Source organism: Streptococcus sp. 1F3 (assembly GCF_054968985.1).
This window is the reverse complement of sequence record NZ_JBUEQR010000030.1, coordinates 1-55,312: the sequence shown is the minus strand read 5'-3', so window position 1 is coordinate 55,312 and position 55,312 is coordinate 1. Positions and strand designations below refer to the sequence as shown.

At 41.6% G+C, this 55,312-nt stretch carries 44 protein-coding genes and 2 pseudogenes; 14 read left to right on the top strand and 32 right to left on the bottom strand.

Annotation, left to right across the window (positions count from 1 at the left end):
* Positions 1 to 422 precede the first annotated feature (422 nt).
* From ACVPON_RS02460 to ACVPON_RS02450, 3 genes are all read right to left on the bottom strand, one after another.
* Positions 423 to 941, bottom strand: coding sequence for an FMN-binding protein (locus ACVPON_RS02460; RefSeq protein WP_462875842.1), 519 nt, complete (start codon positions 939 to 941; stop codon positions 423 to 425).
* A 131-nt stretch (positions 942 to 1,072) separates the two neighbouring features.
* Positions 1,073 to 2,065: a polyprenyl synthetase family protein gene (locus tag ACVPON_RS02455; RefSeq protein WP_462875840.1), complete on the bottom strand. Its 993-nt coding sequence runs from the start codon at positions 2,063 to 2,065 to the stop codon at positions 1,073 to 1,075.
* A 118-nt stretch (positions 2,066 to 2,183) separates the two neighbouring features.
* Positions 2,184 to 4,073: an FAD-dependent oxidoreductase gene (locus ACVPON_RS02450; RefSeq protein WP_462875838.1), complete on the bottom strand. Its 1,890-nt coding sequence runs from the start codon at positions 4,071 to 4,073 to the stop codon at positions 2,184 to 2,186.
* Positions 4,074 to 4,615: 542 nt separating this feature from the next.
* Here ACVPON_RS02450 and ACVPON_RS02445 point away from each other — a divergent pair.
* The 4 genes from ACVPON_RS02445 (at position 4,616) to ACVPON_RS02430 (ending at position 9,015) form a co-directional block, all read left to right on the top strand.
* Entirely contained in the window at positions 4,616 to 5,155 is a 540-nt protein-coding gene (locus ACVPON_RS02445; protein ID WP_462875836.1) for a Gx transporter family protein, read from the top strand.
* A gap of 91 nt (positions 5,156 to 5,246) precedes the next feature.
* Positions 5,247 to 6,596, top strand: a complete 1,350-nt coding sequence (locus ACVPON_RS02440) for a TrkH family potassium uptake protein (RefSeq protein WP_462875834.1) — start codon at positions 5,247 to 5,249, stop codon at positions 6,594 to 6,596.
* Positions 6,597 to 6,951: 355 nt separating this feature from the next.
* Positions 6,952 to 7,623 (top strand): NAD-binding protein, encoded by a 672-nt coding sequence (locus tag ACVPON_RS02435; RefSeq protein ID WP_462875833.1) that lies wholly within the window; start codon positions 6,952 to 6,954, stop codon positions 7,621 to 7,623.
* Between the two features lie 57 nt (positions 7,624 to 7,680).
* Complete coding sequence (locus ACVPON_RS02430; RefSeq protein WP_462875831.1) at positions 7,681 to 9,015, top strand: MATE family efflux transporter; 1,335 nt, start codon at positions 7,681 to 7,683, stop codon at positions 9,013 to 9,015.
* Between the two features lie 549 nt (positions 9,016 to 9,564).
* Here ACVPON_RS02430 and ACVPON_RS02425 read toward each other — a convergent pair.
* From ACVPON_RS02425 to ACVPON_RS02395, 7 genes are all read right to left on the bottom strand, one after another.
* Entirely contained in the window at positions 9,565 to 9,822 is a 258-nt protein-coding gene (locus tag ACVPON_RS02425; RefSeq protein WP_462875829.1) for a DUF896 family protein, read from the bottom strand.
* 8 nt (positions 9,823 to 9,830) lie between these two features.
* A complete protein-coding gene (gene glyS / locus ACVPON_RS02420; RefSeq protein ID WP_462875827.1) occupies positions 9,831 to 11,870 on the bottom strand; it encodes a glycine--tRNA ligase subunit beta in 2,040 nt (679 codons plus the stop codon).
* A gap of 1 nt (position 11,871) precedes the next feature.
* Positions 11,872 to 12,789 (bottom strand): glycine--tRNA ligase subunit alpha, encoded by a 918-nt coding sequence (gene glyQ, locus ACVPON_RS02415; RefSeq protein ID WP_462875825.1) that lies wholly within the window; start codon positions 12,787 to 12,789, stop codon positions 11,872 to 11,874.
* A 756-nt stretch (positions 12,790 to 13,545) separates the two neighbouring features.
* Positions 13,546 to 14,247, bottom strand: a complete 702-nt coding sequence (locus ACVPON_RS02410; protein ID WP_462875823.1) for a methionine ABC transporter permease — start codon at positions 14,245 to 14,247, stop codon at positions 13,546 to 13,548.
* A 1-nt stretch (position 14,248) separates the two neighbouring features.
* Complete coding sequence (locus tag ACVPON_RS02405; protein WP_462875821.1) at positions 14,249 to 15,313, bottom strand: methionine ABC transporter ATP-binding protein; 1,065 nt, start codon at positions 15,311 to 15,313, stop codon at positions 14,249 to 14,251.
* Positions 15,306 to 16,673: a M20/M25/M40 family metallo-hydrolase gene (locus ACVPON_RS02400; RefSeq protein ID WP_462875819.1), complete on the bottom strand. Its 1,368-nt coding sequence runs from the start codon at positions 16,671 to 16,673 to the stop codon at positions 15,306 to 15,308. Before ACVPON_RS02400 ends, ACVPON_RS02405 begins: the two co-directional genes overlap by 8 nt.
* A 331-nt stretch (positions 16,674 to 17,004) precedes the next feature.
* Entirely contained in the window at positions 17,005 to 17,847 is an 843-nt protein-coding gene (locus ACVPON_RS02395; protein WP_462875816.1) for a MetQ/NlpA family ABC transporter substrate-binding protein, read from the bottom strand.
* A 192-nt stretch (positions 17,848 to 18,039) separates the two neighbouring features.
* Between ACVPON_RS02395 and ACVPON_RS02390 the strand changes: the two are divergent.
* Together ACVPON_RS02390 and ACVPON_RS02385 are read left to right on the top strand one after the other, a co-directional pair.
* Positions 18,040 to 18,291 (top strand): annotated as a pseudogene (locus ACVPON_RS02390) (helix-turn-helix transcriptional regulator); the annotation flags it as partial.
* Positions 18,292 to 18,563: 272 nt separating this feature from the next.
* Positions 18,564 to 19,880 carry an FAD-containing oxidoreductase gene (locus tag ACVPON_RS02385; RefSeq protein WP_462875814.1) on the top strand — a complete coding sequence of 439 codons (1,317 nt, stop codon included), beginning with the start codon at positions 18,564 to 18,566 and terminating at the stop codon, positions 19,878 to 19,880.
* A 453-nt stretch (positions 19,881 to 20,333) separates the two neighbouring features.
* On the opposite strand, the gene ACVPON_RS02380 is transcribed toward ACVPON_RS02385, so the two are convergent.
* On the bottom strand, positions 20,334 to 21,026 hold the full coding sequence (locus ACVPON_RS02380) for a gamma-glutamyl-gamma-aminobutyrate hydrolase family protein (protein WP_462875812.1): 693 nt from the start codon (positions 21,024 to 21,026) through the stop codon (positions 20,334 to 20,336).
* A gap of 405 nt (positions 21,027 to 21,431) precedes the next feature.
* On the opposite strand from ACVPON_RS02380, the gene metE reads away from it, so the two are divergent.
* The 3 genes from metE to mnmE all read left to right on the top strand — a co-directional run bounded on the left by metE (position 21,432) and on the right by mnmE (position 26,082).
* A complete protein-coding gene (gene metE, locus ACVPON_RS02375) occupies positions 21,432 to 23,687 on the top strand; it encodes a 5-methyltetrahydropteroyltriglutamate--homocysteine S-methyltransferase (RefSeq protein WP_462875810.1) in 2,256 nt (751 codons plus the stop codon).
* Between the two features lie 55 nt (positions 23,688 to 23,742).
* Positions 23,743 to 24,603 carry a methylenetetrahydrofolate reductase [NAD(P)H] gene (metF, locus tag ACVPON_RS02370; protein WP_462875808.1) on the top strand — a complete coding sequence of 287 codons (861 nt, stop codon included), beginning with the start codon at positions 23,743 to 23,745 and terminating at the stop codon, positions 24,601 to 24,603.
* A gap of 105 nt (positions 24,604 to 24,708) precedes the next feature.
* Positions 24,709 to 26,082, top strand: a complete 1,374-nt coding sequence (mnmE, locus tag ACVPON_RS02365; protein WP_462875806.1) for a tRNA uridine-5-carboxymethylaminomethyl(34) synthesis GTPase MnmE — start codon at positions 24,709 to 24,711, stop codon at positions 26,080 to 26,082.
* Between the two features lie 281 nt (positions 26,083 to 26,363).
* Here mnmE and ACVPON_RS02360 read toward each other — a convergent pair whose 3' ends face one another.
* Both ACVPON_RS02360 and ACVPON_RS02355 read right to left on the bottom strand, forming a co-directional pair.
* A complete protein-coding gene (locus ACVPON_RS02360) occupies positions 26,364 to 27,200 on the bottom strand; it encodes a hypothetical protein (protein WP_462875804.1) in 837 nt (278 codons plus the stop codon).
* Positions 27,201 to 27,415: 215 nt separating this feature from the next.
* Entirely contained in the window at positions 27,416 to 28,132 is a 717-nt protein-coding gene (locus ACVPON_RS02355) for a YebC/PmpR family DNA-binding transcriptional regulator (RefSeq protein WP_462875802.1), read from the bottom strand.
* A 153-nt stretch (positions 28,133 to 28,285) separates the two neighbouring features.
* Between ACVPON_RS02355 and ACVPON_RS02350 the strand changes: the two genes are divergently transcribed.
* A complete protein-coding gene (locus tag ACVPON_RS02350) occupies positions 28,286 to 28,597 on the top strand; it encodes a PadR family transcriptional regulator (RefSeq protein WP_462875801.1) in 312 nt (103 codons plus the stop codon).
* A gap of 11 nt (positions 28,598 to 28,608) precedes the next feature.
* Positions 28,609 to 29,241 carry a DUF2812 domain-containing protein gene (locus tag ACVPON_RS02345; RefSeq protein ID WP_462875799.1) on the top strand — a complete coding sequence of 211 codons (633 nt, stop codon included), beginning with the start codon at positions 28,609 to 28,611 and terminating at the stop codon, positions 29,239 to 29,241.
* Positions 29,242 to 29,622: 381 nt separating this feature from the next.
* Here the strand turns inward: ACVPON_RS02345 and ACVPON_RS02340 are convergent, their stop codons facing one another.
* From ACVPON_RS02340 to malQ, 5 genes are all read right to left on the bottom strand, one after another.
* A complete protein-coding gene (locus tag ACVPON_RS02340; protein ID WP_462875796.1) occupies positions 29,623 to 30,240 on the bottom strand; it encodes a hypothetical protein in 618 nt (205 codons plus the stop codon).
* 523 nt (positions 30,241 to 30,763) lie between these two features.
* Positions 30,764 to 32,935 (bottom strand): PTS transporter subunit IIBC, encoded by a 2,172-nt coding sequence (locus ACVPON_RS02335; protein ID WP_462875794.1) that lies wholly within the window; start codon positions 32,933 to 32,935, stop codon positions 30,764 to 30,766.
* 10 nt (positions 32,936 to 32,945) lie between these two features.
* Entirely contained in the window at positions 32,946 to 33,737 is a 792-nt protein-coding gene (locus tag ACVPON_RS02330; RefSeq protein ID WP_462875792.1) for an endonuclease/exonuclease/phosphatase family protein, read from the bottom strand.
* Between the two features lie 18 nt (positions 33,738 to 33,755).
* On the bottom strand, positions 33,756 to 36,020 hold the full coding sequence (gene glgP / locus ACVPON_RS02325; RefSeq protein ID WP_462875790.1) for a glycogen/starch/alpha-glucan family phosphorylase: 2,265 nt from the start codon (positions 36,018 to 36,020) through the stop codon (positions 33,756 to 33,758).
* Positions 36,013 to 37,521, bottom strand: a complete 1,509-nt coding sequence (malQ, locus tag ACVPON_RS02320; RefSeq protein WP_462875788.1) for a 4-alpha-glucanotransferase — start codon at positions 37,519 to 37,521, stop codon at positions 36,013 to 36,015. The genes glgP and malQ overlap by 8 nt, the downstream gene beginning before the upstream one ends.
* Before the next feature lie 173 nt (positions 37,522 to 37,694).
* Here malQ and ACVPON_RS02315 point away from each other — a divergent pair, with 173 nt between their 5' ends.
* A complete protein-coding gene (locus tag ACVPON_RS02315) occupies positions 37,695 to 38,402 on the top strand; it encodes a GntR family transcriptional regulator (protein WP_462875786.1) in 708 nt (235 codons plus the stop codon).
* Positions 38,403 to 38,820: 418 nt separating this feature from the next.
* On the opposite strand, the pseudogene ACVPON_RS02310 reads toward ACVPON_RS02315, so the two are convergent.
* Positions 38,821 to 39,171: pseudogene (locus ACVPON_RS02310) on the bottom strand (helix-turn-helix domain-containing protein); the annotation flags it as partial.
* A 179-nt stretch (positions 39,172 to 39,350) separates the two neighbouring features.
* On the opposite strand from ACVPON_RS02310, the gene ACVPON_RS02305 reads away from it, so the two are divergent.
* Positions 39,351 to 40,469 carry a hypothetical protein gene (locus ACVPON_RS02305; RefSeq protein ID WP_462875784.1) on the top strand — a complete coding sequence of 373 codons (1,119 nt, stop codon included), beginning with the start codon at positions 39,351 to 39,353 and terminating at the stop codon, positions 40,467 to 40,469.
* Positions 40,470 to 42,080: 1,611 nt separating this feature from the next.
* Here the strand turns inward: ACVPON_RS02305 and ACVPON_RS02300 are convergent.
* Positions 42,081 to 44,177: an AAA family ATPase gene (locus ACVPON_RS02300; RefSeq protein WP_462875846.1), complete on the bottom strand. Its 2,097-nt coding sequence runs from the start codon at positions 44,175 to 44,177 to the stop codon at positions 42,081 to 42,083.
* 716 nt (positions 44,178 to 44,893) lie between these two features.
* On the opposite strand from ACVPON_RS02300, the gene ACVPON_RS02295 reads away from it, so the two are divergent.
* Complete coding sequence (locus ACVPON_RS02295; protein WP_462875782.1) at positions 44,894 to 45,097, top strand: hypothetical protein; 204 nt, start codon at positions 44,894 to 44,896, stop codon at positions 45,095 to 45,097.
* A 322-nt stretch (positions 45,098 to 45,419) separates the two neighbouring features.
* Here ACVPON_RS02295 and ACVPON_RS02290 read toward each other — a convergent pair whose 3' ends face one another.
* The 12 genes from ACVPON_RS02290 to relB form a co-directional block, all read right to left on the bottom strand.
* Positions 45,420 to 46,520, bottom strand: coding sequence for a nucleotidyltransferase (locus ACVPON_RS02290; protein WP_462875780.1), 1,101 nt, complete (start codon positions 46,518 to 46,520; stop codon positions 45,420 to 45,422).
* A complete protein-coding gene (locus ACVPON_RS02285) occupies positions 46,517 to 47,251 on the bottom strand; it encodes a class I SAM-dependent DNA methyltransferase (protein ID WP_462875778.1) in 735 nt (244 codons plus the stop codon). Before ACVPON_RS02285 ends, ACVPON_RS02290 begins: the two co-directional genes overlap by 4 nt.
* 251 nt (positions 47,252 to 47,502) lie before the next feature.
* A complete protein-coding gene (gene rsfS, locus ACVPON_RS02280) occupies positions 47,503 to 47,853 on the bottom strand; it encodes a ribosome silencing factor (protein ID WP_462875776.1) in 351 nt (116 codons plus the stop codon).
* A gap of 237 nt (positions 47,854 to 48,090) precedes the next feature.
* On the bottom strand, positions 48,091 to 48,729 hold the full coding sequence (gene yqeK, locus ACVPON_RS02275) for a bis(5'-nucleosyl)-tetraphosphatase (symmetrical) YqeK (protein WP_462875774.1): 639 nt from the start codon (positions 48,727 to 48,729) through the stop codon (positions 48,091 to 48,093).
* Positions 48,726 to 49,358 (bottom strand): nicotinate-nucleotide adenylyltransferase, encoded by a 633-nt coding sequence (locus ACVPON_RS02270; protein ID WP_462875772.1) that lies wholly within the window; start codon positions 49,356 to 49,358, stop codon positions 48,726 to 48,728. Before ACVPON_RS02270 ends, yqeK begins: the two co-directional genes overlap by 4 nt.
* 42 nt (positions 49,359 to 49,400) lie before the next feature.
* A complete protein-coding gene (gene yhbY, locus ACVPON_RS02265; protein ID WP_462875770.1) occupies positions 49,401 to 49,712 on the bottom strand; it encodes a ribosome assembly RNA-binding protein YhbY in 312 nt (103 codons plus the stop codon).
* Positions 49,713 to 49,733: 21 nt separating this feature from the next.
* Positions 49,734 to 50,840, bottom strand: coding sequence for a ribosome biogenesis GTPase YqeH (gene yqeH / locus ACVPON_RS02260; protein WP_462875767.1), 1,107 nt, complete (start codon positions 50,838 to 50,840; stop codon positions 49,734 to 49,736).
* Entirely contained in the window at positions 50,841 to 51,368 is a 528-nt protein-coding gene (locus ACVPON_RS02255; protein WP_462875765.1) for a YqeG family HAD IIIA-type phosphatase, read from the bottom strand.
* A gap of 809 nt (positions 51,369 to 52,177) precedes the next feature.
* On the bottom strand, positions 52,178 to 52,804 hold the full coding sequence (locus tag ACVPON_RS02250) for a copper homeostasis protein CutC (RefSeq protein WP_462875762.1): 627 nt from the start codon (positions 52,802 to 52,804) through the stop codon (positions 52,178 to 52,180).
* Positions 52,805 to 53,431: 627 nt separating this feature from the next.
* Positions 53,432 to 54,358 carry a DMT family transporter gene (locus ACVPON_RS02245; protein ID WP_462875844.1) on the bottom strand — a complete coding sequence of 309 codons (927 nt, stop codon included), beginning with the start codon at positions 54,356 to 54,358 and terminating at the stop codon, positions 53,432 to 53,434.
* Positions 54,359 to 54,636: 278 nt separating this feature from the next.
* Positions 54,637 to 54,903 carry a type II toxin-antitoxin system RelE family toxin gene (locus tag ACVPON_RS02240; protein WP_462875759.1) on the bottom strand — a complete coding sequence of 89 codons (267 nt, stop codon included), beginning with the start codon at positions 54,901 to 54,903 and terminating at the stop codon, positions 54,637 to 54,639.
* Positions 54,893 to 55,120, bottom strand: coding sequence for a type II toxin-antitoxin system RelB family antitoxin (gene relB, locus ACVPON_RS02235; RefSeq protein ID WP_462875757.1), 228 nt, complete (start codon positions 55,118 to 55,120; stop codon positions 54,893 to 54,895). Before relB ends, ACVPON_RS02240 begins: the two co-directional genes overlap by 11 nt.
* Between the last annotated feature and the right edge of the window lie 192 nt (positions 55,121 to 55,312).

Below are 55,312 nucleotides of genomic sequence, written 5' to 3'. Positions count from 1 at the left end.
GTTGCTTGGCAACCAATGAGATTTATCTTTTTTCCGAGGTTTTAGGCTGAACTCAGTTACATAAGATACGAAGCCGTTAAAAAACCGAATGAAAAATAGGAAATCGAAGCAGGTTGCTTGGCAACCAATGAGATTTATCTTTTTTCCGAGGTTTTAGGCTGAACTCAGTTACATAAGATACGAAGCCGTTAAAAACCGACTGAAAAATAGGCGGCCGAACAGAAGTTGCTTGCAACTTCGTCGTGAGACCCCGGCGAAGATAGCTAGGCTAATCACAAATGAAATGCAGGGAATAGCCAGCTAGCTACCGCCAATAAAACAAGTTATTGCATCTTATTCATCTTTTTTCTACCATTAATTCAACATCCACGAGAAAAGAGGCTGGTACTTACACGCAGCCTCCATCCTTTTTTATGCTGGAATTATTTGTCAAGCATCACTTTTGCAGTATCGCCTTTTTCAGCTGCAGCAAGGAGAGCTTCTGTACTCTTCTTGAAGTCTTCTGAAGTATGGGTTGCCCCAGAAACAACTTCAACAGCTGCGACATCTTGTTTTTCAACCAATTCAGCATTCAATTTTTCGATTGCTTCTTTAGCAGAAACACCAGCTTTTTCGCTCATCATCTTGTTGTATTCTTCGTTTTCAGACTTCATTTTACCATCTTTGTCCTCGTAGTCAAACGTAGACTCTGTAATTTTTCCGTCTTTCACAGTGATTGTATGAACAATCTTAAAACCACGGTCATCTGGTGCAGATTCTGCTGAATAAGTGCCATCTTTCAATTCAGCCATCATTTTAGATTCTGCAGTTGAAGAAGATACGGTTGTCTCAGATGAAGACATCGTTGTCTCTTTCTTCTCCTCTTTCGCTCCACATGCTACTAAGGCAAAGGCTGCAACTAAAGCAGCAACACTTTTCAACATGACTTTTGTTGTTTTCATACAATAAAACTCCTTTTTCCTACCTCAATCCCTAAGAACTGAAGCGTTTTCTTACTTCCTAATCATATACCTTTCTGACAAAAATGTCCAATGTTTACTGTGAAATTAGACACAAAATCCTTTTTGTCAACTTAAGCATACGTATCCAACATTTTCTCAGCCAACCATTTCCAGTCTACTGACCGACCACCTGTCTCCAGCAAAGAAACTTGTTGCTCCATCTTGTGTAGATAGGCCTCCATCAAGGTTTTAGTCCGCTCCTCTGCCTTGGTCCGATTGATTTTATCAATAATCTGATCCGCTAATAGCTCCTCCTTCGTCTCAATGAGGTGCAACAAGTCTTCTCGGATACTCTTATCCTCTTCCAGCGCAAAAAGAAGGGGGGCCGTATAAATGCCATTTTGAATATCTTGACGGGCAGGCTTTCCCGATTCTTGAGCAGTTAGTTGATAATCAATCATATCATCTCGCAACTGAAAAGCCATACCAAAGGAACGACCAGCACGAAAGGCTGGTGAAGTGTCCTTGAACGATCTTCCATTCTGTACACTCCCCAACTGACAAGCCAAGCCAAAGAGAAAGGCTGTTTTTCCTTGAATCTGCTTGAGGTAGCGTTTCATGGTCATGCTGACATCAAATTGGTTCATCAACTGAGCCAATTCGCCTGCTAAAATACCTTCAAGCAATCTCTCATTGAGTGAACCGATATCACCTTTTTCAAGCTGCATAAGGCGAATGCCCTTGGCTAATAATCGGCCTGCATAAGCCATGAGGTAGTCACCTGCGTAGATAGCAATCCGATTGGAAAACTGACGATGGGTAGCTACAATCCCACGTCTCACATCTGCCTCATCAATGACATCATCATGGATAAGGGTTGCCAGATGTAATACCTCCACATAGGCAGCAAAATAGAGTTTCTCTGACTTTATCTGTCCATCCACAGCTTGGGCAAACAAAAGACAGAGGCCTGAGCGCAGATATTTGCCTGGTGCTTCCATATATTCCACAATTTTTTCACGCACAGCCGGGTGAAGCAGCCTCATCTCTGTCATCATAAGGCGCTTCACTTTTCCTAAGCACTTCTGTATTTCTGGATGATTTTCCCAAATTTGATGTACCACAATTCTCCCACTTCATAATAGAAAAGGACTATTCAGCAAACTTTTCCTACGTTTTTTGAATAGTCCCTACCATTTTTTACTGTATTTCAATGATAATGGAATCAAGAACCACTATTCATTATCGTTTATCATTCAATGTGTAAATATGCTTGGGTTTCCCATAAATCTTCTTATCAAGGAAGCGACCCAACCATGGCATAATCCAGTAGTCCAAACCAAAGGCACGACCCGCACCATTCATCAATGAGATGGCAACTGGAATAAACCACATATTGACCCAATAGAACATACCTGACAAGCTAAACATAACCACCAAGGCAACGGTTGCCGCACTCACAATCCATACAAAGGCACCCGCAATCAAGGCTAGACCAATCCCAATTTCAGCGATAGTCATAAATTTTTGCATAAAGAGGGCAACTTCTTGATTGGGCATCATGAACTGCATGATCGAAGCAAACCAGTCTGGCATGCCGTCTAAGACTGTCATCGGTTGCTCACCATAGGCATAGCTAAGACCAAAGATTGCTTGGGCTGTTTCTGTTGCTGCTTGAGAGGCACCTGATGTTGCCTCAGCTGCTGAAGCGCCCGATACAGGATCTGCCAACCATGGGAATGGGAAAACAACCTGATCGCCTAACCATGAAGTGGTGCCAAAGAGACCGAAAGCTTTCTTAACCCCTTCATAGAGCCAAACAGAACCATAAAAGACACGTAAAGGTGCAGACCAAAGCAAATTCCCTTTTCCTGATGTATGACCACCAAAGATATTGCGTTTGTTTTTAATGTCAAAGAATTCATGGCGGATATACGATCCCATATAGAAGAAGCTACGAATGGTAAAGAAGTAAAGCAAGTTTACCATATGCTTCATAAACATTGCCATAAAGCCTGACAAGTGGTATTTGCCCATCAAGAAAGCAACCCCATAGCGGGAACCAATAGAGACCATAAAGCCATCGTATTTCCCTTTGTAGCTATGTTTTTCACCACCTGTAATAGCAGCGATGATGTTTTGGGCAGCAGTATGTCCTGTCTGTTCGGCAGCTTGAACGATTTGTGGTGTTGGTTTGCCATCATTGCCTGGCTCCTCATAGTAAACCAAGTCACCAGCTACATAGACATTCTCCTTGCCTTTAGCTTCCATGTATTCATTTACGACTAACCTACCTGCTCGCGCTTTTTCAATCCCAAATTCGCTTGCATCACTGTTAGCCTGCACACCAGCTGTCCAAATAGAAGTATAGGTTGGAATCTCACGTCCAGATGAGAGGAGCAATTTATCAGCTTCAACAGCAGAAACCCCATCACCTAGCACCAACTCCACACCTTTTTTCTCAAGGTATTTGCGGGTTTTCACTTGTTCTTTCTCAGTGACCATTTGCAAGATATTAGGCATTGCTTCAATCACTTTGAGAGAAAATTCTGCCGGATTGAGTTTAAATTCATGTGCCAAGATTGGAACCCAGTCAATCAGCTCACCAATCATCTCAATACCAGTGAAACCTGCACCGATAACCGTGAAAGTCAAAAGAGCACGGCGTTTTTCTTCATCATGTTCGCGCATGGCACGATAGCAGGCATCAATGATATGATCGTGCAAACGCTCTGCAGCTTCGATTGACCAAAGGGTAAAACCATTTTCCTTTACACCTTTGATACCAAAATCATTGGCTTCCCCACCCATTGCAAGCAGGAGATAGTCAAACGGAAGTGTTTGATGCTCTGCAACCACTTCTTTTTTGTCATAGTCAATTTCAAGGACCTTGTCGGTCACCAAGTTCACTTTTGGATACTTATTGAAAATGCGTTTCAAGTCGTATTTAATCGCATCTTTTTCCACACGACCAGCCGCGACCTCGTGCAACTCTGTCATATAGGTGTGGAATGAGTTTTTATCAATCAAGGTAACGGTCACATCATCGTTTTTCTTGAATTTTTTTCCAAGTAAGCGTGCCGCAGAAATCCCTGCATAACCAGCACCTACTATTACAATATTTTTAGCCAAAACATAACCTCCGATTAGTTTGTCTGTTTTTTAACAAAGCCTATTATACACCTTTTAAAGAGATTGTACAATTGGATTCCTCATTTTTAGGCAAAGAATTTGACAAAAAAGACTTGCATATCTTAAAAAAAAATAGATAGTATAGTGGAATAGAAACGATATGCTATTTAGAATCGGTATTCACCGTGTCGCACTTCCATCTAAAGCTCGTTTTAAGCTACTCATCGTTCGTTTTTCAACATACAGTCAGTATTTCTTCAAAAAACGCTCTTGATTAGCCTAAAAGCTATCTCTTCTATAAAAGCACTTTATACTCCATAAAAATCAAAAGTAGACTAGCTTTCACAATTAAGAATTGTGAACGGTTGGAAATGAGAGTAGCACCGCTCATTTCCTTACAATCGAAACAGAAGGTAGAACGAGCCTTCACCAAGGAAAGTGGACGAAGTATCCTTTTGATTTTTAAAGAGTATTACTTGTGAATACAGGTTCTTATATTGCTCCTTGAAGATTTTCTACCTACCTCAGATAAAGACATGATTATGACTTCAAAAAATCAAACATTATTATTTATTACAATGCTAGCTGCTCAAGCTGTTGTTATTTCTCTAATCGAACGACTGATTCCTACTCCCTTTTCCTTTGCCCCTGGGGCAAAATTAGGACTTGGGAATTTGATCAGCCTGATTGCCATTTTTACCCTCCCTGCTAGAGACAGTGTCAAAGTGGTCAGTATCCGTCTGCTCATTTCAACCTTTTTAGGCGGTACCTTCTCAACCTTTCTCTATGGTTTTGCTGGGGTTACACTCAGCTATATCGGCATGCTTGCTGCCAAACAATTAGGCCCCAAGCGGGTTAGTGCCATCGGGATTTCCATCCTGGGCGGAATGCTCCACAATATCGGTCAACTTCTGGTATTTTCTTGGATTGCTCAATCCTTACTCGTCCTCAACTACCTTCCTCTTTTGTCTTTCAGCGGGATTCTTTCTGGCTTTTTGGTCGGTCTAACTGCCAACTACTTGCTACAGAAAGTCGGACCACTCCGCTATTACAACCAAATCATTTTAGCTGAATGGAAATAAGGATTCTTTTCCTACCAAATGGGTAGGTTTTTCTGTTATTTTTAGCAATTTATGCTACAATATCCTCATATCCTAATTGCGAGAGGAAATCATGCCTACTTTTAGTCTAAAATTAAAACCGAGCCAACGGATTGTCCTCAGCTTTGCAGGCGTTATTCTGATTGGCTCGCTCCTGTTATCCCTACCGATTTCACAGCTAGCTAGCTCTAATGCTAGATATTGGGATCATCTTTTTACAGCTATTTCTATGGTCTGTGTGACAGGACTTTTTACCGTTCCTGTCGCAGAAACCTACAATGTATTTGGTCAAATAATCTGTATGATCTTGATTCAAATTGGAGGCTTAAGCCTGATTAGCTTCATCGGGCTCTTTGCTCTTAGGGGCGGACGAAAGCTCAGCTTTATCAATATGGCCACCCTACAAGAAAGTTTTAGTTTAGCAGAGACCAAGCACTTCCGCAGTTTTATCAAATCCGTCTTTGGTTTTACCTTTACCATTGAAGCCCTAGGAGCAATCCTCCTTTCTTTCCAATTTGTACCAGAATTTGGCTGGCAACGGGGGATTTTTTCTGCCATTTTCCTGGCTATTTCTTCTTTTTGTAATGCGGGGTTTGATAATTTTGGCTCCACTAGCCTCATCAACTACGCCACCAATCCCTTGGTCAATTTGACAATTGCCACACTCATTATCATGGGAGGACTTGGATTTTCTGTCTGGTTTGATATGCAGACTAAGATGAAAAACCACTTGAGTTTTCGCAAATTAAGTTTTCATACCAAGGTAGTCCTCACCATGACCAGTCTGATTCTCTTGGTTGGAACGCTTTTGACCCTTCTAACTGAATATAAAAATCCTGCAACGATTGGCTCATTTGATTTTCCACATAAGGTCTTGGCGAGCTTTTTCCAGACTGTCACCATGCGGACTGCTGGTTTTGCATCAATAGACTATACAAAAGCAAAGCCTGTCACCCTCTTGCTCTATACCTTTCAAATGATGCTTGGTGGAGCACCTGGCGGAACGGCTGGGGGGATTAAAATTACCGCCTTTCTCACTCTCATTCTCTATGCTAGAAGCGAGATTATCGGCCTCCCCCATACCAACTTCAAGGCACGGACAATTGATGCTGTCACGATCCAAAAAGCCTTTGCGACCTTTATCGTCTTCATTATGGTCTTTCTTATCGGCCTCTTTGCCATCAGCATGACCGACCCCCACCAGCCCATGCTCTTTCTGATTTTTGAGGTCATGTCAGCATTAGCAACCGTCGGAGTAACAGCTAATCTAACCCCTGACTTATCTCAACTGGGGCAACTCGTCATCATGGCACTTATGTTTTTTGGACGAATTGGTCCGATGTCTATTTTGATTAGTCTTTCCGCCCGAAAGTTATCTAAGGAAGAAACGATACAATATGCAAAATCGTCAATGATTGTATAATTGAACACGCCCTAAACTCTGTGCGAAAAAGATAAACTTTTGCTAGACGCAAGCGTCTTCGAAAAGTTTCCTATTTTCGCTTTGAGTTTTTTACGGGCTTGTATCTTGTTTTAATTGAACGCACCCTAAACTCTGTGCGAAAAAGATAAACTTTTGCTAGACGCAAGCGTCTTCGAAAAGTTTCCTATTTTCGCTTTGAGTTTTTTACGGGCTTGTATCTTGTTTTAATTGAACACAGCCTGCGAGCTGTGTAAAAAAGATAGACTTCCTTGGGTTCATCGAACCCTGCGTCTGTCTCCTATTTTTACATTGCTCGCTTTACGGCTTTTGTATCTTACTTATTAAGGAGATTAGAATGAAAACTCAAACTATTGGAATTTTAGGTCTTGGTGTCTTTGGAACCACCATTGCAAAGACCTTACATCATTATGATTGTCATATTATTGCGATTGATAATCATGCTGAGCGCATCAATCAGTTGGAAACAGTCCTCACCAAAGGTATCGTAGGCGATATTACAGACAAGGACTTACTACGGGCTGCAGGGATTGACCGATGTGACACAGTGGTCGTTGCAACTGGACGTAACTTAGAGTCAAGCGTCCTTGCTGTCCTCCATTGTAAGGCGCTAAATGTGCCTAAAATTGTCGCAAAAGTCAAGAGTAACACCAGTAAGGAAGTACTACTAAAAATCGGGGCAGATCGCGTCATCTCTCCAGAAAGAGAAACTGGCATCTCCCTTGCCAAGCACCTCCTCCATCGTGATACAACTGACTTGATTGAGCTAGATGGCAATGTTAGTATCATCGAATTTCATGCACCACAAAAATGGATTGGCAAGAGCCTTGCTCAACTACAATTACGCCAATCCTACAATCTCAATATCATTGGCTATCGCGATGCAACAACCCACAAATTAAATATTCAATTTTCACCCGACTATGTCTTTAACGAGCAAGAACTGATTATGGCTGTAACCGATAACCATATCGTTGATCACTTTGAAGAGTATACCAATAAACTCTAATCATTTCTTACAGCAAGTCTTTATTCACTTCTTCTCCCCCATTTTCAAGGAGTTTTTATGCAGGATTTAACCCAGGGTAAGCCAATTCGTGTCATTTTACAGTTTACCTTGCCACTTTTAATTGGAAGTTTTTTTCAATTAGCTTATAATTTTGCAGATAGTATCATTGTAGGCCATACGCTTGGTAAAGTTGCTTTTGCTAGTGTCGGAGCAACTGGAAGTATCGTCTTTCTCATTCTCGGATTTGCACAGGGCTTAACCAGTGGACTGACAATTGTCACGGCCCAGCGATTTGGAGCAAATGATGTCGAAGGTATCAAAAAAAGTTTTGTCCACGGGCTCTTTTACTCCCTCTGTGTAAGTTTGGTCTTAACCTTTTTAGCACTTTTCTTCCTACGCTCCCTACTCATTTTTATGCAGACCCCAGAGGAATTATTGCCCCATTCGCAGCAATTTTTAACAGCGATGTTCGGCGGAACTATCTTTTCTGTTCTCTTTAACTATCTATCCAATCTTATCCGTAGTCTCGGTGACTCAACTACTCCACTGATTGCCCTTATAATCGCCTGTTTCATCAACATCGCACTCGATTTTCTTTTTATTTTAAATGTCGGCTTAGGTGTGTTTGGTGCAGGGTTAGCAACTATTACAGCTCAAGCTTTTTCAGTCCTTTATTTAGTCGTTTATATTTATAAAAAAGTCCCTTATTTCCACCTCAAATGGACAGAGGTTAGACTGGATAAACTGAATCTCATCAAGCATGCCCAGCTAGGTTTTCCGATGGCATTTCAAGCCAGTATCATCGCCATCGGTGCTATTACCCTACAGGTCATGCTCAACCAACTGGGGACTGATGCGATTGCAGCTCAAGCGATTGCTAGTAAGACTGATCAACTAGCCATGCTTCCGATGATCAATCTAGGCTTAGCTGTTTCCACCTTTACTGCCCAAAACTACGGAGCCAAGCTCTATCTACGAATCTTAGAGGGTTTGAAAAAATCCATCTTCATCAGTATCGCTTGGGCGATTATCTTTGCGATCTTACTAGTCACTGCCAATCGCTTCTTCTCCCGTCTCTTTCTGGCAGAAGGAAGCACAGAAGTCTATCACCTCGCCCTAACCTATTACATCATAAACGGTGCTTGCTACTGGATTTTGGCTATTCTTTTTATTCTTCGTAGCTTCATTCAGGGACTTGGAAAGGGCTTTGTTCCAACTCTTGCAGGGATTATGGAACTGGTCATGCGGGCTGGTGTTGCTATTATTGGCTTGACTTATTTCGGATTCTACGGTGTGGCTGCTGCCAATCCCGCTGCTTGGATCGGCAGTGTTATGGTCCTAGTTCCTAGTAGCATCATTTTAAGGAGAAAACTACGGCAAGGAATGATATAGCAAAATACTAGCCTATGCTGGTGTTTTTGTTTTTTATACTCATTTAGTTTACCTTTTATTACTTCAACGATTGCGGAAACTCCGTTTCCTTATTTCCAACTTCCAATCACCTTCTAGATAATTGGAACTCACTTTGCCGTACTCTACGATTGTTACTGACTATCGTCAGTATGATTTCCAACCTTCAACAGTCATTAGACTGTTGAAGCAGCCTGCAGCTCCTTGCCTAGTACTAAAAGGAAACGAAACAACTATATCAAGACCATCAACCAACCATACAAAAAAGAGAGAACGAATCCGTCCTCTCTTGGTAGTATAGTTTTCGTATGCATTTATAATAAAACACAGTTGCCAGCTCAAAAAGAGATAGGCAGCTGTGCTAGCACCAACAATCTAGGGATAGGCTGTTGGTGGGTATCTAATAAGACAAGGAAAGGTTGTCATTTTATCGTATACAATTTTTTAGAGATAAACGAAATGACGATACCCTTGATAATAGGCTAATTTCCCTAACTCTTGCAGTACGATTAACCAAATGAAGTGGCTGTTTTATGAATTTGGGTCATCTAGACTACGACCGTGCAAGCCTTTTTCTCGTTGGACTTGCTTGAGTTTTTCTGGTGTTACATCGTTTCCAGCCTCATCAACAAGTTTGATCCCCTCTATATGGGCACGAACGCTCCGTCGATAGCCTTCAATATACTCTTGCCGAAGAATGGCTTGCTCTTGTAATTCCTCTGCTGTCAAGCCTACTTCTTTTTTCTTTTTAGCTAGTTCATTGATTCGATCAATTTTTGCTTGTTCCATCTTCTCTCCTATTTGGTATTGATTTGATTAAAGCGGGCAACCTGTTGCGCCTTATCCGTCAAAGCAACAAGTAGAGCCAGACGGTTCTTTTTAACAGCTTCATCTTCCACCATAACCATGGTATTGTCAAAGAAAGCATCAATAACGGGTTGAAGGGCAAAAAGTTGATCAATATTTGCTACTAAGTCAGTGGACAGGGTGATCTGTTCCACATTTGCTGCCAAGGTTTCTTCCTCTGCATTTTCAAACAAAGTACGATCAACCATAGCTCCTGACTCTGCTTTTTCAGCTAGGTTAAAGACCCGTGATAAACTTTCAATTGCCGGTTTAAAGGTCGTTGTCTTAGCTTTTTCAGCCAAGATACGGGCTGTCTCCACCATATCAGCCACCACAAAATGAGTGCTATCCAAAACAGCTGTTACAATATCTTTTGGTACATTCTTATCCATCATCTTCTCTACACGGGCACGGAAGAAATCAAGGACTTCAACCTTGTTTTGGTAGACGAGACTGTCATGCTTTAGAGCGTAGAGTTTTTCCACCAACTCATCAATGGCAATATTCCAACCAAAGGCTTCCAAAATTCGTACCACACCTTGGGTTGCACGACGAAGAGCATAAGGGTCATTGGAACCACTTGGAATCAAGCCGACAGAGAAGAAGGATAGAATCGTATCTAATTTATCTGCAAGGGCAAGGACTGCACCAACCCTCGTTTCTGGCAGGTTGCCGTCTGCACTATTTGGCAAATAATGCTCCCGAATTGCCGCTGCAACGGCGGGTGTCTCACCTGCAAGAAGGGCATATTTTTCCCCCATAATCCCTTGTAATTCGTCAAATTCACCGACCATACCTGTCAAGAGGTCAAATTTGTAGATGGCTGCAGCACGCGCCAAATCTCCTTTCTCCTCTTCCGAAAGCCCTGCTTGGTCAGCCAAAAGGCTACTGATGGTAGCTGTCCGTGCCATGTGATCATAAAGGGAGCCAATTTTCTCATGGAAGGTAACAGCTTTTAGACGGTCTACTAGATCTGCAATCTGTAATTTCTGGTCTTCACGCCAGAAAAACTCTCCGTCTTCCAGACGCGCCACTAACACTTTTTCATTTCCCTTGATAACATTATCCAAACATGTTGCATTTCCGTTGCGAACGGAGATAAAGTTTGGTAAGAGTTTGCCCGCTTGATCACGAACGACAAAGTAACGTTGGTGATTTTTCATTGAAGTGACTAAGACCTCTTCTGGAACCTCAAGGTATTTAGCATCAAAGGCCCCCATAAAGGCCGTTGGATATTCAACCAAATTTAAAACTTCATTGAGCAAATCCGGGTCAATCTCAACAAGGACATTTTGTTCGGCTTCAATAGCCTTGATTTGCTCCACAATCATAGCTTCACGCTCACGACTATCTGCAATCACAAACTCCTTGCGCATGTCATCTTCATAACTGTCTGCATGTGCAATTTCCGTCTCCTGACCAAGGAAACGATGACCACGACTGATGCGTCCTGAGGAGATATCAAGGAAGTCCATCTCAAGCGCTTCCTCATCTAGCAAGACTGTCAAGGTATGGACAGGGCGAACATATTCAAATTTGTTTGAAGCCCAGTGCATGCTGACTGGGAAAGTGAGGGAGGCAAGCACTTCTGGTATAGCAGCCAAGACATCCTTGGCTGCTTTTCCTTGTTCATGCTTGGTTACATAGACATATTCTTCCCCGTTGATTTCACGGAAGGTAATCGCTTCCGTTGTCAAGCCTTTTCCACGAACAAATCCCTCTGCAGCCTTTGTAAAGTTCCCATCTGCATCCAAGGCAATTTTCTTAGCAGGACCTTTAAAATCCTCTGTCAAATCGGTCTGTGTATCCGCCAAACCTGTCACACGAACTGCCAAACGACGAGGAGTTGAAAAGGTTTGAATCCCTTCAAACGCCAAACGGTTATCTGTTAAAAAGGCAGCCATTTTCTCACCCAATTGTTTTTCACTAGGGCTTACAATGTAAGCTGGAATTTCTTCTAACCCAAGTTCTACCAATACATTTTTCGTCATCTTATTCTGCCTCCTCTGCTAGTAATTGCTCTCTTGTTGCTTGATCCAATAGTGGATAACCAAGGCGTTTTCGTTCTGCTACAAAGGTCTTTGCAACCACACGGGCTAGATTTCTAATCCGTGCGATATAGCCTGCTCGCTCCGTTACCGAAACCGCCCCACGCGCATCTAACAAATTAAAGGTATGCGAACATTTCAAAACATAGTCAAAAGCAGGGTGCACCAAATGCTCATTGAGGCACCGTTTTGCCTCTTCTTCAAATTTTTCAAAGTTAGTAAGCAACAAGTCCTGATCACTCACTTCAAAGCTGTACTTGGAATGCTCGTATTCTGGTTGGAGAAAGATTTCCCCATATTTGACTCCGTCAGCCCACTCGATGTCATAGACCGAATCTACCTCTTGGATATACGAAGCTAGACGCTCTAAACCGTAGGTCACCTCAGCCGTTACAGGACCTGTCGCAAGACCTCCGACTTGTTGAAAATAGGTAAACTGAGTAATTTCCATTCCGTCAAGCCACACTTCCCAACCTAGACCAGCTGAACCAGTGGAGGGATTTTCCCAGTTATCTTCCACAAAACGAATATCATGTTCCAAAGGATTGATACCGAGGCGTTCGAGTGATTCCAAATACAATTCTTGGATATTACTTGGACTTGGCTTCATAACCACTTGAAATTGGTGATGTTGGTAAAGACGGTTTGGATTTTCTCCATAACGGCCATCTGCTGGACGACGACTTGGCTCTACATACGCTGCATTCCATGGCTCAGGACCAATCGCACGCAAGAAAGTATAAGGGCTCATGGTTCCTGCCCCTTTTTCTGTATCATATGCCTGCATCAGCATACAACCTTGCTCATTCCAGTATTGTTGTAAGGTCAGAATAATCTCCTGAAAAGTTAGTTTCTTGCTCATTTATTTTCCTCCATTTTTAACATTGACACAGCATCAAGTTGTTCAGACTGTGACGCTGATTGAAAGGGGACTTTTCCCCATTTCAACGAGCCATCTAAGCAAAAAAGAACACTGCTACAAAGACTGTGAAAGAGCTATCTTTATTCATTTAGTAGCCTCTTTCTCTCCATCCTTGATGATAGGATTTGAAGAACAATCAGTAGTTAGGGGCTATTTATCTAGTCCTATAAGGTTCGGAACCTATGAATAATAGGTAAGTCAAAAAGGTAAAACAGCTAGTTGACTTTTCAGGAATATCAAAAAAACGCGCCAACCCTCCTATGTCTCCATAGGGGCGTTGCAACGCGGTTCCACCCTAATTTATTTCTTCATTTACTTCTTCACAATGATTCTGAAAGCGCCAATTACTCTTACTTCCGTCTGGCTTCCACCGTCCCAAACTCGCTAAAGGATATACCAAGTAACCCTCTTTCCTACTTGATAGTATAGCAGAAAATTCCCTTACTGTCTATAAAAATTCATGAGAACTTGAACCTTTCCCTCCCCTTAATTGCTACAAAACAAGAAGGAAATACTTCAATAGAGAATGTAGCCTCATATCTTTCAATGTATCATCTATATTGAAACCGAATTGAATTCGGACTTGATTTGATGCGTGGTCTTGCAGACAGCTGAGAATCCTGTAAGGATAGGTGGTCATTCATTGAACACATCGTCCATCTCCTATTTTTACTTGGCTCTTAACGTCCTCACACCTTATTTATGACTAATATTTCGTGTAATAAGGTCTCCAACAAATTGGATAACAAAGATAAAGATGAGGATGAGGAGGGTGGCAAGGAAGGTGACATCATCATTGGATCGTAAATAGCCGTAGGAAAGAGCTACTTGACCCAATCCACCTGCCCCGATCGCACCTGCCATAGCGGTATAGCCCACAAGAGAAATGAGCGTTAGGGTTGTGACCCGAATCAAATCTGGCAGACCTTCACGGAAATAAATCATGATCAAATCACCAAAGGTTGCACCTGAAGCTTGGGCAGCTTCAATCACCCCACCGTCCAATTCAGAAAGAACGACTTGAACCTGGCGGGCAAAGAAGGGATAGACTGAAAGAGAAAGTGGTACCAGGGCTGCATTCATGCCAATTGACGTCCCGACAATCGCTCTTGTTACAGGCGAAATAGCCGAGAGCAAAATGATAAAAGGAATCCCACGCAAAACAGAAGCTACCTTATCTAAAATCCAAAAGACCACACGATTTTCTGCAATCCCACGCGGTCCTGTCAAAACGAGAAATAAACCTGAAATCAAGCCCATGCTACCTCCGATTCCAAAAGAAACAAAGGTCATATAAAAGGTACTGTAAATAGCGGTTCCCCAACCAGTCTGACCACCCCACCCCATCTTGTAAATATGGGGAAAATTGGTTTGAATCCAGAAAAATAATTCATCCATCCTAGTCATCTCCTTTCAAAATCGTCACTTCTACATTGGCTGTGGTAACAGCTGTCAGAGCCTCACGTAGTTGTTCTTGGTGACCTGATAAAATTAAGACCATCTCCCCAACAGGTGTATGATCTAAAATCTCAATATTACCATACAAGATATTAGCCGATACTTGATAGGTCTTGTACAAGTCATTGATAATAGCCGTATCTGTGGCTGAACCCGCATACTTAAACTGAACCAAGAGGCTGTCTTCTGGTAGCTGTTTGACAATATCTTGCTGATAAATTTTAACCAAGGCTTCATCAATTCCTGTTGCTGTTTTGATAAAATCCTGTGTCAAAGCTTCTTTGGGATGAGTGAAAATCTCCAAAACAGAGCCTTCCTCAATCAATCGTCCGTCCTGCATAACTGCTACGCGGTTACAAATATCCTTGACAATCTGCATCTCATGGGTAATCATCACAATGGTCAAGCCTAATTTCTCATTGAGTTCCTGCAAAAGAGCTAAAATTTGTTTAGTGGTTTTAGGGTCAAGGGCGGAAGTTGACTCATCTGAAATCAGTATTTTCGGATCGTTGGCAAGTGCACGCGCAATAGCTACCCGTTGTTTCTGACCACCAGATAGCTGGGCTGGGTAGTTCTCCGCACGATCTGCCAAACCGACCAAATCCAATAGCTTCGCCACCTTAGCCTTCTTTTCTTCTTTGGTCAAACCAGAATGTTTCAAGGCAAAGGCAACATTTTCGGCCGCTGTCATCTGCGCCATTAGGTTAAAATGCTGAAAAATCATCCCAATCTCACGGCGCTTACTCCGTAATTGAGCAGCATTCAGAGTGACCCAACCATCCTCGAAAATCACATCATCATTGATACAAATACGACCCGCAGTGGGGACCTGCAAGAGGTTAATCACCCGAACCAAGGTTGATTTACCAGCCCCTGAATAACCAACAATCCCATAAATATCCCCTTGCCTAATATGAATGGTGACATCTTTCACCGCTTCAATCATCCGTTTTTTCTGATGAAAGGTGACATCAATATGGTCTAGCTTAATAATCTCCTTACTCATAACTTTTAATCAACTCCTCTACTAATTCGATATGACTATAATAGTCTGCAATGCTCACATTTTCATCTCCTGCATGATCTCTACTGTTGGCATTTCCAAGTCCAAATCCTGCAATTGGAACACCTAGTGCATGAAAGACCGTGTGCATGGGACCTGTACCAGGTGAAGTCGGTAGCACCGCTACTCCCTCTGGAGTCAAACCTTTTGCAAGCTCAATCACATTGAGAATAGCCGGATTAGACATGTCGCTACGATAACTCATCTCCCCCAAGGTAAAGGTCACTTCTACTTTTTCAAAACCATGCTTCACCAGGTGCTTGCGGATTTTATTCAAAACATCTTGTGGCTCCAAGCCCGGTACTAGACGCACTTCCACTTTGGCACTGGCTTGGGCAGGAATGATGGTCTTTACTCCTTGACCTAGATAGCCTGTAGAAAAGCCCTCAATGGTTATGGACGGTTCAAAGAAGAGACGTTTTAGAAACCTCTTTCTATCTGTTACTAGGGTTTTCAAGGTCAACCCATAAAGCTCTGTAACCGAGGCGCTTGTTGCTAAGGCAAACTCTTCAACTAGGGCTAGTTCACGTTCATTCGGCTCTTCTACCTGCTCATAAATCCCATCGACCAAGATACGTCCGTCCCGATCCCTCATCGACTGTAGGGCAGCCATGAGGTACCAGCTAGCCGAATCAATCACTCCACCATAGGAAGAATGGATATCCAACGCTGCACTCTTGACTGCCATATCAAAGGTGACAATTCCCTTATTGCCTCCTGCAATTTCTAATTGTCCCAAAACATTTCTCGCTCCTTGCTCCCAAACCAGTAGGTCAGCTCCTAGCAAGCGAGACCGGTATTTCTCCAAGTATTTGTCCAAGTCAACCGATGCCGATTCTTCAGCACCTTCCATCATAAAGATGATATTGACCGGAAGAACATCGTGCCTATCCAGATATTTTTGAACCGCAGACAGGCGGGCTATGATATGCCCCTTATCATCATCTACTCCTCTGCCATAGATGTAGCCGTCTCGTATGCTGACTTCAAAAGGCTGGTCTGTCCAAACTTGATCGTGATCTGCTGGCACCGTATCATAGTGATTATAGAAAATCAAGGTCTTGGCACCTGGCACAGGACTGGTAAAGGTTGCTAGAACAAAGGGTGCTGCATAGCTATCGTCCAAAATGACCTCGGCTCCCGCCTCCTCAAAGATATCTTTCAAATAAGTCGCTACTTCTAAAAGACCAATCTGCTGTGCAAAGATTGATTTTTTAGCAATCAATATCTTCAATTTTTCAAAATAGGCTTGCGTAATCGTATCCGCTTCAAATTTTCTAATTTGTTCTGCTTGTCTTGACATTATTTCCCCTTCTGGAGCCATTTTGCTCTCCAAACACCTCGTACTATTTCATTTCTCATTATACCATGGTTACCATCATCAGCTATATTTTATCCCCAAAAACAAAATAATGAAGTTCTCTCTGCATCTGCCTTGCTTCGTCTCAATTTGATGTTCATGGAGTATCGGTTCGGACTAAAAATGCTAGAAAAAAGATGAATCGCATGGATTACTGGACTACTCTCCTTCAATTCCCCATTTTTCTTTTTATTGAGTATTCTTTTCTTCATGTCCTCACGTCTTAATGGTAGGAATATAAAATGCTATGGAAAACCACAGCATTTTGTATTGTTTACCAAACCGGTTCATCCATGCCATCAGAAGATTCTTCAATGACTTTTTTCACTTCATCTGTATGAAATGCCTTCACCAATTCTTTAATCGCATCTGCTTTCGGTGATTTTTCCCAATCGCTTTTAGCTGCAATCAAATTGTACCATTGGTGTGAATTTTCATCTTTTTGCTCCTTGTAAAGGGCATTTTTATAATCCAAACCTGCTTCAAGTACAAAGGTATTATTGACAACTGCTGCTGCAACAGATGGAAGTGAGCTGGCTGTCTGACTAGCATCTAGTTCTGTTACTTTTAACTTCTTGGGATTCTCTTTGATGTTAACAATCGTAGCCAACTCTGTACCAGATACATCCAATTTAATCAAACCTGCTGATTGGAGAAGGTAGAGGGCACGACTTTCATTTGTCGGATCATTTGGTACCGCAATTTCAGAACCATCAGGGATTTCATCGACAGACTTGTACTTATTTTTACCATTGGCTGTACCAGAGTACAGGCGAATCGGAGCGATGTAGGTATCAGCGACTGCCATCAAGTCTTCCCCATTTTCCTTATTCCAGTTTTCTAAGAAATTATAGTGTTGGAAAGCATTGATGTCTACTTCTCCCTCAGCAAGTGCCTTGTTGGGTTGTGAATAGTCTGTGAATTGAGTAAACTCTAACTGCACCTTATCACCAAGAAGCTCTTTTACCTTATCCCAGCGTGCTTCTTCTGAATCGCTCAAACTCATCACACCGACCCGAAGAACATTGTCTTGGTTTGAACCTGATCCACATGCTGCCAAAGCTACAACTGAAGCAACTGCAACCGTTGCTAGTCCGACTAATTTTTTCAATTTCATAATCTTTAACTCCTTTGTAATGAACTATACATAGCTTATCATAGGGATAAGCATTTGACCAATATAAAAATCTTATGTAGTTCTTAAAAAATCTTTATCTGCTTTTTGTAGAATGTATAGCTATAGACTATACCCCTTGTTTTCAAGATTCTTCCCATTTTGGTTCGCATTGCATGCTCGCAACCTAACTTCGCAGAAAAGTTATCTCTCAGCCGTAGCTATCTCTATAAGATTTTTAAGAAAGAAACAGGTTACTCGATCAAAGGATATATTCTTCAGGTCAAAATGGAACGCAGTTGCCAACTCCTACTCCACCCGAATCTTACGATCACAGAAATTGCATACTCTGTTGGCTATCTAGACCCCCTAACCTTTAGTTCTGTCTTCAAGCACTATTTCCATATTAGCCCTAGTGAGTACCGTAGGCAACACAGATCTTCATGAACAAAGCACAAGCAAGGGATAAATGTAGCAATTCTAAACCGTTTCAGCTCTGAACAGACGGGTTCTGATTGGTTTTCGTGGAATAAAAGGCCACTCTATCTCTTATAGTGGGTCCCATTTATACTATATAACCAACATAAATATCTAAAACCGATAGCCCTCGACTAGGCTAGTAGGAAGCATTTCAACCATCGATCCGTTCCGTAGCAAAAATCTGTATTTTTCAATCAGAAGTGATATAATGCAGGTAATAAGAGGATGGAGGAATCTATATGTTACATTACGACATGGTTGTCATTGGTTTTGGTAAGGCAGGAAAGACGCTCGCCGCCAAATTTGCTAGTCTAGGAAAAAAAGTTGCACTTATCGAGCGCAGTCAGGCTATGTATGGTGGAACCTGTATCAACATCGGCTGTATCCCAACCAAAACGCTATTGGTAGCTGCCGAAAATAATCTTCCTTTTGACCAAGTGTTTGCACAAAAAGAAGCTGTTGTCAGCCGCTTAAATAAAAAAAATTATGCGACTATAAAAGACAAAGGGGTTGATATTTTCGATGCTGAGGCACATTTTATTTCAGATAAGGTGCTTGAAATGGTCGCAGGAGATAATCGGCAAGAAATTACAGCAGACATTATCATTATCAATACAGGGGCAACTTCCACTATTATTCCCATTCCAGGCTTAACCACTAGCGATCATGTATATGATTCAACCGGAATTCAACAGCTAAGTGAACTCCCAAAAACCTTAGGTATCTTAGGGGGTGGGAATATCGGCTTAGAATTTGCAAGCCTTTACAACCAATTAGGCAGTAAGGTAACTGTCCTTGACGCAGTCGATGTTTTCTTACCACGCGCAGAGCCTTCAATCGCTCACTTGGCAAAACAATATCTAACAGAAGACGGTATCACACTTCTGCAACATATTCGAGCAACGGAAATAAAAAATGACCAAAATAAAGTTCTTGTTGTCACCGAAGATGAAACCTATTCTTTTGATGCCTTGCTCTATGCAACCGGTCGAACCCCTAATGTTGAACCATTACAATTAGAAAATACGACCATTCAATTGTCAGAACGTGGAGCCATTCAAGTCAATCAATATTGTGAAACAAGTATCCCAGGTGTATTTGCCGTCGGCGATGTCAATGGTGGCCCACAGTTTACCTATGTCTCGCTTGATGATTCACGTATCGTCTATCACTATTTAACCGGAGCAGGGGACTACACACTAGAAAATCGAAAAAATATTCCAAGTACGCTATTTATTACTCCCCCTCTGTCTCAAATTGGAATGACAGAAGCACAAGCCAAAGAAGCAAACCTCCCTTACAAGGTCAAAGAAATCCCTGTAGCAAACATGCCACGAGCTCACGTTAACAATCATTTGCGCGGTGCTTTTAAAGTAATCGTTCATGCAGAGACAAAAGAGATTCTCGGAGCGACGATTTTTGCTGAGGGTTCTCAAGAAATCATCAATATCATCACTGTCGCCATGGATAACCATATTCCATACACCTACTTCAAAGACCAATTATTTACTCATCCTACCTTGGCTGAAAACCTAAATGATGTCTTTGACTTATAAGTAGTTGCAATGGATCCTATCATAAAAGAAGATACCCAGCTTATAGTTGTTTCGTTTCCTTTTAGTACTAGGCAAGGAGCTGCAGGCTGCTTCAACAGTCTAAGGACTGTTGAAGGTTGGAAATCATACTGACGATAGTCAGTAACAATCGTAGAGTAGGGCAAAGTGAGTTCCAATCATCTGGAAGAATGAAACAGTTCGGCGGACTGTTTCAGCCTGAGCCTAGAAATTTGAGAGCGAAGTGGGCAAGGTTGGAAATAAGGAAACGGAGTTTCCGCAATCGTTGAAGTAATAAAAGTTAAACTAAATGAGTGTATCATTTCTTCCCGTCAAAAGCTAGAACTACCTTAACCTATATAAAAAAGCACCCCAATCGTTAGATTTTGTGTCTAACTTTTGGGGTGCAGTTCATTTTTTTTAAGGGCTTTTTTCGTATGGATTTCTGGTTTAGACTTACAATCGATGAACAATATAGTCAAACAACTGCCGGTTACTTTCGCAATCCTTGCATAGAAATTCAGGATGCCACTGCACTCCTAAAACGGAGAATGCTCCCCGGCCTTCTACCGCTTCAATGGTTCCGTCACGTGGATCACGAGCTGTGACCTGCAAATCAGGTGCCAGTTGCTTGATCCTTTGCCTATGAAAAGAATTGATCTGGCTACCTTGATGAAAAAGCTGACTCACCCGACTATTGGGACTAACTTGTAAGCTGTGAAAGGTTCCCTTTATGGTATCCTGCCAATGATTCCTTACTTCCTGCTGCAAACTACCACCCAAGGCGACATTTAACAGCTGCATCCCCCTACAAACTGCAAAAATCGGCTTGCCCTGTTTCAATGCCTCATCAATCAAGGCTAATTCAAACTGGTCACGTGCCAGCAAATAGTCATCACTATCAACTGCTAGCTCCTCCCCATAAAAATGCGGGCTGACATTCTGACCACCTGAAAGAAGCAATTTATCCATCATAGCAACATAATCCTTCGCCAAATCCGGTGTCCCAATGGGAATGACAATCGGTAGACCACCTGCCTCTTTCACACCCTCAGCCAAATCTCGTGCTACTGCAACATAGGTCAAGCCAGACATGGGTGGCATTTCCTTTTCATTTCCCGTAATTCCTACAATTACTTTCTTCATCATGCCACCTCCTTTGCTTTTGCATCCATTTATTTTCTATCATAGCACGCCTCTTTCCTCATGTCTAATATGGATCTTTTATCAGCTCTTTAAAATTTTTTATCAGCTTCAAAACCACTATTCACTGCTCAAGAGCTCCTTATAAAATTCCTTTTCCTCCCTATCACTCCTATCATGACGGTTCGCAAGAAAGAACAAACTTCTGCCCTATTCCCTTTCCTTTTCTAGCCCATATCTCGAACAATTTCTGTAGATATTCTAAAAAACTATATCTATCTTTTCCATTTCATTATTTTTCTGGCAAGTTACATATAGCTTTAAACTATATCAATCCCTAATCATTTTCAATTATACAAATGAATCATTTTCTGCTAGGATAGTGACAAGAATATATTTTGGAGGAAACTTATGGTCACAACAATTATCGGATTCCCGCGTCTAGGCGAATTTCGTGAATTAAAATTTACAACAGAAAAATACTTTAGAGGAGAAATTAGTGAAGCAGACCTACTAGAGACAGCAAAGAATCTTCGTAGCAAGCACTGGGAACTGGTCCAAAAGGCAGGAATTACAGAAATTCCAAGTAATGACTTCTCACACTATGATAATGTCCTAGATACTGCCTTTTTGCTCAATGTAGTACCAAAGGCAGTACGGGATTTAGACCTGACCGAACTGGAGCGCTACTTTGCCCTTGCCCGTGGCTACCAAGGAGAAAAAGGCGATATTCGAGCCCTCCCCATGAAAAAGTGGTTTAATACAAACTACCATTACATCGTGCCAAAATTTGAAAGAGACACTCAAGTCAGACTGGCTTCCACCAAGATTTTTGATGAATTTACAGAAGCAAAGGCACAGGGCTTACACACTCGCCCTGTTCTCATCGGTCCCTTTACCTTCCTACAACTAGCAGACTATGAAGACGGCACAGCACCTACTGATTTTGTAAACAATGTAGTCGCAACCTATCAAACCATTTTTGAAAAACTAGCAGAACTAGATGCTGAGACGATTCAGCTAGATGAGCCAAGCCTAGTCAAGGATCTATCGGCTGAAGAAAAAAAACTGTTCCTAACCATTTACAATGAGCTATTAGCAGATAAAAAAGGCTTATCTATCCTTGTGCAAACTTACTTTGGAGACGTCCGTGATGTCTATGCAGACTTAATTGCCTTACCCATTGATGGGCTGGGACTTGACTTTGTTGAAGGGAAAAAGACGCTCGAACTCGTCTCAACAGGTTTTCCTACAGACAAGGTTCTCTATGCAGGCATTGTCAATGGAAAAAATATCTGGCGAAATAACTATGAACAGAGCCTTGAAATTCTAAAAAAAGTCCCTGCTAATCATATCGTGCTAAGCACCTCTTGCTCCCTCTTACACGTACCATTTACAACAAAAAACGAAGAATTTGAAACAGATATTTTGCAACATTTCGCATTTGCTGTAGAAAAACTAGAAGAGCTCTGTGACTTGGATACGATTTTGACAGAAGATGCTACTGATATTTTAGCTCGTAACAAGGACTTGTTTGGGACAAAAAGGGTTGGAAAAAATGCAGAATTGGCAACTCGGATTGCAGGCTTGACAGAAGCAGATTATACCCGCCTACCGGCCTTTGCAGAACGTGAAAAGATACAGGCAGAGCGCCTCGACCTACCAGCCTTACCAACGACAAGCATCGGTTCCTTCCCTCAGACAGAGGACGTTCGGGCAAACCGTCTTGCCTGTCGTAGGGGAGAGATAAGTCCCCAAGCATACGATGAATTTCTCGCTCAACAGATTGATGATTGGATCCACTGGCAAGAGGAGGTCGGCTTTGATGTTCTCGTTCATGGTGAATTTGAACGCAATGACATGGTAGAATATTTCGGACAAAACCTATCTGGCTACCTCTTTAGCAAGAATGGTTGGGTGCAATCCTACGGTATGCGGGGAGTGAAACCACCAATCATTTGGGGAGATGTCACCCGCCTACAGCCTATTACGGTTAAATGGTCTAGCTATGCCCAAAGTAAAACCTCCAAACCTGTCAAAGGTATGCTGACTGGGCCTGTTACGATCCTCAACTGGTCCTTTCCTCGTGAAGATATTTCAATCAAGGAATCCACCCTACAGATTGCCCTTGCTATCAAAGAAGAAGTGCTTGACCTAGAAGCTGCGGGTATCAAGATTATACAAATCGATGAGGCTGCTCTACGTGAGAAGTTGCCACTACGTAGAAGCGACTGGTATGAAGACTATCTAGACTGGGCGATTCCAGCCTTCCGCTTGGTACACTCATCCGTTGCGCCCGATACACAGATTCATACCCATATGTGCTACAGCGAATTTACCGATATTATTCCAGCGATTGATCGCATGGATGCAGATGTTATCTCCTTTGAAGCCAGTCGCTCCAATCTCGTGATTCTGGACGAATTAAAAGCTCAAAACTTCCAAACACAGGTCGGACCTGGAGTGTATGATATCCACTCACCTCGCGTGCCAGCTGAAGGAGAAATTGATCAGACTATCGCAGCGATTCTCGCCAAAGTTCCTAGCCGTAAGGTCTGGATCAATCCAGACTGTGGCCTCAAAACACGCGGTATCAAGGAAACCCGCGAAAGTCTAATCCGCTTAGTAGACGCTGCTAAGGCTGCTCGTCAAGAAATCAGCCAATAGACAGGGGAAGAGGACCTCGTTTTCTCCTCTCCCACCCCATAGAAAGGATGAAACAATGGTTCATACTCCTCGTCTTTCATTTGAAGTATTCCCCCCAAATCCAACCGTAGGCAATGAAAAAATCCTCTCAGCTCTCCGAGATATGCAGGATTTAGCCCCACACTTTATCAGCGTAACCGCAAGTAATAACAAATTCAACATCGAAGAAACCACTGTTCGGCTAGCAGATTATATCCATAACGACCTGGGAACCCCCTCTATTGCCCACCTGCCTGCTCTTTACCTAACCAAGGCACAGGTCGCCAATATTCTAACAGCCCTAGACCAGATTGGGGTCACTAACATTTTGGCCCTGCGTGGAGACCTGATTCCCAATCTAGCACCGCAGAGCGATTTCCAGTATGCCACGGACTTGATTTCCTTTATCAAAGATGAGGCTCCCCATTTTGATATTATCGGAGCCTGCTATCCAGAAAAGCATCCCGATTCGCCAAATCAGGTTTCCGATATTAAATATCTCAAGAAAAAGGTGGACGCAGGTTGTTCAAGCCTTGTCACCCAACTCTTTTTCGACAATGATGTCTTCTACGATTTTCAAGAAAAATGCCAGCTAGCAGATATTAACGTTCCAATATTAGCAGGGATTATGCCAATCATCAACCGTAATCAGGTTCTACGCTTGCTCCATACCTGTGAAAATATCCGTTTGCCACGTAAATTTCGAGCGATTTTGGACAAGTATGAACACGACCCTGAATCCTTACGAGCTGCAGGTTTAGCCTATGCTATTGACCAGATTGTCGACCTAGTCACACAAGATGTGGCAGGGATTCACCTATATACGATGAACAATCCACAGGTCGCAAACCATATCCACCATGCTACCTATTCGCTCTTCAAGCATTCTACTGTCTAGAGTATCTTCTTCATACAGTCCCATGGACTGTCCCAAGATATGAGGGGTGTCAAACGCTCTCATATCTGACTTGATAGAGAGGGGAGTTTAGGTTACAATAGAGATATGATTACAAAAGAGTTTGATACGATTGCAGCCATTTCTACTCCTCTTGGGGAGGGGGCTATCGGTATTGTCCGCCTATCTGGAAGCGAGGCTATCGATATTGCAACTAGCATTTTTAAGGGAAAACATCTTACGGATGTAGCCAGTCATACGATCCACTATGGGCATATTCTAGATCCTCTTAGTCACATCGTGGTCGATGAGGTCATGGTCTCTGTCATGAAAGCTCCTAAGACTTTTACGCGGGAACATATCGTTGAGATCAATACCCACGGTGGAATTGCAGTGACCAATGAAATTCTCCAATTGGTTATTCGTCAAGGAGCCCGCATGGCGGAACCCGGGGAATTTACCAAAAGAGCCTTTTTAAACGGCCGTATTGACCTCACTCAAGCAGAGGCTGTCATGGATATTATCCGAGCCAAAACAGATAAAGCCATGCACCAAGCCGTCCAGCAGCTAGATGGATCACTCTCTACACTCATTAACAATACTAGGCAGGAAATCCTTCACACTCTAGCTCAGGTAGAAGTCAATATTGACTACCCAGAGTATGATGATGTGGAAGAAGCGACAACCGAGTTGGTCCGTGAAAAAACCATGGAATTTCAAAACTTATTAGAGCGCCTACTCAAAACCGCACGCCGGGGTAAAATCCTCCGCGAGGGGATTGCAACTGCTATCATTGGTCGCCCGAATGTAGGGAAATCAAGCCTATTGAATAACCTTCTACGTGAGGAAAAGGCCATCGTCACCGATATTGAGGGGACGACCCGCGACATCATCGAAGAATATGTCAACATCAATGGCGTACCTCTTAAATTGATTGATACCGCAGGGATTCGTGAAACAGATGATGTGGTAGAAAAAATCGGGGTCGAACGCTCTAAAAAAGCGTTAGAAGAAGCTGATTTGGTCCTTTTAGTCCTAAATGCCAGCGAACCATTAACCCCACAAGATCATCAATTACTAGCGATTAGTTGCGATAGCAATCGAATAATCCTACTCAATAAAACAGACCTCCCCCTTCAAATCGAGCAAGACCAGCTACCAGCTGATAGCATTGCTATTTCAGTACTTCACAATCAAAATATCGACCAGATTGAAGAGCGAATCAATCAACTCTTTTTTGAACAGGCAGGTCTCTCAGAGCAAGATGCTACCTACCTCTCTAATGCCCGTCATATTTCCCTTATCGAACAGGCTCTTCATGCCTTACAAGCAGTAAATGAGGGGCTTGAAATGGGCATGCCTGTTGACCTACTTCAAGTAGATTTGACCCGCTGCTGGCAAATCCTTGGGGAAATCACTGGCGATGCTGCACCAGATGAGCTCATTACCCAACTCTTTAGTCAATTTTGCCTCGGAAAATAACACGACTAGCAAAATAGCTGTTCTCATTTGAGACAAGATCCAAAATACCCCTGGGAAAATACTCCCAGGGGCATCTTTATTTGTAGCAGGAAACGAACTACTGTTTGTTTATACTCAATAAACATCAAAAGTAGACTAGCTTTCACAATTAAGAATGGTGAAAGATTGGAAATGAGATTAGCACCGCTAATTTCCTTATAATCGAAGCCGAAGGTAGAACGAGCGTTCGCCAAGGTAAGTTGACCAAGTAGCCTTTTGATTTTAAAAGGGTATTAGAGGAACTATTGGATCGTCTTTGAAGTGGCTGGTTGACCTTTTTTCTCATTATAGTTTAACAAATCAGATACAAGATTCTTATAATTCTTATCCGAAATCAACCAATGCCCCTGACTATCTCGTTCTAAATCAAAACTGACTTCATAAGTCTTTTCTGTCAAAGGCGTTTCATTCAAACGGCTGGGAATCTCTACATCAGCCTTTAGCAAATCACTGAAATTAGCATAATATATAAAGTCAGAAGCTAAGGTATGGAGCTTCTTAAATTCACTATCTGCTTCATTCGCCTTATTGAGAGCCACAAACACATCAATCGTATCATCTGCCAAGACGAGATAAATCGTATTGATGGCATTTGCAGTTGCAGTGTTATTGATTTGACGTGATTGAAAGGTGACGGTCGCTTTATCATCTACTACCTCGACAGCTGTCAGCTCGTATTCTTTTATATCCTTCAAATTATCACGCCTAGTCTCAAAAAATCTCCTTAGAAGCTCTGAGGGCTTTAATTTCTCGAAGCCTTCGGCGTATTGATAAGTATACTTACTTTCAGGTGTCCAGCCATTATCCTTGATTGCTGCTTCAATCTGACTAGGGAAAATCACCTCTTGCGTCCAAGAGTTATAGGATTCTCCGTAGAGACTTGAAAATCCCTGATCATCTTTCGTTAATATGCTTCTTAGCAGAGTATCTGCATCTTTTCGCACGGTCTCTTCAGCTACTTGAGCCTCTTGACTACTGCCTATTATTTTAACCGTTTCTCTTCTTCTAATTCCACAGGAACTGAGACAAAGAACACTAAATACCAGAGCTAAGAACGCCACAACTTGCTTCTGTCTCATTGACATTCCTCCCTGTGCTTCATTATACCAAATTTTTAGACCCGTGCCAAATATACACAACAGTATATCGCAATGAAAATACCTGAAATCTTGTGACTCGCTTTCGTCTAAAGACCTCTAATGCCCCCACATAAACGATGCCCAACTAGAAAGTTTTTCCCTCTCAATAAAATACCCCTTAGAAAACATCGTTTCCCAAGAGGTAGAGCATGCCATTAAAATCCTTCTACATTCGTGTAGATTTTTTGAACATCTTCATCATCTTCAAGGACATCATACAATTTCTCAAAGGTTGCAAGGTCGTCCCCTTCCAAGACCACTTCTGACTGAGGAATCATTTCTAATTCTGTCACTTGAAACTCACTGGTCCCAGCCTCGCGCAAGGCTACAAGGGCCTTATGCAAATCTGTCGGAGCAGTGTAAACAGTAATTGTCCCTTCCTCTGCTTCTACATCTTCCACATCTACATCTGCTTCAAGTAATTGCTCAAAGATGCTGTCGGCATCATCACCTGCAAAGACGATGACCCCTTTGTTGTCAAACAAGTAAGAAACTGATCCGCTCGCTCCCATATTGCCACCATTCTTACCAAAAGCCGCTCGTACATTAGCAGCTGTACGGTTGACGTTAGAAGTAAGAGTGTCAACAATCAGCATCGAACCATTTGGTCCAAAGCCCTCGTAACGACCTTCTACAAAGGTTTCATCCGTATTTCCTTTTGCCTTGTCAATGGCTTTGTCAATGATATGTCTAGGTACTTGCGCTTGCTTAGCACGATCAATTACAAACTTCAAGGCTGTATTCGTTTCTGGATCTGGATCACCTTTTTTCGCTGCAGCATAGATTTCTACACCAAATTTGGCATAAACCTTTGAGTTCGCTCCATCCTTAGCTGTTTTTTTAGCTACAATATTGGCCCATTTACGTCCCATAAGGAACCTCCTACATTTTTTTCAATCGCTTTATTATACCATAAGATTGCCTATTTGAGAAGATATGCGTTATTTTTTGATTATACAGTTGACTTATATAGTTATACGATATATAATAGAACTATATAGTTGAACAATATAGAAAGGAAAACGATGAAACGAACGAAACACTTACCTCTAACCGAGACAACCTACTATATCCTACTTGCCCTACTCAAGACAAATCATGGCTATGCCATTATGCAGGAAGTGGAAACCATGAGCGAGGGTGAGGTCCGAATCGCTGCTGGTACCATGTATGGGGCCATTGAAAATCTCCTCAAGTTAGGGTGGATTACCGCTGTACCGAGTACAGATAGTCGCAGAAAAATGTACCATATTACTCCGGCAGGAAAGACAATCCTAGCTCTCGAAACCGAACGCATTCGGAAATTGAGCACACTTGCTAGTCATTTTGGTTTTTAAGGAGGCTCCTCATGAAAAAGCATAAAGTATTTGTAACCATTCCAGAACAAGAAAACTGGATTAACCAAATCCAAGCCCAAGGCTATCGGCTTATCAAAGTCCACCCTTACACAGCAGGCTATACCTTTGAAAAAGTTGAACCCGGAACTACTAGCCCTACCGTGCGCTTGGACTACCGACAATTTCCCTCTAAGCAAGATTATATTGAGTATCTTTCTCTTTTTGCTGACTGTGGCTGGACACTCATTCCTGGCAGCAAGCGCAATAGCTATCAATATTTTGTTCATATTGCGAGCAATACGGACGCTGATATTTTTTCAGATGACGAATCCCGTCAGGCTCTTCATAAACGAGCAGAAAATCAAGCTACTCATCTCTTTAGCCTCTGCATACTATACTTCATCATCCTGTTTCGGCAACATCCCAATCATCACTTCTGGAACCTTAAAGAACTTTATCTGACCCCCGGTCTATGGGAAAAATCAGGTAGCAACTTCTGGCTAGCCTTTCTTTTTGAAACCCCTTTTGTCTTTTTCCGCAGTGTTCTCCCTGCACTTATCTTCTTAGGATTTGCCTTCTTTTTCCTCTATGTCGCCTATAAGAATAAAAGCCACCAAACAGTAATCGGAAAAAAGAATCCTTGACACATTGAAAAAGGAGAGAAACCAGTTTTTATACTCAATATACTCATTTCGTTTAGCTTTTATTACTTCAACGATAGTGGAAACTCCGTTTCTCTATTTCCAACCTTGCCCACTTCGCTCTCAAATTTCTAGGCTCAGGCTGAAACAGTCCGCCGAACTGTTTCACTCTTCCAGATGATTGGACTCGCTTTGCCGTACTCTACGATTGTTACTGACTATCGTCAGTATGATTTCCAACCTTCAACAGTCATTAGACTATTGAAGCAGCCTGCAGCTCCTTGCCTAGTACTAATAAACGAAAGGACTAGATCATCTCCATAGTCTTTCTGCCACTATAGAAAAGAACAAAACCTATAAAAAAAGCAGACAAGGGTCCACTTCCTAATACATACTCTTGATAATTTCGATTCGAGTTATCAAGTCTCCGTGCATGTTATCCACACGAAGTGCTACATTTTTCAAGTAAACACAGGCACCGATTGAGATGGTCTTTTCTTCTTCGTTGAGTTTGCGAACGACGAAATCGCGCAAGGTCTCCCCCTTTTCTCCTGGAATTTTTACCCGTGCGATGATATTGGCTACTTTCACTTTTTGACTGGCCCGCATCACGATATTATCTGAATCGTCAAACTGGATAAAGAGGTATTTTCGGACTGCAAACAAAATGGCTACCGACACCATTCCGATGAGATAGTCCACACTCGAAGCATGCTCTACAATCAACTGACGGGCAATCGCTACGAGGAGAACCTCAATCACCGTGCGTGGTGATTGCTTGCACAACATCTTAATAAACTCCACTCCGACCGCAAGTGTAATCGTCCGATTTAAAAACTCTTGTAGGAAGTTACTGCCCTGAATGCCGTCTGGAATAGCTGACACCAAGTCCCCCAATAAAAGAAGCGATAAAATGAGGAGCGCAACTGCTAAAATCGCCGAGAGAATCAACTCCAAATAATAAACAACTTCTGTCACAACATTTTGTAAAAACTTTCTCATAACCCCTCTTTTCTATGCAATGATTTATACGTTTTTTAATTACTTCAACTCTCTTCCTCTTTGTATAAAGAGGATCTATAAAAGGTTTTACATTTATTTTATACTACCATAATTTTTAAAAATTTACAAGCCATTGGGCTGGAAAGTATGTGAAAACTCCCTAAGCAAAGGCTAGGGAGCTATCAATCCAATAGATGATCGTCTTTTATATTCTTTAAAAAGCAAAAGGATCCTTCGTCAACTTGCCTTGGTGAAGGCTCGTTCTACCTTCGGATTCGACTATAAGGAAATGAGCGGTGCTACTCTCATTTCCAACCTTTCACCATTCTTAATTGTGAAAGCTAGTCTACTTTTGATGTTTATTGAGTATTAGTTTGTATGTATACTTCTTTGAGACTTTCTTTTATAGTAAAGAAACCTCCCCTGTCAGTAGTTGAACTGAAATAGGGGAGGCTATTTTTAAGGAGTAAAATTGTGTATTCCGATAAGTGGAACACGAGCGCCAGCAGAGAAATCGGTTGTTCTATAATTCTACTTGGGCAAGAACAGTGTCTTTATTGACTATTCCAAGATTTTGCAAATGGACAGCCTTGATTTCAGCCGTATTGGTAAAGGCAACGACAACTGTTGTTTCACGGTCTGCTGACTTGATTGCCTCAAGGTCTGCAACGAGAAGCAGGTCTCCTGCTTCCACACGTTGACCATCTGATACCTTAATAGAAAATGGTACTCCGTTTAGGGCAACTGTATCCAAACCAACGTGAATCAAAATTTCCAAGCCACTATCTGTCAACAATCCGACTGCATGCTTGGTTGGAAAGACACTGGTGACCAGACCAGAGACTGGTGCATAGATATTACCACTTATAGGCTCAATGGCATAACCGTCTCCCATCATTTTTTGTGCAAATACCGGATCACTCACTTCGGTAATCTCCATGGCTTGACCATCTGCTACAGCCCGTACCTCTGCGGTAAGACCTTTAAAGGTTTCTTCTACACCTGCATCTTCACGAACAGCTACATTCGTTTTCGGAATCTCCAGTCCAGAATCGAGTAGGTCTTGAATGTCTGACTTCAAGACATCTGCTTTTGGACCATAGACTGCTTGCACACCTGAGCCCTTGGTAATCAAGCCCATTGCCCCTGCCTGCTTCCAGGCAGCCTCATCATCTACTTTTTCAATATCCTTGACAGTGACACGTAAGCGGGTCATACAAGCATCAACATCTGCGATATTATCAGGACCGCCTAACAGGTTGATGATTTGCACAATCTGAGAATTTGCGTCTGCAACACCCGCATCTCCTGAAATAGGTGTATCATCTGCTGTTTCAGTATCGTAGTTTCCATTGCGACCTGCTGTTGCAAGATTCAGCTTCTTAATCATAAAGTCTGCAATGACATACATCAAAACGGCAAAGAGGGCTGATACCCAGATAAAGTTCACTACATCAAGTCCTATACCTGCTTTCAATGCCATTGGTGTACGTGTCAAAAACTCGATATTTCCAAATGAGTGCACACGGAGGTTCACGATGTCAGCCATGGCAAAGGCAGCTCCTTGAATGAGTGCATAGACTGCATAAAGGGGCATAGCGGCAAACATGAACATATATTCAATCGGCTCAGTCACCCCTGTCAAGAAGACTGCAAGGGCTGATGATACAAACATTCCCTTATACTTTTTCTTCTTATCCGGGTCCACATTGCGGTACATAGCAAGTGTCAACCCCATGAGGATGCCGGTTGAGCCAATCATTTGTCCAACTTTGAAACGAGCTGGTGTGACAGTTGCTAATAAGTCATTATACTGACTAGTATTTCCCGCCCCTTTAAGATTAATCAAATCTGTAATCCATGCCAGCCACAAGGGATCTTGTCCAAACACTTCTTGACCAGCTTGGGCACCTGTCATAATCTCATAGGTCCCTCCTAGCGATGTATAGTTCATTGGAATCGTCAACATATGGTGCAAACCAAACGGAAGCAAGAGACGTTCCAAGGTTCCGTAAATAAAGGGAGCAAGGATTGGCGCAGTATCCTGTGAATTGGCAATCCACTTACCAAAACTATTGATCCCCGTTTGGACAAGAGGCCAAAAAATAGCTAGAACAAGAGCCACCAAGACTGAACGATAAATGACGACAAAGGGTACAAAGCGTTTCCCATTAAAGAAGGTCAAGGCATCAGGTAATTTGCGGTAGTTGTAGTATTTATTAAAAGCCGTGGCTCCAACAAAACCAGCAATAATCCCAACAAAGACACCCATATTAAGGGCTGGTTGTCCAAGAACATTGACAAAATAGTTGGCTACAGGAATCTGTGTCCCAAAGACAGTAGACACATGTGCCTGGGAATCAGATAGCATGGCTACAGTCACCCCAAAGAAATTCCCTGTAATCAAGTTAATTAAGATAAAGGCAAGTCCTGCTGAGAAAGCACCACCAGCCCGTTCTTTCGCCCAGCTACCACCGATAGCTAGGGCGAATAGGAGGTGAAGATTGCCTATGATTCCCCAACCGATTTGAGCAATAATATTGCCTATGCGAGCCAAGAGTTCAGAATCTGCACTCAACAAGGGAAGGGAATTGCCGATACTGACCATCAAACCTGCCGCAGGCATAACAGCAATCACGACCATCAAACATTTTCCGAATTTTTGCCAAAATTCAAAACTGAGAAATTTTTTCATTTCTATTCTCCTAACATTTTACATGCACTTCAAGTCCAAAGTGGTCTGAAACAACCGCTTGATTTTCCCCGTTAAAGATAATCTGGCTTGAGAGGACTTCGCGTTTTTGATTTAAAAAGATATAATCAATTCTCTTTTGGGCACTGTGGGCATTCCAGCCGTCAATGGCTTTTGATACGGTAATCCCTGCATCTTTTTCTTGAGCCAGTTCATAGGTATCCAGTAAACCAATCCCTTTCATTGCTTCATAATCAGCCGGGGCAGAAATCGCATCCGTATTAAAATCTCCCATTAGAATCTTTAAGCGAGAATGACTGGAACGCTCCACAATCGCTCGGAGATTGTCCACTGAGTCTTCCTCTTGACAGTCTGGAAGGTTCATGTGGCAGGAATAACAATCAATGATCTGTCCTTGATAAGCAACCGTAATCCCAAGAATCTTGCGAGATAAGATAGACTTCACTGTCTGAAGTTTTGTACAATAGAAAGAATCCACATCATAAACTGGTAGCTTGGTGAGAAAGGCAATTCCCTCATCATATTTATCATAGCCAATATGTGAATTACTCCAACAGAAGGAATACTTGTCCTTGCTCAACTGGTTGATCTTCTCCACCAAAAGCAAACCATAATTATCTTCTTTTATCTCCTTGGTCACTAGAGGAGCCGTCATCAATTGATTGACCTCTTGAAGAGCTACCACATCATACTGCTTCTTAGCAATTGTCCGAGCCAAAATATCCAGCTTTTCCACCTGATTGTCCTCTAACCAGGCATGAACATTAAGCGTTAGTAATTTCATGTCGATTTCTCCCGACGATTAGTAACTATGCCAAATATCTTGATTATATTGTTCAATCGTGCGATCAGATGAGAAGAAACCAGCTTTTGCGATATTGTGAATCACTTTCTTATTCCAAGTATCTTGATCCTCATAGTCTGATAAGACCTGCTCTTTAACAGCGATATACTCTTTCAAGTCGATCAAGGTCATGAACCAATCCTTGTTCAAGAGTTCTTGATACAAACGCTCCAAGCGTTCGCTATTTCCCAAACGTACCAAATCTTCACTGACGATAAAATCAACCGCACGCTTGATTTCTTCATCATTTACATAGTAGTCACGGGATACATAGCCAGCAGTCGCATACAAGTCGATAATCGTATCTGAATCCTTACCGAAGGTATAAATATTTTCGCTACCTGCAAGCTCTGCAATCTCTACGTTAGCCCCATCCATAGTGCCTAAAGTCAAGGCTCCATTCAGCATGAATTTCATGTTTCCTGTTCCAGAGGCCTCTTTTGAAGCAAGGGAAATTTGCTCTGAGATATCCGTTGCAGGAATTAGTTTTTCAGCGACAGTAACATTGTAGTTCTCTACTAAATGTACATTGAGGTAAGGACTCACTTCTGGATCGTTGTTAATCAATTCTGACAAGCAAAGAATCAGGTGGATAATGTCTTGGGCGATAATATAAGCTGGCGCAGCTTTACCACCAAAGATCACCGTGATCTTCCGTTTTGGTAGATTGCCATTTTTGATTTCCAGATATTTATGAATCACATAAAGAGCATTCATCTGCTGGCGTTTGTACTCATGGAATCGCTTGATTTGCGTATCAATGATAGAATGCTCATCTAGTTCAATCCCCTTATTGTCTTTGAGATAGCGTTTGAGGGCTAGTTTATTTTGGAATTTAATCTCGGCTAGCTTGGCATGAACAGCCTTGTCATCTGCATAGGCAGCTAGTTTTTCAAGCTCTGTCGCATTTTCAAGATAGGCATCTCCAATCAATTCCTTGATATAGTCTGCCAAATCTTGATTGGCAAACTCCAACCAGCGACGGAAGGTGATTCCGTTTGTCTTATTATTGAATTTCTCTGGATAGAGGTCATAGAAGGCTTTCAATTCAGAATTTTTGAGGATTTCTGTATGGAGAGCTGCCACCCCATTGACGGAGTTAGAGAAGTGAATATCCATATGCGCCATGTGAACACGACCTGTTTCATCAATCATCTGAACGGCAGGGTCTTGATAAGTAACCCGTACCATCGCATCCAATGCCTTAATAATCGTCACTAGGTGAGGCACAACCTCTTCGAGGAAAGCAAGAGGCCATTTTTCCAAGGCTTCTGCTAAAATAGTGTGGTTGGTGTAACCTGTCATATTGCGGACAATCTCAACTGCCTCTGCAAAATCTAAACCATGTTTTTCTGTTAAGAGACGGATCAACTCTGGAATCACCATTGACGGGTGGGTATCATTGATTTGTACATAGGCATAGTCCGCCAAATCATGGAGATTGCTACCACGCTCAATCGCTTCGTCAATGAGGAGTTGTGCTGCATTTGATACCATGAAATATTGTTGGTAAATACGGAGCAATTCCCCATTTTTATCTGAATCATCTGGATAAAGGAAGAGGGTCAAGTTTTCCTTGATTTTTGTTTTATCAAAGGCAATGCCGTCTTGGATTAAATCATAGTTGACACGTTCAATATCAAACAGGTTGAGATAGTTTTTCCGGTCTTTCTTATAGCCTAAGATATCTAAACGATCCAACCTAGAAGTCAAGCTGAAATCTTTAAATGGCACTTCGTAGCTAATATCGGTCGGAATCAACCAAGACTGGTCTTCAATCCAGAAGTTCGGCTCTGCTTCTTGCTCATTCTTATCAAAGACTTGTTTGAAAAGACCACAGTGGTAGTTGAGACCAACCCCTTCCCCATTGATGCCTAGTGTCGACATCGAATCCACAAAGCAAGAGGCCAAACGACCCAGTCCACCATTTCCAAGAGAAGGCTCTGGCTCCACATCTTCTACTTGACTGAGTGATTTACCCGCCGCAGCCAGCTCTGCTTGAATGTCTTGGTATACACCTAGGTTGATCAGGTTATTGGACAAGAGTTTTCCGATGAGGAACTCTGCTGAAATATAGTAAACCTTTCGTTTGCCAGTATTTTTTGGCTTGGTTGCTGCTGCTTCTTTGACATACTGCAATAATTGGAAATAAATTTCCTCATTGGTCATTTCGCTTACTGTTTTAGCTGTATTTGCTGCTACAAAGTTTGTAAAATTAGTCATTTTGTTCATTTCCTCTTTGATATAATTTCGTAATTTTCACTAAAAAGTCTTTCTTCTCTTGGGTTAAATCTTCCGATTTCATGCGCCATTGCCAATTGCCACCGATTGTAGACGGCATGTTCATCCGCGATGAAGCTGGTAGATCCAAAATATCCTGCATGGTTGCAATAACCGTATCGCTAACAGTCGCAAACAAGACACGAAGCATTGCCTGAGTAACTGGCTCAATTGGTTTACGGTTGCTATAATCATCAACGTATTCCTGCTGTTCTGCCGTCAAGCCATTGTACCAACCATTGATCACCTCATTATCATGGGTACCTGTATAAGCTACGGAGTTTGGAATACAACGATGCGGACTATCTATACTCTTACCATTGACATCTTCTAAGCCAAACTGCAAAATCTTCATGCCTGGATAACCACAGTCGTTCAAGAGTTTTCTCGCTTTTGCATCGATATTTCCTAAGTCTTCAGCGATGATCGGTAGATCTCCTAAGGCTTCTTTCACTACCTTAAAGAGACTATAACCTGGACCTGGCTCCCACGTTCCGATTTTGGCTACTCTTGCATCGCCTGCTACCTGCCAGAAATCTGAAAATCCCTTGAAATGGTCAATTCGTAAGACATCATAGAGCTTAAAACTTTCGTGAATGCGATAAATCCACCAACTAAAGCCTGTCTTTTCATGCTCTACCCAGTCATAAAGCGGGTTGCCCCAGAGTTGACCGTCTACACTAAAGTTATCTGCAGGAACCCCCGCCACATAAAGAGGCTTGCGATTGCTGTCTAACTTAAAGAGATGGGGCTTGGTCCACACCTCCACACTATCTGCAGAGACATAGATTGGCATATCCCCAATAATCTTGATATGTTTGCGATTGGCATAGGCTTTCAATTCCTTCCATTGGCTAAAGAAGAAATATTGGGTTACCTTGAAGTATTCAATCTGTTCAGCCAAGTCTTGGCGATATTTTTCAAGGGTTTCTTCATTACGGGCAAGAACTTTCTTGTCCTCCCACTCTTGAAGCGCCTTATTGCCAAAGTGTTCTTTCATTGCCATAAATTCAGCATAATCATTTAACCATGAGGAATTGGCTTTTTCAAATTCTCTAAACGCTGCAAGCTGATTGTCTTGAGCTAAAAATCCTTTTACAGCCATTTCTAGAATCGGACGGCGTGCGGTATATAACTGAGCGTAGTCAATCATTTCTGGATCTTCCCCAAAATTCACTTGCTCATAGTCGTCGACTTGCAGGCAACCTGCTTCAACCAGTAAATCAAAATCAATTAGATTGGTATTTCCTGCAATGGCAGAAAAGGATTGGTAGGGAGAATCCCCGTAGCTAGTCGTTGTCAAGGGAAGAATTTGCCAGTAGGTTTGTTTCGTTTCCACCAAGAAATCCACAAAATCATAGGCTTCTTTCCCAAACGTTCCAATGCCGAACTTCCCTGGTAGGGAAGTAATGTGCATCAAAACACCACTTGTACGATTGGTCATATACGTATTCCTTTCTTTTCCCTTACTTCCTCATTCTAACGCAAACGTTTGCTTTTGTCAATAACTTTTACGTAACAGTTTATTTTCTTCCCTGATTTCAATGTTTTCTCAACACTTGTACGTATAACTATTCTTTCTTTTATGATATACTTAAAAGGATAGGAGGATAGGGGATGAGCAAGTATCAAACCGTTTATGAAGATATCAAAGAAAAGATTATCACAGGTGTATTTCCAGCCAATCAAGAGCTAGTCAGCGAGAATGAACTGATGCGCCACTATCATTTCTCAAAAGATACCATTCGCAAGGCTCTATCACTCTTGGAACGAGATGGCTATATTCGCAAGCAACAGGGACGAAACTCCATGGTTCTAGAACCACCAGTCGCAAAGCCCCAGTCCTTGTCTGCCCTAAAAACTGTTGACGAACTAAACCTTCCACACAGCCATGAGGTCAAAACCAAACTGTCTAGCCTTTATATTGTCCAAGGAGAGCCTCTCCTCATGGAGGCATTTCATGTGGACGAGCAGGTCGATTTTTATCGTGTGGGACGCTCTCGTACAATGAACGGAGAAGCGATTGAATATGAGGTTTCCTATTTTGACCGTCGAGTTGTTCCTTATCTCAATCGTAGCATTGTGGAAGGCTCCATCTACCGCTATCTGGAAAAGGAACTGAATCTGACCATCAGTCATTCACAGCGCGAAATCTCTTTCCGCTATGCCAATGAAGAAGAACGCAAAAACCTTGACTTAGGGGACTACGACATGGTAGTCGTGGTCAAAAGTATCAGCTACCTGGACAATGGTCAAGCCTTTCAATACGGCAGTATCAGCTATCGCCCTGATAAAATCACCTTTACCTCAACCGCTAAGCGCTAAAAATTGGGATTCTATCCCAACACCTCTCACAGTTGATTGATTAACCTGTTGGTTCATCGTCAACATGAACAACTATCACTATCCAAACCCAATAACAAAGGAGTGAGGGAATCGAGATTTTAAAGCCTCGATTCCCTCACTCCTTTATTGTCTTTTAAAAAACAAACTATGTTATACTCTTTAAAAATCAAAAGGATACTTCGTCAACTTGCCCTGGAAAACGCTAGTTCTACCTTCGGCGTCGTTTATAAGGAAATGAGCGGTGCTACTCTCATTTCCAACCCTTCACCATTCTTAATTGTGAAAGCTAGTCTACTTTTGATTTTTAGTGAGTATTATACTCATTTCGTTTCCCTTTTATGACTTCGACGATTGTGAAACTCTGTTTCTCTATTTCCAAGACTTAGGAACTGGTAGACTAGACAGTATTCAATTCTTTTAAGTACTGTTCAATCTTGATCAATATGAGAGGATTAGGATAGATTTTGCATAACTCTCTCGCTTCTAAATAATAGTTGTTTACTTCTTCCCTATCTAAAAAGTATGTTCCAGCATTGCCAACAAGTATGAGTAAACAGGCTAGCTGATAGCTTGTCTGTTTTAATTTACAAAATTCAATGGTTTCAAGGGCTTCCTGTATCGCTTCACTATACCTATCTTTTGATAGCAAATAATGGGCATAGTTGTAACGAACTCTAATGTAGCCAAAAAGAAACTCTTGCTGATTCAGATTTTTTATCTGGTACAATCTCACTAATAGAGAATAGTTGACTCTCTCTTTTAGTCATAAAATTTTGAAAATAATAGTATCTATGCTAAAATAGATGTATAAAGAAAGGGTTTTCATTGACATAAAAAATCCTACTATTCAAAAATTGGGGATATAAAACAAATAGGGAGTTTGTAACGAATTCAAAAACGACTGTTGTTTACGGGAATAAGTAATTTATGGCTAATAAATCAAAGATTGGAAAAGGTATCATCATATCACTTGTACTTGCTATTGGAGTATTCTTCTTAATACAAAGACTATTTATCTCAACATTTGAGCAGTTTTCTGTGCAGTCAGATGTCGATTTTTATATAGTGGGATACCACGGTATTGAAGGTTACGAGCTAGAAAATAATCAGTTCAAGAAAGTTTCTGATAATAAATTAGAGATTGTAAAGGGGCAGATTAATCAGACTATTAAGCGTGCAGAAATTGCCAACCGTTACTTACTCTTCTCTGAAGAGGGTCCTCCTTTAGGAGTGGTAGGGAGAATAGTAGCAGTTGATTTTAAAACAGGGAAAATGAAATATTATGAAACTTCTGACTATGCTTATACATCATCTGGCGTAGGACCCGACTATTATTTTACTTCTGAGGCAAATACAGATGATAGTTTTATTGCAATTTTTGATACAAATTTAAACGAGTTGGATAAATATGTTTTTGCCGATCCTATTATCGCGGCAGACTTTTCCATTGATGGAGATAGCATTTACTTCCTAGGAACAACTGTAAGAGGTGATGAAAATTACCCAGTGTATCTGAACAAATTGTTAATCAAAAACAAAAAGTTACAATTCGAGAATAAAGAAGTTCTCTTTGAAGATCCAGAATCCACTTATTTTTTCCATGATAGTATTGTTAGAGGAGACCAACTCTACTCTGTTTCAAGTGGATATCGAATCAACTCAACTAAGGAAAGGGTCGTTTCAGGACAAGTTTTTCACTATAACATGGAGACAGGTCATAAAGAATTTTTTGATTTATCTGAAATTGCTCCTGTTAATATTTTTGAATTGAACAAAGATTTGTTAGCAATAGAACATGAAAGAAATGATTCAGGAAAAATTGGATTCAGTCTATTTGATTTAACGAAACACACATCACGTTTCGTTGATTTATCTCAATTAGGATTGTCCGTTGAAACAGACTACCTAAAGGATATTAAACAGATTGACGACCACACACTATTAGTTTTAGCTGGTAGTAAATTGATAGAATACGATATTAGTGAAAATACCATCATTTTTGAAAAAGAAATTGGTGCTGATGGGTTCCATATTTGGATAAGGTAACCTTCCAAAAGAGAAGACTAGTTGGTCTTCTCTTTTGTGATATGTAGGTCATGAAATTGTTTTATACTCTTTGAAAATCAAAAGGATACTTTGTCATCTTATCTTAATGAGTAAAAAAATCCAGTAGATTCGTTTTACCCGAGCTGAGAAATCAGAAAGTAAGGATAAATCTCATTGCTTGCAAGACAAGCTACTTCGATTATCTATTTTTTCTAGGAGTTGCTTCACCAGTCTATACCAGACTGGTGAAGGTTGAAAATAAAATGACTGATACTCGTGTCAAATGCTCTCGTATCTTATGTAACTGAACACGGGCTAAAAGCTCGGAAAAAAGATAACTTCTTCTAGAAGCTCTAGCTTCTGCGAAGAACTTCCTATTTTTCGTTCGCTTTTTTTACGCCCTTTGTATCTTGGATTTAACTGAGTTCGGACTAAGAGCTGTGTAAAAAAGAGAGATTTCCTCGTGTTCATCGAACACGTCGTCTATCTTCTATTTTTACTTGGCTCTTAACGTCCTCACATCTTAATTGAACTCGCCCTAAACTCTGTGCGAAAAAGACCATAAATTGAATGAAATACAATCACTTATTCTATTGGCGGTAGCTAGCTGGCTATTCCCTGCATTTCATTTGTGACTAGCCTACCTAGCCTCGCAGGGGTCTCGCAACGAAGTTGCAAGCAACTTCTGCTCGACCGCCTATTTTCACTTTGTGCTTTAACAGTCTAAGGATAGACTGTTAAAGGTTGGAAATAAAACGAGTGAAACTCGTGTCAATCCGCTCCCACGTCTTAACTGAACACGGGCTAAAAGCTCGGAAAAAAGATAACTTCTTCTAGAAGCTCTAGCTTCTGCGAAGAACTTCCTATTTTTCGTTCGCTTTTTTTACGCCCTTTGTATCTTGGATTTAACTGAGTTCGGACTAAGAGCTGTGTAAAAAAGAGAGATTTCCTCGTGTTCATCGAACACGTCGTCTATCTCCTATTTTTACTTGGCTCTTAACGTCCTCACATCTTAATTGAACTCGCCCTAAACTCTGTGTGAAAAAGATAGACACTGTTTTGGCTTTAACCGATTACAGATGAGAATCCCTTTAGGGCTGAAAACCTCCACTGGAGCTTTTCACTCGTCAGATTTTCTATTTTCGCTTTGTGCTTTAACAGTCTAAGGATAGACTGTTAAAAAGGTTGGAAATAAAACGAGTGAAACTCGTGTCAATCCGCTCCCACGTCTTAACTGAACACGGGCTAAAAGCTCGGAAAAAAGATAACTTCTTCTAGAAGCTCTAGCTTCTAGAAGAACTTCCTATTTTTCGTTCGCTTTTTTTACGCCCTTTGTATCTTGGATTTAACTGAGTTCGGACTAAGAGCTGTGTAAAAAAGAGAGATTTCCTCGTGTTCATCGAACACGTCGTCTATCTTCTATTTTTACTTGGCTCTTAACGTCCTCACATCTTAATTGAACTCGCCCTAAACTCTGTGTGAAAAAGATAGACACTGTTTTGGCTTTAACCGATTGCAGATGAGAATCCCTTTAGGGCTGAAAACCTCCACTGGAGCTTTTCACTCGTCAGATTTCCTATTTTCACTTTGTGCTTTTAACGCTCTCGTATCTTATTTTTTCTCACTAATTGTTAATGTGCCGTCTACTATATCTGCGAGGAGTTCCTTTGCTTCCAAGTGGTCAAGGTAGAAGTCTGTTACCTTGTCACGGATTTCTTGCTCGATGACACGGCGGAGGGGACGTGCTCCCATCACCTTATCATAGCCTTGCTCAATCAAATGCTCTTTCGCCTTATCTGTCACTTCTAGATGCATCTCTTTCTTTGCTAACATGTGGTTGACTTCTGTCAGCATCAACTCGACAATGGCTGCCAAGTCTTCTTTTCCAAGGTGGAGAAATTCAATAACCCCATTGAAGCGATTGAGAAACTCTGGACGAAAGAATGGCTTCAGACGTTCCATGATTTCCACTTTGTCCTCTTCATTACTCCCAGCTCCCTCATAGCCAAAACCTGCATTTGAAGTGGCAATAATAACTGTATTTTTAAAATTCACTGTATTTCCCTGACCATCTGTCAAATGTCCGTCATCAAGTACTTGAAGCAGAAGGGTTATCACTTGTGAATCTGCCTTTTCAATTTCATCTAGAAGAATAATAGAGTAGGGATTTCTCCGGACACGTTCGGTTAGAGTATTGCTATTGTCATCGTAGCCCACATATCCTGCTGTTGTACCAATCAATTTGGAAACCGCTGTACGGTCGCTGTACTCAGACATATCTAAGCGGATAATCGCATCTTTTGTACCAAAGAGATCGAGTGCTAACTGTTTTGCCAATTCGGTCTTCCCAACTCCGGTCGGTCCCACAAAGAGGAAGCTACCGATTGGGCGACTGCCCTCATCAAAACCTGCACGGTTTCTACGAATGGCACGAGCTACAGCTTCTACCGCATCATTTTGACCAATCACCTTGGTCTTTAGACGGCTATTCATTTCTTTCAAGCGTTCGATATCACTTGAGCCCATTTGAGATACTGGAATACCTGTCATACGCTCGATTGATGCTGCCACATCATTGAGACTAGCCGTCACTTTCGTATCTTCTGCATGATTTTTTATTTGTTTTTCCAATTCTTCAATGCGAACCTTGGCATTCAAGGCTGCCTCATAATCTTCTTTTTGGACAGCACTTTCTTGCTTTTCTTTTTCCCGGGCAATCTCTGCCTCAATAGCATGAATGTCTGTCACAGGATGTTGTGCTGCTAGATGGGCTGCCGTCACATCAAGCAGATCAATCGCCTTGTCCGGTAAGCTCCGTTGCGGAATATATTGAACCGAATAATCTACTGCCGCTTTCAAGACCTCGTCAGGCAGGATAACATTGTGGTGTTTTTCATACAAATCACGGATTCCTTGGAGGATTTTATAGGTATCTTCTGCAGACGGTGCATTGACCTTGACTTCATTGAAACGGCGGGCAAGAGCCGCATTTTTCAAAATAGTATTGCGATACTCGTCTTGAGTGGTTGCCCCAATCACTGTCAATTCTCCCCTAGAAAGGACTGGTTTCAAGATGTCCGCAAGACCTTTAGAACCTCCTTCACCGGTGCTGCCTGCACCAAGGATTTGATGAATTTCATCAAAGAAGACGATGACGTTCCCTATTTCCTTGACTTCTGCCATAAGGTTTTGGATATTTTCCTCAAAGCTACCACGATACTGAGTACCTGCTTCCAGACCTGAAATATCAATTGATATCACTTCCTTATTTTTAATCGTAGCAGGCACCTCACCGCCTACGATGGCTTGAGCAAGCCCTTCTACAACCGCTGTCTTCCCAACTCCTGCGTCACCTACCAGAACGGGATTATTCTTGGTTCTGCGAGAAAGGATTTCTGCTGTTTCTTGGATTTCCTTATTGCGTCCAATAACGGGGTCTAGTAGCCCCTCTCTTGCTTCAGCTGTTAGGTTACGGCCGAGCTTTACGAGAATACCGTCTTTTTTGAAGTGTGGGTTGTGTAAGTTTCCCTCTTGTCCTTCTACTTGTGGTAGTTGACCTGTTGCACGGTAATGGGCAAATTCTTCTGGCGTTACTTCACGACCATTGATCAGATAGCGGCGATTCTCTGTATGATACCCACCCATACGTCCCATCAGTTGATTGAAAAGATCGTCCATACTGTTAAAGTTATAATCATTGTTGTTCATATTCATACCTCACTATGCAATTGATTTGATGTTTACTGACTTTTTCCTTTTAAAAAAAGAGAATTCATCAATCTTATTTGACTTTCTCTGACCTTTATTTCAAAAGAAATCGAAGCCATGCTTCACATCATTTCAATGTTTTATTTGATGTTTACTGACCAATAGTTTAAAAGAAAAAACTTAAAAACACTTGATCCTGTAAGGTTTCCTAACCCTACACACCTAGTATACATCATTGGTCAGTAAAAGTCAAGAATTTTTTTGACTTTTTTTGACCAATGATGGCAAAGCAAACTATTTGTTAAATACAACAGTCGGAGCAAGCAGAAACTAAACGAACTAGGAGCCTATTACAAAAGAAAATAAAAATCCCTCAACCTCTCTATTATAACATAAATATTTTGACAAAAAAACTTGTTTTTTTAGAGAATCGGTGTATGATGGAGTTGAAGAAAGTGGTAAGGATAGCTTGTGAGAAAGGAGATTGACTAGAAGCAAGCTATTGGAGACCTTACAGTATTTTTCGTGTCTAGTCTTTAAATGTAGAAAGGAGCAGGACTATGAAAAAAATTATGACCTGTATTTGTATCAACAGTAAAGACAGACGAAAGAACAACCGTGGAAATGTCCGAGGTTAAAAGTGAAATAGCCTTTAGCAATGAAGAAATTTACAAAAAAGAAATAAACATGGAGCAGTTGCTGTACTTTTTGCAGGTATGATTGTTGCCTGGGTTGTTGATGGAACCATAAAGTATACAACGGGAAAGGCTCCTTCTGACTGGGTAGCTTGGGGACTAGGAAGAGTTCACAGTTATATGCTACAACAAGTAAGAAATGGTGCAGGGCAAGTGATTATCCCACAAGGCGGCCCCTTTACTTATCCTGGGGTTATCATAGATCATTCAGGTAGGTGTCAGTAAATGAAGTGGAAAAATAAAAACATACAATTATTTATTTTAGGAATCCTTGTTGGCTTGTTTATTATCCCTTTCTTTAGGGGAGCTATCGTCTCCTTCCTAGAATTTCTATTTGGTTAATAAACTCATCTGACTGACAGGCTAGTCAGATAGAGAGTAGGCAACAAATAAAACTATAAACATGTACGAGGCAGGAAGTTCATTCCTGCCTCTTTTTCATTATATGGTACTTTTGCTTTAAAAAATAATGCAGCTTAAGTCAATAGGTAAATGGGTACAAAACAAGGGAAAGAGTGAGTAACTATTCCTGCCTTGCCACTTTCCATCACGACTTCCTAGCTACTCCTATCGGCACTCTGCCAATATTCTGCTCGGTCAAATCGGGATGACCCAGTTGATAGATTTTATCCGCCTGCTGGGTTACACTATCCCAAGGCTCTTTGCCAATGCGACTGACAAGCGAAACCTGCTGCTTCAAACTCGCCAGATGCCTGCGTCCTTTCTCTGTAAATCCCAGCACATGAATGGCTTCTGGAAGGGGTGCTTCACTTGCCTGAACCAAGATATAAGTCAGAAGCCTACGTACCCGTGCCTTTGTATAGCGTTTGGTCGCTGTCTTTTCCACTAAATCTTCAATGGAATTAGCAGTTTTGCTTGCTTCTTTAATGCGACTTGCCATTTCTTGATTGACTTGGTAAATCCTTGTCAAATCAGGATTTGAAAGGATTTGATAGCGGAGATAGGAAAAATAATCTGTCCATGAAACACACTTTCCTTGCTGAATCAAGTCTAAACTGGGACTAAAGGTTCCAACAAACTCTGTATCGTCAATCCGATTTCTTAGCGCTGTTGCCGAGGCAAATTCCAAATGACTGTCCAAAGAATGAAAACCAGCTCCTCTTCGCTCAATTGGGTGAAGAGCAATATCCTTTCCCGCAACAGCCTTGGCATAGGCAAGCCCCAGAACATGGTTGGGCGTATTCCCTGAAAAGGTTAGACCTGCAAAGGTCTCCCACATAGCCTGTGTTTTTTCAGGGTAACTGAGGCTATTAGGTAGGCAACCCAAAAAGTCTGCCATTTCAGCCCTCCTCAGCTCGTAGAGCTCTGCTATTTTTCTATAATCGAACAGTTCTTCGGTGCCAAAGGTCAACCGGTCAATCCCTAAGCGATCCAAAATCTCTACTGCTCCCTGAGCGAAGAAGTCTGCTGATTGTACACTGACCAAGAAAGGCAATTCGACTACCAAGTCTGCCCCATTTTCGAGCGCCATTTGTGCCCTTATCCACTTGTCCACAATCGCAGGCTCCCCCCTCTGGGTAAAGTTCCCACTCATGGCGACAATCTTTATCCCTTTTGCTTGCGAGAGTAAGTAAGCGTGCCCATTGTGGAAAGGATTGAACTCCGCAATAATCCCTGTAACGCTCATTTTTCTGCTACAAAGAACCAGCGAGCACTGGTCTCAGTTGGTGCCTTGTCCTCAAAATCCGCATAGACCTGAACATTTTTAAAGCCCGCCTGCTCTAATAACACATCATAGGTCATAAGGTCATAAGTCCGTTCCTCATGGATTTCATCCATTCGGCTAAAGCGACCGTCCGCTTCTTTCACAAAGAAGGTTAACTCATGCACGATAGAATGTGGCGGTTCATCCGCATAAGTGTCCCAGACAAAGGCAAAATCTTCTGCATTCTCATGATAACTATATCCTGGAAAAAGCTCATCCATTTGATAGGTTGAATGCACATCAAAGAGGAAACGACCACCCTCATTGAGATGTTGGTAAACCTCTTGAAAAACGTGACCAACCTCAACTTCATCCTCCATATAGCAAAGCGAATCCGAATAACAGGTTACCATATCAAAGCAAGCAAGGCTAGACAAGTCTAGCATATTGCCCTCTAAAAAAGGAATGTCTAATCCTGCTTTTTGACTTCGTTTTTTGGCTAATTCAAGCATCTCTCGACTAAGATCCAGTCCTGTCACATCAAAGCCTGCCTCCTTAAAACGCAGGGACTGAATGCCTGTCCCGCAGGCTAATTCAAGCAGTTTTGTCTTTCCTTTTGGAAAATGTCTCAAGCTAAATGCTGTCCATTGGTCATAGAGACGATCGTCCATAATCGCATCATAGACTGAAGCAAAGGTTTCATAAGTTGCCATATGTTCCTTTCTTTTCTTGAAAAACCATCGAACACACAAAAACCGAGGGCAAACTAGAGTTGCTTCCTTTTGATTTTTATCGTTCTTTTCATTTACATGTATAACTGAAAACAGATGAAGAATCTGTATTCACAAGTAAAGTGCTTTTGTATAAGAAAGCATTTTTCGCTCATCAAGGTTAGGGTTTGACTGTATATTGAAAAAACGATCCTTAGATGGAAGTGCTAAACTGTGAATACAGGTTCTAAGACTTATAACCACTCAGCTACATCAATATTCTCTGCTTCATACCACAATTTTTCAAGGTTGTAGTGGTCACGCATTTCTTCTGAGAAGATATGGAGAACGACACCACCTAGGTCTAAGAGTACCCAGCCTCCTGCTGCATCTCCCTCTACTTGACTAGTCCCAAAGCCTGCTTCCTTCACTTTTTCACGAATGTTAGCTGCAATTGCTTCTAATTGACGGCTATTCATTGAACTAGCAATGACAAAATAGTCTGTCACACTGGTCAAGGACCTTACATCAAGCACAATCATATCTTCTGCACGTTTTTCATCAGCCGCTTTTACGACCAATTCTACTAATTCCTTTTCTTTCACATTTTACCTCATTATTCATTATCCCATAGTCTTTTAGTTCATATTCAAGACCTTTTGATATCTCCCTTTAATCGTGCGGACCTAAGCAAGCTCCTTACAGAGCAAGTATCAGTCCTTTTTCTTCGTATCTGTCACTCCAAATCTAACCTCAACGACTGATGCGAACACCTTCGCTTCATTTCCGATTTCCAACTTCCGACACAACAACTGGAAATAAGAAAGGGGGCAAACTCTTTTTCACTTGTCAAGTTCTTGTCCACTTCCTCTTTTCATTTTAGCTGCCAGACCTTCATGCTTCAAATATCCAACATAAGCATTATAGGTTTCAATGGTTTGAGGATAAATCGGAATACTTTTTTGTGCCAAGTGTGCTACTGTATGTGCTGTCGCAAAAGCTACCGCTTGGTCCAAGGAATGTCTAGCCAATCTTCTTGCTTCTTGTACTCCAGGAAAATCACGATTTGGCTCAATGTAATCTGCTACATAGAGAACCTTATCCAGTAAGGTCATCTGGGCAGCTCCTACCGTATGGCGCTGAATAGCTTGTAAAATTTCCCTGTCCTCAAGCCCAAAATCCTGATTGATTTTATAGGCTCCAACCACACCATGCCAGATATTATTGCCCCACTTCTTCAAGTCTTCTCCCAAATGATGTTGGTCAATCAAATCCAAAAAGACTTGGTCACTCATTTCCTTAGCATAATCATGGAGTAAGGCTGCAAGACTTGCTTTTCGTTCATCACAACCGTACTGATCAGCCAACTCAAGCGCAGCTTCTTCTACACCAAGGACATGACAAAAGCGTTTCTCAGACATTGTTGCCCTAATCTGTTCTAGAAGTCGTGCCCGATCAAAGGATAAATCTGCTGCAATCATTTGTAAAGTCCTTTTTCTTCAATATAATCCAAGACTTCATGCGGTAACATAAAGTTTGGCACACGCCCTTGCTGAATAAATTGACGAACCATACTTGAGGAGATATCCATCAAAGGGACATCCACCCAAATAATCGGATAGGAAGTTCCCGCCTTATAACGCGGACGCTGTACCCCGACAAACTGTACCAACTGAATCAATTCATCAATCCGATGCCATTTCGGCAAGTAATCCACCATATCTGCACCGATGATGAAATAGTAATCCGTATCGGGATTCTTTTCTTTCAATAATTGCATAGTGTCATAGGTATAGCTAACTCCTTGACGCTCCAGTTCAATCGTCTCAATACCAAGACCTTCTATTCCTGCAATCGCCATTTTCAGCATATTGTAGCGATGTAATTCATCAATCGTTTCTTTTTTATCAACATGAGGCGGTAGAAATTCAGGCATCAGCAAGACCTCATCTAATGTTAACTGTTGCCGAACCTGATCAGCAACAATTAGATGGGCATTATGAACAGGATTGAAATTTCCTCCCAAAATACCAACCTGCTTGCGATTTGTTTCTCTCTTTTCAACTTCTAACTCAACCTTTGTAAAAGGTGTTAAGAGCTCAAGTGCCATTCTAACTCCTTATCCAACTCATCCATTCCTAGAAACATCCCACTAGATATCTCTCACTTTAACAGAAAGTTTTCGATTTTCTTTCTTACTCGACTGCTTAAAGAGAATCAAGGTTCGCCCGATTTTTTGTACCGTATCTACCCCAATTTCTTCTTCCAATGTTGCGGCTACATCGTGGATATTTTCGTCCGTATTCTGCAATAGAGTGACCTTAATCAATTCTCGTCTATCTAAGGCTTGACGGACGCTTGTCTTAATCTGATCATTCAAACCGTATTTCCCAATTTGAATAATGGGTTTCAAACCATGTGCCTGACTGTTGAGAAAGGCGCGTTGTTTTGATGTCAATGTCATAGTATTCCCTTTTTTCTATCTTTATATAATAGCCTTGCGGATAGCAAGACCGACCCCTTTCGGTACCCAAGCCGCTACCTTAGCGGCTCTATTGATCCGAATCCAACCGAGGCCAGAAAAGACAACATCGGTCTTTTCTGTGATGGTAAATTCGTGCCGAACTAGTTCTGGGAAGCTCCCTAATTCTGAGTGGGTTGGTGGTACCAATAGACTTCCTGCGTGTTTTTCATAAAAAGCATCAGCTCCTGCCAACTTGGTGCGGTGGAGCGGTAACTCATTGTCAAAAAAGGCAGTAAAGCCTTGCTTTTCTCCAGCGATAAAGTCAAAACGTCCCAAACCAGCTAAAAAAAGAGTTTGCTCTGGATTTAACTGGTAAGTCTTGGGCTTCATTTCTTTTCTCGGACTAGCAAATTTCAAATTTTCAGCAGATAAATAATGCGCCATCTGATGACGATGGATAACCCCTGGTGTATCATAGATATAAGAGCCATCGTCCAGAGGAATCTCAATCTTATCCAAAGTTGTCCCAGGGAACCGAGACGTCGTAATCACATCCTTGTCCCCTGTAATTTCCTGAATAATAGCATTGATCAAGGTCGATTTCCCGACATTGGTCACCCCAACCACATAGACATCACGTCCCTTGCGATACTGCTCAATCTTATCAATCAAGTCCTTAATCGCATACTTACTTTTAGCAGACGTCAGCATCACATCAACAGGGCGCAGTCCTGCTTCATGAGCCCGTTCAGTCAACCATTGAGTAACTTTCCCGTCCTTAACAGACTTGGGTAAAATATCCTTTTTATTTCCGACCAAAAGGACATCATTCCCAGATACAAAACGTGGTAAACCAGGAATGACCGAACCATTAAAATCAAAAATATCAATTACATTTACTACTAAGGCATCACTTTCACCAACACGGTGAAGAAGGGCCTGAAACTCATCGTCTGAAATATTCACATCTGAAATTTCATTATAGTGACGGAGACGGAAACAGCGTTGACAATAAACTTGACCGATTTCTAATCCTTTTGTTAAGGCAGATTTTGGGGTATAACCTGCTGCTTCTTTTGTTTCAGTCTGAATCAAGGCTCCACAACCAATACAATACAATTCTTCCACTTACATTTCCCTCTTATAATCAAATGCACCATACTTGGCAGTTATTTTCTTCAGCATACGACGTTCACGCCAGCGATTGATTTGGGTATTGATCGAATCTGTTTTAATGAGCGGTCTTACCAGAACAGAACGAATGCCTGCACGCTTGGCAGCCCGAATATCTGTCATGAGCTGATCCCCGATCATAATAGCTTCTTCTCTCTTGATCCCAAAGCGTTTAATCGCACGTTCAATCCCAAAAGTAAAAGGTTTCAAGGCAAAGGCTTCAAAATCAATTCCAAAACGTTCAACTGCTCGTTTTACACGTTCATATTTATTATTCGAAATAACCACCACATGAATGCCCGCATCGCGTAAATCATGCAACCATTTACGCATCTCAGGAGTTCCGTCTGGATTGTTCCAAGCAATCAAGGTATTATCTAAATCTACAAAAACTGTCCGAATCCGGTATTTTTGCAAACTTTCTACTGTCACATCATAGGCTTTTTCAAGCACAAAATCTGGCATGTAATTCTCAATCGTCACATTATTCTCCACTGTTCTGAGAGCTAACTAGCAGTCCTTACAGACCAACTTTCCATTTTGTCAGTCTCGCTCTCTTCTTTCTTTATTAGGGTCTTTTAGTCAAATGTATCATTGCACACGAGCTAAGCACTGTGTGAAAAAGATGGGCAGTTGTTCTTGCTTTTGCTAGTACCAGCGACGTGGGTGATTCGCTATAAGACAAACAAAGTTTCTAACTTTAATAGTATAGAATCCCTTCAGGGACAGGCTTTCTTATACCCTTTAAAAATCGAAAGGATACTTGGTCAACTTGCCTTGGTGAAGGCTCATTCTACCTTGGGCTTCGATTATAAGGAAATGAGCGGTGCTACTCTCATCTCCAACCTTTCACAATTCTTAATTGTGAAAGCTAGTCTACTTTTGATTTTTATTGAGTATTAGCTTCATTGAACACTGCATCCGTCTCCTATCGTCGTTCGCTATTTCTTTTGTACCTATCGACTTATTGATAGATTTTATTTTAAAACGAAAGCACTATATACTCATTTCGTTTAACGTTTATTCCTTCAACGATTGTGGAAACTACGTTTCCTTATTTCCAACCTTGCCCACTTCGCTCTCAAATTTCTAGGCTCAGGCTGAAACAGTCCGCCGAACTGTTTCACTCTTCTAGATGAATTGTGGAAACGAAACAACTATAAAAGAATCTAATTAGTCTATTTTACCATATTTTAAGGCAAATGGCGAATGGAAAATAAAAGTACCTGATGAGTATCAAGCACCTTTTCTGTCCTTATTGTAAGCATTCAGTCTTAAAAACAAGCCCTACCTTACCAAAACAAACGCGTACCATGAACCTGAGAGACACCGAGCTCTTTCATCAAACGCTCCGCGTTCTCTTTTGTAACACCGCCTCCGATCAGAATCTCAATTCGACCTGCTGCATAGGCAATCAACTCTTTGAGCCAGGCTGTATTCTCTTCAGCAGAGCCATGAATCCCTCCGCGTGTTAAAATCCGCACTACTCCCTGCTCAACTAACCAATCTAAGGCTTCAAACTGGCGTTTACGCGGAATCATGTCAAAGGCCATATGAAAGACACTCTCGCAGTCGCCAATTTCGTCCAAGAGCTGAACGATAAATTCTTCGTCAAGCCAATTATCCTCCGTAAGGGCACCAAACACAAGCCCATCCGAACCCAAATTTTTGGCAATTCTCGCATCTTCTAGCATCATCTGTTTTTCTGCTACATCATAGCAAAAGTCTCCCCCACGAGGTCGTACCATGGTCATAACCGATACTCCTTGTTCGTGGGCTACATCACATACCGACCGAATGACCCCATAGCTAGGAGTCGTACCCCCTACTGCTAAATTGTCACATAGTTCAATCCGACCTGCCCCTAAAGCGATGGCTTGTGCAATCCGCACATGATTCTCCGCACAAAATTCCTTCATCCAGAACCTCCATTTATGTAAGCCTTTTCTTTTAGTATACCATAAAAGAAAGCTGAAACGCACTCAAAACCTGTATTTCACACGCCATACGCGGGAAGAAAATGCATAGAACGATTTTCTAGCTACATACATTTTTTCAAAATCTTTTCACAAAACGTACACTTTAACGGGTTAATCCCTCATTTTCAAAGCTATTATACCGCATTTTTCTACCAAAAACTGCCGGCAATATTGAAAATATGATTTCTGAAAACAAAAGGTTCTTCATGCATTCATTTGTCGTGGTATTTCGCCACTCCTTCTTTAAAATAAGGATAAACTGAAGCGATTAGGAGGCATCCCGATCAATCACCATAAAGTTTTCGGACTGTAGATAGAGCAACCCAACAATATTTTTTACAAAGAAAAAAGAGGAAAGCTCCAAAGCCATTGATTTTCTCCATATACTAAAGGCAGTGACATAAAGTGAACATCCCAGCTACGGAACAAGTCCTGCTCAATACTCGTCGAGGTAATAGAGGAGAATCACTTTAAGGAACAAGTCAATATTTTAAGGGGCTACTGATGACTTGTCGAAAACCAAAGAATAGTCAATCATGGACGAAAAAGAAGTATACCACTAGCGTTCTACTCTCTCATGGAGAGATGCTTTCGTTTTTTTCGCACCCAGAGCAGGTCTTTGGTTGAAATGAGTAGGACTGCAAGTAAAATCAACACCATGCCGAGCCAATCGAGCAGATAGAAAGCCTCATCAAGCAATAAAACCGCAAAAAAGACGGAAGAGATCGGCTCGATCGAAGCAAGTAGACTTCCATTAACCTGACCAACCATACTCACACCTTTTAAAAAGGCTGTGTAAGCAAAGACAGTTCCAATTCCCACGATACCAATTAAGCCCCAGAAAATCTCCACATTAAAGGGAAGAACTTGCTTCCATGGCTGAAAAAATAGACTGACCTCAAGTGCTCCCAATAACATAGAAAGCCCAATCACCAATAGACTGCCGTATTGTTTAATGATACTGATTGGCAAAATGATATAAAGGGCACAGGTCATAGCAGCCAGCAAGCCCCAGAACAAACCTTGTGGTGTCACTGCTAACTGATGGACTTGACCGTGAGTTGCAATGACAAAAGTACCTGCAATAGCAAGGAATATAGCAATCACTTCAACCGCTGTTGGCTTTTGTCTTCTCCTTATACAAACATAGGTCAAGACCAAAATGGGGCATAGGTATTGTAACACTGTTGCTGTCCCTGCATTGGTATGGTAAATCGCTGTTAGATAGGCGATTTGATTAAAGACCAGACCAAAAATCGAAAAGAGAACCAAGCGGATCAAGGCTTTTTTATCTGTCAATAATTGCTGGATTTTCTGTGGATTTTGATAGAGGGCTAAAGCAAGCAAGACAACACCCGAAATCGCCAAACGCAGGACCGTCACCATCTCTACTGTCACACCTCTTGCCATGATAAACTGTCCACTCACCCCTGACAAGCCCCAAGCAATCCCTGCAATGAGGGTCAAGAGTGTCCCTTTCATCTTTTCATTCATCTCCATATCTCTCCTTCATTTTACTTCTTTTCATTATATCATTATCCGTAAGAATGCAATAGTAGAAGAAACCATCAGCGCTTTTTTACACTTTTTTCCTCAGTCTTTTCCAAGTACGCATAAGCAGGGGAAACTCCTTTTTGATTTTAGTCTATCACTTTATTGAAAAATAAAAAGACCCTATCCAATAAATATTGGAATAGAATCTTAACTTAATGACATTGCCCAATCGTTAGATTTTGTGTCCAACTTTTGGGGTGCAGTTCAGTAGCTAGGCTCTATTTATAAATTTCTTTCCGGTGTCCTATTTCAAGAGCTAGTATAATCAGCTTATCGTCTTGAATGTCGCAGATAATGCGATAGTTCCCAACCCGATAGCGCCATAGCCCTTTGAATTGATCTGTCAATGCCTTTCCGATTTGTCTTGGATTGACTAAGCCATCAAGGCGCTTTTTCATGTCTTTAGCTAACATCAGCCCTATATGCTTATCCATTTTTTTCAGTTGTTTCTTGACATCATCACTGAGGACTAGTCTATAACTCATTTTCTAACTCCTCGATGATGTCGTCTATTGAATGAGTAATAGGGTTCTTCTCGAACTCTTTCAAGGCTCGGATACCAGCTTCATAGTCTAGTTTGTCCTCTATCTGCTCCACTAAAGCATTCTTAAACAATTCTGATAGGGTTTTACCTGTATGCGTTGCGTAACTTCTGAAAAGTTCTTCTTCTGCACTGTTTAATCTCAATGATACTATTCCCATATTGTGATACCTTTTCTTTCTGTAATACATTGTATAACAAAGATAACGAATTGTCAATAGTTTATACTATCTAGCCACGTCAAACGCATGAACGTTTTCTTATATCACTTTGTTTATTAAGCACTTTTTTTGAAGCAAGGATGGCTCATTTTCATCTTCCTCTCCCCTTATCTTCTATCTCTAAAACCTAAT

What these genes read in the sequence shown, in the direction of transcription:
- ACVPON_RS02460 (WP_462875842.1), bottom strand. Translation starts at nt 941, where the DNA reads ATGAAAACAACAAAAGTCATGTTGAAAAGTGTTGCTGCTTTAGTTGCA.
- ACVPON_RS02445 (WP_462875836.1), top strand. Translation starts at nt 4,616, where the DNA reads ATGACTTCAAAAAATCAAACATTATTATTTATTACAATGCTAGCTGCT.
- ACVPON_RS02440 (WP_462875834.1), top strand. Translation starts at nt 5,247, where the DNA reads ATGCCTACTTTTAGTCTAAAATTAAAACCGAGCCAACGGATTGTCCTC.
- ACVPON_RS02435 (WP_462875833.1), top strand. Translation starts at nt 6,952, where the DNA reads ATGAAAACTCAAACTATTGGAATTTTAGGTCTTGGTGTCTTTGGAACC.
- ACVPON_RS02430 (WP_462875831.1), top strand. Translation starts at nt 7,681, where the DNA reads ATGCAGGATTTAACCCAGGGTAAGCCAATTCGTGTCATTTTACAGTTT.
- ACVPON_RS02425 (WP_462875829.1), bottom strand. Translation starts at nt 9,822, where the DNA reads ATGGAACAAGCAAAAATTGATCGAATCAATGAACTAGCTAAAAAGAAA.
- glyS (WP_462875827.1), bottom strand. Translation starts at nt 11,870, where the DNA reads ATGACGAAAAATGTATTGGTAGAACTTGGGTTAGAAGAAATTCCAGCT.
- glyQ (WP_462875825.1), bottom strand. Translation starts at nt 12,789, where the DNA reads ATGAGCAAGAAACTAACTTTTCAGGAGATTATTCTGACCTTACAACAA.
- ACVPON_RS02410 (WP_462875823.1), bottom strand. Translation starts at nt 14,247, where the DNA reads ATGGATGAATTATTTTTCTGGATTCAAACCAATTTTCCCCATATTTAC.
- ACVPON_RS02405 (WP_462875821.1), bottom strand. Translation starts at nt 15,313, where the DNA reads ATGAGTAAGGAGATTATTAAGCTAGACCATATTGATGTCACCTTTCAT.
- ACVPON_RS02400 (WP_462875819.1), bottom strand. Translation starts at nt 16,673, where the DNA reads ATGTCAAGACAAGCAGAACAAATTAGAAAATTTGAAGCGGATACGATT.
- ACVPON_RS02395 (WP_462875816.1), bottom strand. Translation starts at nt 17,847, where the DNA reads ATGAAATTGAAAAAATTAGTCGGACTAGCAACGGTTGCAGTTGCTTCA.
- ACVPON_RS02385 (WP_462875814.1), top strand. Translation starts at nt 18,564, where the DNA reads ATGTTACATTACGACATGGTTGTCATTGGTTTTGGTAAGGCAGGAAAG.
- ACVPON_RS02380 (WP_462875812.1), bottom strand. Translation starts at nt 21,026, where the DNA reads ATGATGAAGAAAGTAATTGTAGGAATTACGGGAAATGAAAAGGAAATG.
- metE (WP_462875810.1), top strand. Translation starts at nt 21,432, where the DNA reads ATGGTCACAACAATTATCGGATTCCCGCGTCTAGGCGAATTTCGTGAA.
- metF (WP_462875808.1), top strand. Translation starts at nt 23,743, where the DNA reads ATGGTTCATACTCCTCGTCTTTCATTTGAAGTATTCCCCCCAAATCCA.
- mnmE (WP_462875806.1), top strand. Translation starts at nt 24,709, where the DNA reads ATGATTACAAAAGAGTTTGATACGATTGCAGCCATTTCTACTCCTCTT.
- ACVPON_RS02360 (WP_462875804.1), bottom strand. Translation starts at nt 27,200, where the DNA reads ATGAGACAGAAGCAAGTTGTGGCGTTCTTAGCTCTGGTATTTAGTGTT.
- ACVPON_RS02355 (WP_462875802.1), bottom strand. Translation starts at nt 28,132, where the DNA reads ATGGGACGTAAATGGGCCAATATTGTAGCTAAAAAAACAGCTAAGGAT.
- ACVPON_RS02350 (WP_462875801.1), top strand. Translation starts at nt 28,286, where the DNA reads ATGAAACGAACGAAACACTTACCTCTAACCGAGACAACCTACTATATC.
- ACVPON_RS02345 (WP_462875799.1), top strand. Translation starts at nt 28,609, where the DNA reads ATGAAAAAGCATAAAGTATTTGTAACCATTCCAGAACAAGAAAACTGG.
- ACVPON_RS02340 (WP_462875796.1), bottom strand. Translation starts at nt 30,240, where the DNA reads ATGAGAAAGTTTTTACAAAATGTTGTGACAGAAGTTGTTTATTATTTG.
- ACVPON_RS02335 (WP_462875794.1), bottom strand. Translation starts at nt 32,935, where the DNA reads ATGAAAAAATTTCTCAGTTTTGAATTTTGGCAAAAATTCGGAAAATGT.
- ACVPON_RS02330 (WP_462875792.1), bottom strand. Translation starts at nt 33,737, where the DNA reads ATGAAATTACTAACGCTTAATGTTCATGCCTGGTTAGAGGACAATCAG.
- glgP (WP_462875790.1), bottom strand. Translation starts at nt 36,020, where the DNA reads ATGACTAATTTTACAAACTTTGTAGCAGCAAATACAGCTAAAACAGTA.
- malQ (WP_462875788.1), bottom strand. Translation starts at nt 37,521, where the DNA reads ATGACCAATCGTACAAGTGGTGTTTTGATGCACATTACTTCCCTACCA.
- ACVPON_RS02315 (WP_462875786.1), top strand. Translation starts at nt 37,695, where the DNA reads ATGAGCAAGTATCAAACCGTTTATGAAGATATCAAAGAAAAGATTATC.
- ACVPON_RS02305 (WP_462875784.1), top strand. Translation starts at nt 39,351, where the DNA reads ATGGCTAATAAATCAAAGATTGGAAAAGGTATCATCATATCACTTGTA.
- ACVPON_RS02300 (WP_462875846.1), bottom strand. Translation starts at nt 44,177, where the DNA reads ATGAACAACAATGATTATAACTTTAACAGTATGGACGATCTTTTCAAT.
- ACVPON_RS02295 (WP_462875782.1), top strand. Translation starts at nt 44,894, where the DNA reads ATGATTGTTGCCTGGGTTGTTGATGGAACCATAAAGTATACAACGGGA.
- ACVPON_RS02290 (WP_462875780.1), bottom strand. Translation starts at nt 46,520, where the DNA reads ATGAGCGTTACAGGGATTATTGCGGAGTTCAATCCTTTCCACAATGGG.
- ACVPON_RS02285 (WP_462875778.1), bottom strand. Translation starts at nt 47,251, where the DNA reads ATGGCAACTTATGAAACCTTTGCTTCAGTCTATGATGCGATTATGGAC.
- yqeK (WP_462875774.1), bottom strand. Translation starts at nt 48,729, where the DNA reads ATGATTGCAGCAGATTTATCCTTTGATCGGGCACGACTTCTAGAACAG.
- ACVPON_RS02270 (WP_462875772.1), bottom strand. Translation starts at nt 49,358, where the DNA reads ATGGCACTTGAGCTCTTAACACCTTTTACAAAGGTTGAGTTAGAAGTT.
- yhbY (WP_462875770.1), bottom strand. Translation starts at nt 49,712, where the DNA reads ATGACATTGACATCAAAACAACGCGCCTTTCTCAACAGTCAGGCACAT.
- ACVPON_RS02250 (WP_462875762.1), bottom strand. Translation starts at nt 52,804, where the DNA reads ATGAAGGAATTTTGTGCGGAGAATCATGTGCGGATTGCACAAGCCATC.
- ACVPON_RS02245 (WP_462875844.1), bottom strand. Translation starts at nt 54,358, where the DNA reads ATGAATGAAAAGATGAAAGGGACACTCTTGACCCTCATTGCAGGGATT.
- ACVPON_RS02240 (WP_462875759.1), bottom strand. Translation starts at nt 54,903, where the DNA reads ATGAGTTATAGACTAGTCCTCAGTGATGATGTCAAGAAACAACTGAAA.
- relB (WP_462875757.1), bottom strand. Translation starts at nt 55,120, where the DNA reads ATGGGAATAGTATCATTGAGATTAAACAGTGCAGAAGAAGAACTTTTC.